This is a genomic window from Marilutibacter maris (assembly GCF_003233695.1).
Lineage (GTDB): Bacteria > Pseudomonadota > Gammaproteobacteria > Xanthomonadales > Xanthomonadaceae > Marilutibacter > Marilutibacter maris.
The window spans coordinates 56,087-111,822 of sequence record NZ_CP029843.1 but is presented as its reverse complement, the minus strand read 5'-3'; the positions used below and the strand labels follow the sequence as shown (position 1 = coordinate 111,822).

Annotated in this window: 55 protein-coding genes and 2 pseudogenes (2 of these 57 running past the window's edge); 40 read left to right on the top strand and 17 right to left on the bottom strand. The window is 66.8% G+C overall.

Annotation, left to right across the window (positions count from 1 at the left end):
• A protein-coding gene (mnmE, locus tag C9I47_RS00505; protein WP_111264987.1) for a tRNA uridine-5-carboxymethylaminomethyl(34) synthesis GTPase MnmE crosses the window boundary here: on the bottom strand, positions 1–1,002 show its 5' portion. It extends 354 nt beyond the left edge of the window; 1,002 of the gene's 1,356 nt are visible here — the first part of the coding sequence; its start codon is at positions 1,000–1,002; its stop codon lies off the left edge, out of view.
• Positions 1,003–1,559: 557 nt separating this feature from the next.
• Between mnmE and C9I47_RS17370 the strand changes: the two genes are divergently transcribed.
• The 15 genes and pseudogenes from C9I47_RS17370 (at position 1,560) to C9I47_RS00455 (ending at position 10,406) form a co-directional block, all read left to right on the top strand.
• A complete protein-coding gene (locus tag C9I47_RS17370; protein ID WP_145985381.1) occupies positions 1,560–1,808 on the top strand; it encodes a hypothetical protein in 249 nt (82 codons plus the stop codon).
• 126 nt (positions 1,809–1,934) lie between these two features.
• Positions 1,935–2,567, top strand: a complete 633-nt coding sequence (locus C9I47_RS17365) for a hypothetical protein (RefSeq protein WP_145985380.1) — start codon at positions 1,935–1,937, stop codon at positions 2,565–2,567.
• 57 nt (positions 2,568–2,624) lie between these two features.
• Positions 2,625–3,008, top strand: a complete 384-nt coding sequence (locus C9I47_RS17360; protein ID WP_145985379.1) for a hypothetical protein — start codon at positions 2,625–2,627, stop codon at positions 3,006–3,008.
• Between the two features lie 1,167 nt (positions 3,009–4,175).
• Positions 4,176–4,727: a hypothetical protein gene (locus tag C9I47_RS00500; RefSeq protein ID WP_111264986.1), complete on the top strand. Its 552-nt coding sequence runs from the start codon at positions 4,176–4,178 to the stop codon at positions 4,725–4,727.
• 513 nt (positions 4,728–5,240) lie between these two features.
• Positions 5,241–5,543 carry a hypothetical protein gene (locus C9I47_RS00495; protein ID WP_145985378.1) on the top strand — a complete coding sequence of 101 codons (303 nt, stop codon included), beginning with the start codon at positions 5,241–5,243 and terminating at the stop codon, positions 5,541–5,543.
• An 84-nt stretch (positions 5,544–5,627) separates the two neighbouring features.
• Positions 5,628–5,945, top strand: a complete 318-nt coding sequence (locus C9I47_RS00490) for a hypothetical protein (protein ID WP_111264984.1) — start codon at positions 5,628–5,630, stop codon at positions 5,943–5,945.
• Positions 5,946–6,013: 68 nt separating this feature from the next.
• A complete protein-coding gene (locus C9I47_RS17355) occupies positions 6,014–6,445 on the top strand; it encodes a hypothetical protein (protein WP_145985377.1) in 432 nt (143 codons plus the stop codon).
• Between the two features lie 52 nt (positions 6,446–6,497).
• Positions 6,498–6,740, top strand: coding sequence for a hypothetical protein (locus C9I47_RS00485; protein ID WP_111264983.1), 243 nt, complete (start codon positions 6,498–6,500; stop codon positions 6,738–6,740).
• Between the two features lie 70 nt (positions 6,741–6,810).
• Positions 6,811–7,215, top strand: coding sequence for a YybH family protein (locus C9I47_RS00480; RefSeq protein ID WP_111264982.1), 405 nt, complete (start codon positions 6,811–6,813; stop codon positions 7,213–7,215).
• A 74-nt stretch (positions 7,216–7,289) separates the two neighbouring features.
• Positions 7,290–7,580: a hypothetical protein gene (locus tag C9I47_RS00475; RefSeq protein WP_145985376.1), complete on the top strand. Its 291-nt coding sequence runs from the start codon at positions 7,290–7,292 to the stop codon at positions 7,578–7,580.
• A gap of 51 nt (positions 7,581–7,631) precedes the next feature.
• Positions 7,632–7,952, top strand: coding sequence for a hypothetical protein (locus C9I47_RS00470; RefSeq protein ID WP_141481514.1), 321 nt, complete (start codon positions 7,632–7,634; stop codon positions 7,950–7,952).
• A 57-nt stretch (positions 7,953–8,009) separates the two neighbouring features.
• Positions 8,010–8,399: a hypothetical protein gene (locus tag C9I47_RS00465; protein ID WP_111264979.1), complete on the top strand. Its 390-nt coding sequence runs from the start codon at positions 8,010–8,012 to the stop codon at positions 8,397–8,399.
• A gap of 239 nt (positions 8,400–8,638) precedes the next feature.
• Complete coding sequence (locus C9I47_RS00460; RefSeq protein ID WP_111264978.1) at positions 8,639–9,106, top strand: hypothetical protein; 468 nt, start codon at positions 8,639–8,641, stop codon at positions 9,104–9,106.
• 145 nt (positions 9,107–9,251) lie between these two features.
• Positions 9,252–9,407: pseudogene (locus tag C9I47_RS18210) on the top strand (DUF4236 domain-containing protein); the annotation flags it as partial.
• Between the two features lie 96 nt (positions 9,408–9,503).
• A complete protein-coding gene (locus C9I47_RS00455; protein WP_223250408.1) occupies positions 9,504–10,406 on the top strand; it encodes a hypothetical protein in 903 nt (300 codons plus the stop codon).
• Between the two features lie 276 nt (positions 10,407–10,682).
• Here C9I47_RS00455 and recD read toward each other — a convergent pair whose 3' ends face one another.
• From recD to recC, 3 genes are read right to left on the bottom strand one after another with little or no spacing between them, the layout of a single operon-like run.
• A complete protein-coding gene (gene recD, locus C9I47_RS00450) occupies positions 10,683–12,731 on the bottom strand; it encodes an exodeoxyribonuclease V subunit alpha (RefSeq protein WP_111264976.1) in 2,049 nt (682 codons plus the stop codon).
• Positions 12,728–16,348 (bottom strand): UvrD-helicase domain-containing protein, encoded by a 3,621-nt coding sequence (locus C9I47_RS00445; RefSeq protein ID WP_111264975.1) that lies wholly within the window; start codon positions 16,346–16,348, stop codon positions 12,728–12,730. The genes recD and C9I47_RS00445 overlap by 4 nt, the downstream gene beginning before the upstream one ends.
• Positions 16,345–19,791 (bottom strand): exodeoxyribonuclease V subunit gamma, encoded by a 3,447-nt coding sequence (gene recC / locus C9I47_RS00440; RefSeq protein WP_111267875.1) that lies wholly within the window; start codon positions 19,789–19,791, stop codon positions 16,345–16,347. The genes C9I47_RS00445 and recC overlap by 4 nt, the downstream gene beginning before the upstream one ends.
• Before the next feature lie 272 nt (positions 19,792–20,063).
• On the opposite strand from recC, the gene C9I47_RS00435 reads away from it, so the two are divergent.
• The 7 genes from C9I47_RS00435 to C9I47_RS00405 all read left to right on the top strand — a co-directional run bounded on the left by C9I47_RS00435 (position 20,064) and on the right by C9I47_RS00405 (position 25,144).
• Positions 20,064–20,873, top strand: coding sequence for an ABC transporter ATP-binding protein (locus tag C9I47_RS00435; RefSeq protein WP_111264974.1), 810 nt, complete (start codon positions 20,064–20,066; stop codon positions 20,871–20,873).
• Positions 20,873–21,622 carry an MlaE family lipid ABC transporter permease subunit gene (locus C9I47_RS00430; RefSeq protein WP_111264973.1) on the top strand — a complete coding sequence of 250 codons (750 nt, stop codon included), beginning with the start codon at positions 20,873–20,875 and terminating at the stop codon, positions 21,620–21,622. The genes C9I47_RS00435 and C9I47_RS00430 overlap by 1 nt, the downstream gene beginning before the upstream one ends.
• A 22-nt stretch (positions 21,623–21,644) precedes the next feature.
• Complete coding sequence (mlaD, locus tag C9I47_RS00425) at positions 21,645–22,184, top strand: outer membrane lipid asymmetry maintenance protein MlaD (RefSeq protein WP_111264972.1); 540 nt, start codon at positions 21,645–21,647, stop codon at positions 22,182–22,184.
• Positions 22,185–22,225: 41 nt separating this feature from the next.
• The gene (locus C9I47_RS00420) at positions 22,226–22,888 is read left to right on the top strand and encodes an MlaC/ttg2D family ABC transporter substrate-binding protein (RefSeq protein ID WP_111264971.1); all 663 of its coding nucleotides are present in this window, start codon (positions 22,226–22,228) and stop codon (positions 22,886–22,888) included.
• A 2-nt stretch (positions 22,889–22,890) separates the two neighbouring features.
• Positions 22,891–23,184, top strand: a complete 294-nt coding sequence (locus C9I47_RS00415; RefSeq protein WP_111264970.1) for an STAS domain-containing protein — start codon at positions 22,891–22,893, stop codon at positions 23,182–23,184.
• Positions 23,185–23,522: 338 nt separating this feature from the next.
• Positions 23,523–24,593 (top strand): MlaA family lipoprotein, encoded by a 1,071-nt coding sequence (locus tag C9I47_RS00410; protein ID WP_407067532.1) that lies wholly within the window; start codon positions 23,523–23,525, stop codon positions 24,591–24,593.
• A gap of 167 nt (positions 24,594–24,760) precedes the next feature.
• Positions 24,761–25,144, top strand: a complete 384-nt coding sequence (locus C9I47_RS00405) for a hypothetical protein (protein WP_111264969.1) — start codon at positions 24,761–24,763, stop codon at positions 25,142–25,144.
• 225 nt (positions 25,145–25,369) lie between these two features.
• Here the strand turns inward: C9I47_RS00405 and rmuC are convergent, their stop codons facing one another.
• The gene (gene rmuC / locus C9I47_RS00400) at positions 25,370–26,818 is read right to left on the bottom strand and encodes a DNA recombination protein RmuC (RefSeq protein WP_111264968.1); all 1,449 of its coding nucleotides are present in this window, start codon (positions 26,816–26,818) and stop codon (positions 25,370–25,372) included.
• A 125-nt stretch (positions 26,819–26,943) separates the two neighbouring features.
• Between rmuC and C9I47_RS00395 the strand changes: the two genes are divergently transcribed.
• A complete protein-coding gene (locus C9I47_RS00395; RefSeq protein ID WP_111264967.1) occupies positions 26,944–27,294 on the top strand; it encodes a GFA family protein in 351 nt (116 codons plus the stop codon).
• Between the two features lie 844 nt (positions 27,295–28,138).
• On the opposite strand, the gene C9I47_RS00390 is transcribed toward C9I47_RS00395, so the two are convergent.
• The gene (locus C9I47_RS00390; RefSeq protein ID WP_190238560.1) at positions 28,139–28,486 is read right to left on the bottom strand and encodes a helix-turn-helix domain-containing protein; all 348 of its coding nucleotides are present in this window, start codon (positions 28,484–28,486) and stop codon (positions 28,139–28,141) included.
• A 508-nt stretch (positions 28,487–28,994) separates the two neighbouring features.
• Between C9I47_RS00390 and C9I47_RS00385 the strand changes: the two genes are divergently transcribed.
• Complete coding sequence (locus tag C9I47_RS00385; protein WP_111264965.1) at positions 28,995–29,834, top strand: hypothetical protein; 840 nt, start codon at positions 28,995–28,997, stop codon at positions 29,832–29,834.
• Between the two features lie 124 nt (positions 29,835–29,958).
• Here C9I47_RS00385 and C9I47_RS00380 read toward each other — a convergent pair whose 3' ends face one another.
• The gene (locus C9I47_RS00380; protein WP_111264964.1) at positions 29,959–31,143 is read right to left on the bottom strand and encodes a class I SAM-dependent rRNA methyltransferase; all 1,185 of its coding nucleotides are present in this window, start codon (positions 31,141–31,143) and stop codon (positions 29,959–29,961) included.
• 310 nt (positions 31,144–31,453) lie between these two features.
• Here C9I47_RS00380 and C9I47_RS00375 point away from each other — a divergent pair, with 310 nt between their 5' ends.
• From C9I47_RS00375 to C9I47_RS00355, 5 genes are all read left to right on the top strand, one after another.
• Complete coding sequence (locus tag C9I47_RS00375) at positions 31,454–32,410, top strand: TerC family protein (protein WP_111264963.1); 957 nt, start codon at positions 31,454–31,456, stop codon at positions 32,408–32,410.
• Positions 32,411–32,540: 130 nt separating this feature from the next.
• Entirely contained in the window at positions 32,541–34,865 is a 2,325-nt protein-coding gene (locus C9I47_RS00370; RefSeq protein WP_111264962.1) for a glycogen debranching protein, read from the top strand.
• Between the two features lie 102 nt (positions 34,866–34,967).
• Positions 34,968–35,741 carry a rhomboid family intramembrane serine protease gene (locus C9I47_RS00365; RefSeq protein WP_111264961.1) on the top strand — a complete coding sequence of 258 codons (774 nt, stop codon included), beginning with the start codon at positions 34,968–34,970 and terminating at the stop codon, positions 35,739–35,741.
• A 151-nt stretch (positions 35,742–35,892) separates the two neighbouring features.
• Positions 35,893–36,432, top strand: a complete 540-nt coding sequence (locus C9I47_RS00360) for a porin family protein (protein ID WP_111264960.1) — start codon at positions 35,893–35,895, stop codon at positions 36,430–36,432.
• Between the two features lie 148 nt (positions 36,433–36,580).
• The gene (locus C9I47_RS00355) at positions 36,581–37,087 is read left to right on the top strand and encodes a cytochrome c oxidase assembly factor Coa1 family protein (protein ID WP_190238559.1); all 507 of its coding nucleotides are present in this window, start codon (positions 36,581–36,583) and stop codon (positions 37,085–37,087) included.
• Positions 37,088–37,125: 38 nt separating this feature from the next.
• On the opposite strand, the gene C9I47_RS00350 is transcribed toward C9I47_RS00355, so the two are convergent.
• Genes C9I47_RS00350 through C9I47_RS00340 form a run of 3 tightly spaced genes read right to left on the bottom strand, consistent with a single transcriptional unit; the run spans position 37,126 to position 40,171 of the window.
• The gene (locus C9I47_RS00350; RefSeq protein ID WP_111264958.1) at positions 37,126–37,884 is read right to left on the bottom strand and encodes a methyltransferase domain-containing protein; all 759 of its coding nucleotides are present in this window, start codon (positions 37,882–37,884) and stop codon (positions 37,126–37,128) included.
• Positions 37,885–37,940: 56 nt separating this feature from the next.
• On the bottom strand, positions 37,941–39,404 hold the full coding sequence (locus tag C9I47_RS00345; RefSeq protein WP_111267873.1) for an ABC transporter permease/substrate-binding protein: 1,464 nt from the start codon (positions 39,402–39,404) through the stop codon (positions 37,941–37,943).
• A 29-nt stretch (positions 39,405–39,433) separates the two neighbouring features.
• On the bottom strand, positions 39,434–40,171 hold the full coding sequence (locus tag C9I47_RS00340; protein WP_111264957.1) for an ATP-binding cassette domain-containing protein: 738 nt from the start codon (positions 40,169–40,171) through the stop codon (positions 39,434–39,436).
• A 251-nt stretch (positions 40,172–40,422) separates the two neighbouring features.
• Between C9I47_RS00340 and C9I47_RS00335 the strand changes: the two genes are divergently transcribed.
• The 10 genes and pseudogenes from C9I47_RS00335 (at position 40,423) to C9I47_RS00295 (ending at position 47,202) form a co-directional block, all read left to right on the top strand.
• The gene (locus tag C9I47_RS00335; protein WP_190238558.1) at positions 40,423–42,030 is read left to right on the top strand and encodes a M28 family metallopeptidase; all 1,608 of its coding nucleotides are present in this window, start codon (positions 40,423–40,425) and stop codon (positions 42,028–42,030) included.
• 742 nt (positions 42,031–42,772) lie between these two features.
• Entirely contained in the window at positions 42,773–43,189 is a 417-nt protein-coding gene (locus tag C9I47_RS00330) for a hypothetical protein (protein ID WP_111264955.1), read from the top strand.
• 73 nt (positions 43,190–43,262) lie between these two features.
• A complete protein-coding gene (locus C9I47_RS00325; RefSeq protein WP_111264954.1) occupies positions 43,263–43,661 on the top strand; it encodes a hypothetical protein in 399 nt (132 codons plus the stop codon).
• A gap of 61 nt (positions 43,662–43,722) precedes the next feature.
• Entirely contained in the window at positions 43,723–44,019 is a 297-nt protein-coding gene (locus tag C9I47_RS17350) for a hypothetical protein (protein ID WP_145985375.1), read from the top strand.
• A gap of 121 nt (positions 44,020–44,140) precedes the next feature.
• Entirely contained in the window at positions 44,141–44,548 is a 408-nt protein-coding gene (locus C9I47_RS00320) for a hypothetical protein (RefSeq protein ID WP_145985374.1), read from the top strand.
• 111 nt (positions 44,549–44,659) lie between these two features.
• The gene (locus tag C9I47_RS18205) at positions 44,660–44,908 is read left to right on the top strand and encodes a DUF4262 domain-containing protein (protein WP_111264952.1); all 249 of its coding nucleotides are present in this window, start codon (positions 44,660–44,662) and stop codon (positions 44,906–44,908) included.
• Positions 44,909–45,141: 233 nt separating this feature from the next.
• Positions 45,142–45,615 carry a hypothetical protein gene (locus C9I47_RS00310; RefSeq protein WP_111264951.1) on the top strand — a complete coding sequence of 158 codons (474 nt, stop codon included), beginning with the start codon at positions 45,142–45,144 and terminating at the stop codon, positions 45,613–45,615.
• Between the two features lie 148 nt (positions 45,616–45,763).
• Positions 45,764–45,979 (top strand): annotated as a pseudogene (locus tag C9I47_RS00305) (integrase core domain-containing protein); the annotation flags it as partial.
• Positions 45,980–46,039: 60 nt separating this feature from the next.
• Complete coding sequence (locus C9I47_RS00300) at positions 46,040–46,360, top strand: transposase (RefSeq protein WP_111264920.1); 321 nt, start codon at positions 46,040–46,042, stop codon at positions 46,358–46,360.
• Positions 46,321–47,202, top strand: coding sequence for an IS3 family transposase (locus tag C9I47_RS00295; RefSeq protein ID WP_111264919.1), 882 nt, complete (start codon positions 46,321–46,323; stop codon positions 47,200–47,202). The genes C9I47_RS00300 and C9I47_RS00295 overlap by 40 nt, the downstream gene beginning before the upstream one ends.
• Positions 47,203–47,375: 173 nt before the next feature.
• On the opposite strand, the gene C9I47_RS17345 is transcribed toward C9I47_RS00295, so the two are convergent.
• The 7 genes from C9I47_RS17345 to C9I47_RS00265 all read right to left on the bottom strand — a co-directional run bounded on the left by C9I47_RS17345 (position 47,376) and on the right by C9I47_RS00265 (position 54,690).
• Positions 47,376–47,675 (bottom strand): hypothetical protein, encoded by a 300-nt coding sequence (locus C9I47_RS17345; protein WP_145985373.1) that lies wholly within the window; start codon positions 47,673–47,675, stop codon positions 47,376–47,378.
• Between the two features lie 3 nt (positions 47,676–47,678).
• A complete protein-coding gene (locus tag C9I47_RS17675) occupies positions 47,679–48,617 on the bottom strand; it encodes a polymorphic toxin type 50 domain-containing protein (RefSeq protein WP_223250213.1) in 939 nt (312 codons plus the stop codon).
• Between the two features lie 146 nt (positions 48,618–48,763).
• On the bottom strand, positions 48,764–49,120 hold the full coding sequence (locus C9I47_RS00285; RefSeq protein ID WP_145985372.1) for a hypothetical protein: 357 nt from the start codon (positions 49,118–49,120) through the stop codon (positions 48,764–48,766).
• A 35-nt stretch (positions 49,121–49,155) separates the two neighbouring features.
• Positions 49,156–49,479: a hypothetical protein gene (locus C9I47_RS00280; RefSeq protein WP_111264949.1), complete on the bottom strand. Its 324-nt coding sequence runs from the start codon at positions 49,477–49,479 to the stop codon at positions 49,156–49,158.
• A gap of 85 nt (positions 49,480–49,564) precedes the next feature.
• Complete coding sequence (locus C9I47_RS00275) at positions 49,565–49,885, bottom strand: hypothetical protein (RefSeq protein WP_145985371.1); 321 nt, start codon at positions 49,883–49,885, stop codon at positions 49,565–49,567.
• Positions 49,886–49,951: 66 nt separating this feature from the next.
• Positions 49,952–50,329: a hypothetical protein gene (locus C9I47_RS00270; protein ID WP_223250212.1), complete on the bottom strand. Its 378-nt coding sequence runs from the start codon at positions 50,327–50,329 to the stop codon at positions 49,952–49,954.
• An 80-nt stretch (positions 50,330–50,409) separates the two neighbouring features.
• Complete coding sequence (locus C9I47_RS00265; RefSeq protein ID WP_145985370.1) at positions 50,410–54,690, bottom strand: RHS repeat domain-containing protein; 4,281 nt, start codon at positions 54,688–54,690, stop codon at positions 50,410–50,412.
• A 689-nt stretch (positions 54,691–55,379) separates the two neighbouring features.
• Here C9I47_RS00265 and C9I47_RS00260 point away from each other — a divergent pair.
• Positions 55,380–55,736, top strand: partial view of a TIGR00266 family protein gene (locus C9I47_RS00260; RefSeq protein WP_111264946.1) — the beginning only. Its footprint extends 660 nt past the window's final position; 357 of the gene's 1,017 nt are visible here — the first part of the coding sequence; the start codon lies at positions 55,380–55,382; its stop codon lies off the right edge, out of view.

The following is a 55,736-nucleotide window of genomic DNA, read 5'->3' as shown; positions in this document are numbered from 1 at the left end:
GTCGATCTTGTTGTGGACCCACAGCCGCTCGGGCACCCCGGCGATCGCCTCGGCGACCGCGCGGCGGCCGCCCTCGGGGTCGCGCGCATCCAGCACCACGATCGCCAGATCGGCGCGGCCCAGCTCGGTGCCGGCGCGACGCATGCCTTCGCGCTCGATCGCGTCGCCGCCCTCGCGCAGGCCGGCGGTGTCGACCAGGGTCATTTCCACCCCGTCGACCCTGAGCGTCTCGTGCAGCAGGTCGCGGGTGGTGCCGGCGATGTCGGTGACGATCGCGCGCTCGCTGCCGGCCAGCGCATTGAGCAGGGAGCTCTTGCCGGCGTTGGGCGGACCGACGATCACCGCGTGCAGACCGTCGCGCAGACGGCGGCCACGCTCGGCCGCCCGCAGCAGCGCATCGAGGTCGGCGTCGATCCGCGCCAGCCTGGCCTTCAGCGCGGCGCCACCGAGGGTGTCGATCGGCTCGTCGACGAAGTCGATCGCCGCTTCCACGTGCACCCGCACCGCCAGCAACTCGGCGGCCAGCGCTTCGACCCGGCGCGAGAACTCGCCGTCCAGCGCCCGCCGCGCCGCCCGCGCCGCCTGCAGGTCGGCGGCCGCGATCAGGTCGGCGATCGCCTCGGCCTGGGCCAGGTCGACCCGCCCTTCCAGGAACGCCCGCTCGCTGAACTCGCCCGCCCGCGCCCGCCGCGCGCCGAGCGCGACGCAGCTCGCGACCAGCGCCTGCAGCACCGCCGGACTGCCGTGCGCCTGCAGCTCGACCACGTCCTCGCCGGTGAAACTGGCCGGCGCCGCGAAGTACAGGGCAATACCGTCGTCCAGCACCTCGCCGTCCGGGTCATGAAAGCGCGCGTGGTGCGCATGCCGCGCCCGCAACCCGCGCCGGCACAGCGCCTCGCCGATCGCCCGCGCCCGCGGCCCCGACAGCCGCACGATCCCGACCCCGCCGGGACCGGCGGCGGTGGCGATCGCGGCGATGGTGTCGCGGGGGGCGGGGGTCATGGGGATATGGTCGCATGTGGGGGCCCGGCGCGGCCCCGCCCGGTCGGCGAACTTAGCTTGGCAGGCGGTCTGAGCGAAGTGCCGATGTCGGCCCAATGGAGGCACTTGCGAATGGACGCCAAGATCGTCGCGCACCCGCGCCTTCGACAGCGCCCCTTCCTGCTCGGCGGTCGAACGCGAAGCCAATTACCACAAGCCGACGCTTCCGACCTTGCTGCTCACCTGCGGCGATGCGCTTTCCTCCATTCGAGCGGCCTAACCCTGAGAAGCAGCTTCTGCGGGGATCATCGTCCGGATAGCACCCCATTCTTGAGCTGATACTTCATGGCTGCCCAGATCCGTCGCATTCAACGGCATGAGATGACCGGTCCAGCCCTGCCCACAATGGCCAGATCATTGCTCCTTCGTAGTACTTTTCCGATTGACGCGCTTCAATGGCCGGTCAAGAATCGGATATCACCCCGCTTGCGGGGTCCACTAGTAAGTTGGATGGCGGAGCCACTTGGTCGCGATCTGAAGCAAGCGTCATGCGTTACCTTCTCTAGAGCGGGGTCAATGTGGGCGATATCACCAAGCAAGAGCTGAAGGACGTTGTGTTCATTACTGCGCACAATTCAGGGACACTCACCGAAGATGTTCAACGCCAGATCAGTGCATTCGACCTTGATACGTATCGGCACTTCCTCAAGGCCGCTCTGGAGCGAAGAGAGAATGCCGATGCGACCGGAGCGCCTGGCGGAGGAAGTAGGAGTGCGGAGTACCTCAGAGAAGCACTCGAACACCTTGCCTACATTCTTTCCAACTAAGTGTCCTACGGCGTCAAACTGGGTCACGCGCACCGTGGTCGCGTCCGATGGTTACCGAGCCGCCATCCAACAATTTATTCAAGCCGACGCCGCTTCGCAGCGCGGCTTAACTCAAGCGTTAGACCTATGCCCAAGCGTTCTCGCGCCGGACCCAAGAGCGAAGTGATGCGTGTCAGCTTTCGGGCGAGCGTCAAGTTCGAAAGAATCCTCGGCGTAATGCGCAAAACATACGAGGCATCTGACAGTAAGGGTGGTCTTTGCGTTCCTTACATCGTTATGTGCGCGGCGGCACTTGAGGCAATTCTCAATGACGCACTTCTTGAGCATGCCAGCTCCAAGTGGGGCTATGAGCATAAGGACTACGCCAATTCCTTAATGTCCATGTCGTTCCGCAGCAAGCTAGATTCACTCGCTCCGCTCCTAACATCACATCAATATCGTTTTGACAAGAATCATTGGGTGTATCAAAGGCTCGGCGCACTCATCACCGAGCGCAATAGACTTGTGCACCCCAAGCCCCAAGAGCATGACGTGCCAATAACCAGAGGGCAGCATCCGGTTTATGGTGGTGCGCCACACTATCCAATCTTTCCAGCAGAATACTTTGAGCTCGCTGATGACCTTACTTTGGGCGCTGGCAAAAAGTACTCGCCGCAGGAGTACCACGAGGCAATTGAGAAATTTGATAAGTGGTTTCTGCGTCGGCTGCCTGACCGCATCTCAAAAGTTGCACTGCTGGTATCCAATGCAAAGGTCTAACAATTCATTCAAGCCAATGCCGCTTCGCGGCACGGCTTAATTCAGGCGTTAGGCCCCATGAAAGCTTTCGTCTTACTCGCAAGCCTCATAACTTCCGGCGCCGCGCTTGCTCAGGCCGCGGACGGTCTGGCGACTCCGGCCAGCCTCCTCCGGTACGTGGACACAACCGACGGCGTTAGCCGCACAGAGGCCAATGACATTGCTGAAGCGTACTTTCTCCAGCATGTTGGTTGCGGCAATTACTCTGGCATATCCGAGTTGCCTGACTCTTGGGTAGTGGAAGGGCAATTTGGCTATGCTGGGGAGCCAATTCTGGGCTTCCTCATCAACAAACAAACTGGCGCCATCACATCGCCCGTGGGGCCGAGCTACGCACGCCCCGGTGACATGCTGGGGCCTAACAATTCATTCAAGCCGAAGCCGCTTCGCGGCTCGGATTAACTCAGGTGTTAGGCCGCAAGTGAGAGTTCATTGAGAGTCCTCGTAGCTGTCCTCATACTGATCATCGCAGCTGCGATAAATCTCTTTGCCATCAAGTTTGGTCTGGAGGACACACGACCTTTAGTGCGTTTCTCCTCGGTGGCATCGGGATCTCTTGCAATCCTTTGCGCCATCGCTACTCCAGGTGTGTTTCTTCGCTTCTTGCTTTCTGGCGACTCATTGGCGCTGACAAATGCGTTCCTTGCAGGCGCAGTTCTCTCTACCGCAGTGTCTCTCGCACTTGATGTTGTAATTGCTATCAGGCTGCAACGTAGTGCGGCCTAACAGTTCATTCAAGCCGACGCCGCTTCGCGGCTCGGCTTAACTCAGGCGTTAAGGCTCATGTGGAACGGCACGTACGTCCGTTGGAATCCCTTGCCAAGACTCGATGGGGCTCGTGTCTACTGCGAGGCAGTCCACGATGACTGGGAAGGGTTTCGGATCTGGCTGCGCTCCGAGGACCATCATCTCGGCATCATCGTTGTCCGATTTGAGTCCCGACTGTTCTATACAAACTCTGATGAGGGAGACAGACTAAGTACTGTGTCAAACCAGGAAGAGTTGCAGTTCCCGCACGCTTTTTGGATCGTCCAGGATTCTGCTCTGTCGGCAGAGTTCAAGCGCCAGGCTGCTGGCGTTCGACACGATGACAACCTTGTCCATTATGCTTTCCTCACCTGCAACGACTGCATTGATGTCATCGCAATTGGTGAGCCTGTGTTCGTGGGGCCCGGGGATGAGCCCTAACAATTCATTCAAGCCTACACCGCTTCGCGGCACGGCTGAATTCCAGCGTTAGGACCCACTATGAGAGAACCGGACATCCTCCTCTCTGCTGAAGAACAAGCTCTGTTCGCAGAGATTCGCTTTGACTGGCAGAACCACGAAGAACTGCTGGGTTCGCTCGCACCAATGGAACAGCTAGCCTCGAGCATCCTCAGGCGCAACGTCGTGCACGAAAGTGCGACTTGCGTACTTATCCAAGCCCGAGTTTAACCCGACAGGTCGAGGAAATTCGCGCCAGGATATCTTTGAGAAGAACGGAACATCGTCAAGTATGAGCCGCGCCGCGAGCACCTTGGCGATACGCCTCTTTCCGACCCCACCTAGCTTGAGATGAACCGTTGCATGTACAGACTCGGACATAGTGTCGAAGGGCAATGGGTGGCGCATTCCCACCCTCCGGTGTTCCGCATGCCGGCGGCGGACGCCCGCAGTCAAGGGATTGTCGCAGGCGTCCCCGGCTCCGATCCGGAAGTCTTCCTGCGCCTGTCTCGCTGCCTGGAGGAGCCGCTGTTTCTCCTCTATGTCCTGCACACCTGCCGTGGCGAGGCGGAGACTGGCCGGTACCAGAGTCCTGAACTTTCCTTCCGGGACCTCGAAGCCTTCGTCGATGAGTTCAGACCCCTCCTTTGCGCCGACGGCCGCTTCGACCTGTGGGCCTACTCGCCTGAGCAGAAGGCTACTGTCGTCTGGGACCGCCACAACCTCCTGTACGCCTACGGGCCCCTCGACCGCTATGCCACGGAACTGAGGTCGCTCGGGTTCGGTCAAGGCATCCCCGAGGTGCCGGCGCCGCACACGCACCACTATCGTTCGGAGCTGGACGCTCTGGCCGGGAAGCTCATCGACCGGTTCGACTGGGTGTACTCACCACTGCGCCCCGAGGACGAGCAGTGAAGGCGCGAGCCGAGAGGGCATCCGGGCCCAAGTCGCTCGGCCGTTCGACCCAGGCCCGGCTCCCCGGGGCCATGATCGGGATGCTATCCATCCTGAGCGCTCTGCTCCTTGGCGCCTGCGGCGACAAACCTCACGAACCACCGCCACCACCCGACCTGGGCTATGTCAGCGAGTTCAACCACTGCGCCGCGGAACCGCAGCGTGTGCTCTCCGCGCGGGAGAAATGCGAGATCGCGGCGTTCCGGTCCCGCTGCACGGCGCTGGACGACTGTTTCGTCTCCTGCATCAGCAGCCGGTCCGGCTCTTTTGGCGGTGGCCGCTGTGCGCATGCCTGCACTTTCGGACCGCACCCGCCCGCGCCCCAGCCGGACGCGCTTGCCGATTGCCGCTCTCTCGCTGGACGGTCCGGGGTTGACGTAGAGTAGACGCCAGACGCTTCGCTCAAGCCAGATCCGCTTGGTTACGAGGCATCGCTCGGGAATGGGAGTCCCAGCACGCACCATGGTTCGAGTCATGATCGACCTGCCCTTGTTCTCCTCGCCCACGGAGGCCTTCGGGCGGGTTGCCGGGGTACTGGACCTGGATACGCTTCCGCGCGAGGGCGACGTGTTTCCATGGCCGAAGGAATGGATGGAGACCGGCTCGCCCTGCTTCGCCGGTGCCAGCCAGAACCGTATCTGGTACATAGCCCCTTGGGAGCTGGATTCAGCGCAGTACCTTGTCGGTATGTATGGCTTCGTCTTCGATTCGGCAGCCGATGCGAGGAAGTGTTGCTCTTTCTTTGAGCGCACGGGCTTTGACACCTTTGAGTACTGATGGCATAGCCTTGCCAGCACGCCTTGACGGTTCATTCGAGCCTGGCCTCTTCTTGGTGCGACCCGATCAAGGCGGCGGACAACAATGAAAAGCATCCGGGTCGTAATGCTCGAGGCTCGACCGCGTCCCGACTCAGCGGAGTCGACGTCCGTGGCCGGCGGTTTTGTGAACGTCTACTCAACCGCTCACTCGGAAGAGGAGGCGCTTCGCATCGCCTCGGCCGAGGTTTCGGAGGCCGGCTGGGACGTTCTGGCCGTGGAGGACTCCTTCCTGCTGTCGCGCGAGCAGGCCGCGACGACCCCAGAGTCCCTGGAGTATTTCGAGCAGACGCTGTTGGATGGCGTCGTCGTGGTCTTCCACACCTACCCGCATGACGGAGAGGCGCCCGATGTCCGTCACTAACGGATCGATACTCGGCAACTTGCCCGGACCACGACCCGTTTCACGATCTGCCTAAGCCCGGAGTCCACATGTCCAGGATCAAAGGACCGGCATCCGCCGCAGTACTCGCCGCCACGCTTCTGGCCGGGTGCCTGGAGAGTGATTTCCCGGCCTGCAGGGGACCGGTTGCCACACACGCTCTGGGCAAGTGTGTCGCCAGCTACCACCAGGCAGACTACGGATCGGGCGGGCAGGTCACACAAGCACTGGTGGAGTGCGACGGTCTAGCCTCCAGGCCCGGCGGCAATGTCGTCGCCATCCACTCCGTCGCCCACGGCATCGGCCTTCGCTGGCTCGATCCGCACACCCTTGAGGTCGCCGTTCCCGCCGGCGCGGAACTTCAGGATCAGCGCCGAAGCGACCGGTACAGCGGCTATCCGTTGCGGTACGTGTATCGTGAGCTGAGGGCTGGCGAGCCGGCATTGCAGGGATGCGGTCTGGTCAGATCGAATGGCGACTGATGACCGATTCCCAATCGCCTCCTCCGTGGATCCAACCCAGGTACCGAGCACCATGGACGAATTGTCCTTTGCCTTGCTGTCGTTGTTGGCCGGACTGGCTCTCGGGCTGAGTCTTGCGGCGACCTATCTGGTCGTGATCAGCACCGCCTACACGCGCCGACAGAAGCTGCTCCAATACGCGGCCATCTGGCTGCTACCGCTGCTGGGAGCGTCCACCTGCATCGTTGTCGCAGGCAGCGATCGCCGCCCACCGCCGCCGGCGAGAAAAGAGGAATTCTACGAGGGCGGAATGTAGCGATCGGTCCACCCAGACACGTCTCGTAGACTGCATCATTGGCACTGGCGTTGAATCCCGGGAGACGCTCATGAGCTTCCTCAGCCGGAACGAAGCCCGGCAGTTCGCGGAGGCCTGGCTCCCGGCCTGGTCGGGCAACGACCCCGAGCGGCTGGCGGGCTTCTATTCCGAGGACGCGTTCTACCTCGACCCGGGCGTTCCGCAGGGCATCGCCGGCAAGCCCGCGTTGCTCGCCTACTTCAGGAAGCTTCTCGCCTACAACCCGGACTGGGTGTGGTCGCAGATCGAAGGCATCCCGCTCGAGGACGGCTTCCTCAACAAGTGGCGCGCCGATATCCCGGTCGGTGCGAAGACGCTCCAGATCGTCGGCGTCTGCTTCGTCCAGCTGGACGCGGCTGGCAAGATCCGCAGGAACGAGGTCTACTTCGACAGGAGCGAGCTTCTCGCGGAGATCGCGCGGCAGCGTGGGGGCTGATTCCGGCCACGGCCGAAGCGGCTTTTCAGCTACCTCACTTCAGGATTGACGGTACGGGCAGGAGGATGCGCGGCATGGAGCTCAACGAGGACGAGTCAGCGATCATCCGCAGGGTCGAACGAGGTCTTGTGCTCTGGCGATATGGTCGATGGATTCAACTCGTGATCGGACTTCTTCTGGCCGGCTACGGGATAGGCCAGGCCGGCGCGATACCCCGTGCCCCGCTTCTGTTCGGCCTGTTTCCTCCCGCACTTGTCTCGGTTTTTGGCGGCATGCTTATCGGTGAGGTGATATGGGATCACGCCACCAAGGAGCGCCGCCTTCTTCTCAAACTTCTTCACCATTCGGAGGAAGATGGGGTCTAGCGACCAGCTCAGCCTGAAGCCACTTCCCGCCACCGCGTGCCATCAGTTCTCATGCCCAATACAGGCCATCCCGACAGGCTGCTCAAGATGCTTCTCGGCATCGCCGTCATGAGCTTTCTGACGTTGATGATTCCGTTGCTGGCGATACCGACTTCCTCGCCAGCGGACTTCAGTCCTGTAGCGAAAGGCGCCTTTGCCATCGCCGCCACCGGGTGTTTCCTGGCGCTTCTCGCCCTCTGGATCTACTGGCTTCGACACTTCTGGAAGACGGCGCAGCATCGCCGGTTCTGGCTCTGCCTTCTTGTGCCGTACGCCTATGCCACGTACAGCACCGTAAAACATCTTCAGACGCCTTCATCTGGTCACGTCTAGAAGTTCCATCGTGCCAACATCACTTCACTGGCTGGTATAGCCCAAGCACAAGACCCCATGCTCAAGACCATCACAACCTGGTGGAAGAACCGGCAGCAGGCGCGTCGCGAGGCGCTCATGTTCGAGCGTCAGGTGGTCGTCAGCTTCGATGACACCTCGCTGTCGGCGACCTTTCCTTCCGGCGAGGTGCAATCGATCGCATGGGCGGATGTCGACTGCATCGCCATCGAGACCAACGACAGCGGCCCCTGGGGCGCTGATGTCTGGTGGATCCTCGAAGACGCCGCCACCCGCGTGGCCTACCCGCAGGGCGCGACAGGAGATTCGGAGATGCTCGACCAGTTCTCCGACCGCTTCCCAGGATTCAACAATGCGGTGGTCATCGAAGCCATGGGCTGCACGTCGAATGCGCACTTCGTTTGTTGGCAGCGCGGGGGTGAGGCATGAGATTCCATTAGGACCCGCATCGCTTCGCGATACGGTCGGACAGGGGACCAGAGCTGCCCGTCTTCTTGGCTTGGATAGACCAGCAGGTAGGACTTTCGCACCTGCTGCCGTAGCGCGAAGTAAAAAGTGTACTCTGACCCCACTTTTCTAGGTCAGACCAATATGGGGCCAAGCGGGAAGCACGCTTGTATTATTGCTCTCTTTCTTCGCATAGATTCCGACTTCTGCTGACCACTCCCATGAGAGTTCTTCCCTTCCTGGCCATTCTTCTTGCAGGCTGTAGCAGCACGAACACGTGCGACCGGAGCCTGGAAGGAATCTGGAAGTCCGACGGGCAGGCCACGATGGCGTTTGTAAGAGAGCGCACCAAGCTTCAACCCAAGACGGAAGATTTCCTGCAAGCGCTCGTTGGTCACATGACCATGACCTTTGAAGGGGGCGAACTGCATCTGAAGATGCCCGACATTGAAGTCCCGATTTCCGGCCAGATGAGCCCGTTCTCCGGCTTTGAGGAGCGGAAGCCCTACAAGGTACTGTTCTGCAGCAACTCCACGATCGTTTGGTCAGCCAGGCAGCCCTTTGGCGATACGGATGAAGCGACAACAGTCAACTTCGTTGATCCCGATACCTTCTGGGTGTACACGGGAAGCGCCGATCCAAAGATGCCGGACCTCCATACCAGAGAGTATTTCCGGCGAGTTCGCTGAGAACTGGAGGCTCACCCAAGCTGGCGCCACCTCGCGATCTGTTCACTCTAGCGCGCGACCTGAAATCAGAGGTATGTTTCGCCTTTCTGCAATTTCAAGAAGCTGAAAGCGAACGCTGACCCTTGCTTTGGGCACTGGAGGATTCATGGCGTGGCGATTCCGAAAGTCTTTCTCTCCACTACCTGGCGTTCGCCTCACTCTCTCCCCTAGCGGTATCTCTACTTCGGTCGGCGTTGGCCCACTCCGGATAGGCACCGGACCTCAGGGTCCATCCATCAGGGCCAGCATCCCCGGCACGGGCTTATCTTTTCGCCAATCGCTTGCGCCAAGGAGAGATGGTGGGCGCGCCAGTTCGCCACCGGACGAACGATCGCCAGTTCAGTATCCGGAGCCTTTTGTGCTCCCCGACCCGCCGCTCGAAGATATCAAGAGCTCCGGCTCGGAAGCTCTCACTACTCCAGGTCTCGCTGACTTCAAGTGTTTGCTTGAGAAGGCGAGGCGTCAGCACGACGAGATTGTCCATGAACTGTCTCATTGGCGAGCACAGGAGCTTGTCGCTGTTTGCAAACATACGAAGTGGCGGAACGGTTGGCTGTTTCGCCGCCTGTTCAAGCAGCGCTTTCAGAAGTTGTACGAGATGGCTGAAGAGTCCATGGCACGCCGAGCTGAGCTCGAAGAACAGGAAAGGCTATCCAGGCTTCAAACCCAGCTGAACATTCCAGACGGTGTCAAGCAAGCGTTTCATCGCTTGTGCGATGAATTTTCAATCATGTCGAGATCTCACTACGTCTGGGACACGATCGGCCAGCGCAGCACGGACCGTGTCGCCGAGAGGACGGCCGCGACAAGAACCATTGATCGAAAGCCTGTCGGGCTTCAACTTGGAAGGTGCGAAGTAATTGATTCCGCATGGGACGTTCCGCACTTTGAGAACGCTAATGGCGGGGACATCTATTTTTATCCAGCCTTCGTACTCTACTTCGTTACACCAGATAGCTTCGCACTCCTCGAGTACAGTGAGATCAAGCTTCGCTTCGAATTCACCAAGTTCATCGAGGAAGAAGTCACACCTTCTGATTCAAGAGTAGTGGGAATAACCTGGGCGAAGACCAACAAGAATGGAACACCTGACAAACGGTTCAAGGACAACTATCAGATAGATGTATTGCAGTACGGAACCATTGCTATCAGCTCCGCCACTGGCATGAATGAGGAGTACATGATCAGCAACTCCGAAAGCGCACATAACTTTGCAGAGGCATGGCAGTCCCTTGCATCTGCAGTGCAGGCCGGGCTCTAACCATCTACCGCATGTCATATCTCGGGATTGATCTACCGTACTTGGAACAAGTCGACTTCGAGAGTTCACGCGCCCGGCATTGTCGCGCAAAGCAGGAAACACGCACCGCACCCCTAGCAAGGGCTTAAGATGAGTTTTCCTAGACCTTCCTTGCAGATGAGCAAGTCCCTCATAAGGAAAGATTTCTGGCAGAAATTTTCCTAAGAAGCGACCTTCACGCCAGCAAGGAAAGTTTTCTCGCAGGCGTGCACCCAAGCACTCACGCCCCAGGCCGGTTCACCCACCCCCGCCCCCTAACCGCCACCCCAACCCCGACACCCGGCTCGCATGCCGGGCGAGCGCGGTCTCGATGATGTCGGCGGGGGCGGCCAGGTGCAGGCGGGTCTTGGCGCGGGTGAGGCCGGTGTAGACCAGTTCGCGCGACAGCACGCGGGTGTCGCGGGCGGGCAGTTGCAGCCAGACCTCGTCGAACTCACTGCCCTGGGCCTTGTGCACGGTCATCGCGAAGGCGCTTTCGTGCGCTGGCAGCGCAGCGGGATGGAACGGGCGCGGCGGTACGGGACCGTCGTTGCCGGTGTCGCCTGCCGCGGCGCTCCCGGGCGCGTTTCCGGCAAACCACGCGGTCAGCACGCCGCGGTCGTCGGCGAGGCAGACGCCGATGTCGCCGTTGAACAGGCCGTGGCGGTAGCTGTTCTCGGTGATCAGCAGGGGTTGGCCGTGGAAGTGTCCGGATGTGCCGTGACCGCGCGTGCCATGGCCCGGCGTGCCGCGGCCGCCACCGGCTTCGGCGATGAGGGCCTCGATGCGGGCGTTGAGGGTGCGGGCGCCGCTGGGGCCGTCGCGCAGGGCGGTGAGCAGGCGCAGGCGGCCGGCGATCGCGAGCGCGTCGGCGGGGCCGTCGGCGTCGGCCAGGGCGCGGGCGTGGGCGAGCAGACGTTCGCGATGAACGACCAGCGGGTCGGGGCTGCCTTCGTGGAAATCGATACCGGCCAGGGCGCCGTCGCGCAGCAGGGCCAGCGCGCGGGCGGCGTCGCCGTCGCGCACGGCCTCGGCAAGCGGCGCCAGTTGCAGGCTTTCGTGCTGGCGGTAGCCGCGCAGCAGATGCACACGGGCGCCGGGGAAGCCGGTCGCGGGCATGCCGGCCGCAGGCGCGGCGGCAGCCACGGCGACCGCGGGCGGCGCGGCGAACAGGTCGCCGGTATGACCGGGCTCGACCGCGGCCGGCGCGGCATCGGTGCCCGCGCCCAGCAGCGGTTGCAGGGCCTCGGCGTCTTCGGCCGCCAGGGCGCCGCCAGCGCCGGCCGCGCGCAGGATGCCGCCGAGCACGTCGCCGGCCTCGACCGAGGGCAGCTGGTCGGGATCGCCGAGCAGGACCAGACGGGCGCCGTCGGGCACCGCTTCGACCAGCTTGGCCATCAACGGCAGGTCGATCATCGAGGCCTCGTCGACCACCACCACGTCGAACGGCAACGGGTTGTCGGCGTGATGACGGAAGCGCGGGGTATCCGGAACGGTGCCGAGCAGGCGGTGCAGGGTGGTGCCGGTGCGCGGCAGCCGCTCCAACAGCGCGGGGTCGACGCCGTCGGCGGCGAGCCGGGTGCGGGCGGCGCGCAGGCTGCCGGCCATGCGTTCGGCGGCGCGACCGGTGGGCGCGGCCAGGGCGATCCGCGGCGGTGCCCGGTCCTGCGTCCTCGCCTGCGCGGCGAGCAGCACCAGCAGGCGGGTGATGGTGGTGGTCTTGCCGGTGCCGGGCCCGCCAGTGACCAGCAGCAGGGCGTGACGCAGCGCGGCGGCGGCGGCGCGGGCCTGGCGGTCGTCGCCACGGCCGCGCGCCGCCTCGGTGCGCGCGAGATCTGCGAAATCCGCTGGAAACAGCCGCTCGAACAGCGGCGCCAGCGCGGCGAGGTCGGCGACGGGCGGACGCTGCCGGCCGATCCGGCGCAGGCCCTCGGCCAGCCGGCGCTCGTACTCACGGTAGCGGCGCAGGTAAAGCAGGCCGTGCTCCAGCACCAGCGGCGCGGCCGGGTCGGACTCGGCGCCGGCATCGGCCGGCGCGGCGACCCAGCGCGAGGCGGTCAACCGCGCCCGCCAGGCCTCCGGGTCCGGCCAGGCGATGCCGCCGTCGGCATCGAGCAGCGCCTGCGGTCGCGCGAGCAGCAGGCCGGCATCGCCACGGGACACCGCCAGCGAGGCCAGCGCGGCGGCGGCGAGGACCTCGTCCGGGGTGTCGCGATCCAGCCGCAGCAGACTCTGCGCGAATGCGTGGTCGAGCGTGCGCAGCTGGCCGCCGCGCCACAGGGCCGACAGCAGGGACGGCGCGCTCATGCCGGCGCTCCCGGGGCCGCGGACGCCTCGCCCGCGAACAGCGCATCCAGTGCCTGCACCAGCGCCGGCTCGAAGCGCTGCGCGTGGATGCCGGGCGAATCCGCGCGCGCGGCGTCGAGGCCACGGCAGAACAGGTAGCGGATGCCGCCGAAGTCGCGTGCGTAGTCATAGCCGTCGCCGAGGCGGAAGCGCAGCCAGCGGTGCAGGGCCAGGGTGTAGATCAGCGCCTGCAGGTCGTACTCGCTGTGGGCCATCGCCGCCTCGAGCGTGGGGGCGTCGTAGCGCGGCAGGCGGTTGGACTTGTAGTCGAGCACGTACCAGCGTCCGTCGTGGCGGTAGGTGAGGTCGATCAGGCCGGTCATCAGGCCTTCCAGCCGCTGGCGCAGACCGAAGCCGTGGCGGCTGCCGACCACGCCGTGCGCGTGCAGCAGGCGCAGCAGCGCATCGACCCGGGTCGGCGCGAGGGCGAACTGGAATTCGATCTCCGGGCGCCGTTCGCCAGCGGCCAGATCGCACAGGCGCAGGCCTTCGGGCAGGGGCACGGTGAGGGTGTGCCCGGCCAGCGCGGTGGTGAAGGCGATGCCGTCCTCCAGTGCGTCGGCGGCATAGCCGTTGGCCTCCAGCGCGCGGGCGATGTGCCCGCCCTCGCCATCGGGCGCGGCGTCGCCGGGCCGCCAGTCGCGCCAGGCGGCGAAGTCGGTCTCCTCCAGCGCGGCGTGCAGGGCGACGCCGAAGCGGGTGCCGGCGAAGCGCGGATCGAACACGGCCTCGTCGGCCTCCTCCGGCACCGGCTCGTCGTGGCCGCCGGCCACCGCCACGGTGGACGCGGCGGCGCGGTCGCCACCGCCGTCGGCATGGGCGAGCTGGGTGAAGCTGTAGACCCACCAGTCGGGGTCGAGGCGGCGATGGGCGCGCCGCGCCGGCGGTATCGCGGCATCGGACTCGACCGGCAGGCGTGGCAGCGTGGCCGGCGGCGCGGCGGTGTCGAGCACGACGCCGGGCGTGCCGGCGAGCGCGTCCAGGTCGCCCAGCATCGGCGCCAGCGGGCTGCGGGCATGGTTGTAGAACGGCCCCGCGGCCAGCCACAGCGCGTGCTCGGCGCGGGTCAGGCCGACATAGAGCAGGCGCGCGTCCTCGGCGCGCTGCTCCTGCTTCCAGGCCTGCTCGGCCGCGTCCCAGTCGGCCTCGGGCAGGCCGAGCTTCCAGTGCAGGCGGCGGCCGCCGTCGGCATCGTGGGCGATGCAGTAACGGCCGGGCGAGCGCGAATCGCGGCCGATGCCGACGAAGGGCAGGTAGACCAGCGGGTATTCCAGGCCCTTGCTCTTGTGCAGGGTGACGATCTGCACGCGGCGGGCATCGGACTCCAGCCGCAGCAGCTGGGTCTCGTCGTCGGCGTCGGCGCTGGCGATGCGGCGGCCGAACGCATCCACCAGCCCCTGCAGGCCCAGCGTGCGCGCCTGCATCTCCTGCAGGGCCTCGGCCAACTGCAGGTAGTTGCTCACGCGGCGTTCGCCGTCGGCCAGGCCGAGCAGGCGTTCGGCGTGGGCCGCGCACAGCTCGCCGACCAGGGCCAGCGGACCGCCGCGGGCGAAGCGCTCGCGCCAGCCGTGCGCCTGCTGCTGCCAGTCGCGGGCGGCATCGGGATCGTGTTCGAGCGCGTCGATGCCGGCGGCGTCGACGCCGACCAGCACGGTCGACAGCGCCGCGCGCAGGCGGCCGTCGTCGCCGCCGTGCAGCAGGGCCAGCAGCAGGGTGTGCAGCTCGCCGGCCTCGGCGGTGGCGTACAGACTCTGCTTGCCGGCGGCGACCGCGGCGATGCCGGCCTCGGCCAGGGCGTGCTGGATGCGGGTGGCCTCGGCGTGGCTGCGCACCAGCACCGCGATGTCGGCCGGACGCACCGGGCGGCCATCGATCCGGGCGCGACCGGCACGGCCGTCGCACAGCACCGCGTGGATCGCGGCGGCGCAGGCCTGCGTCGCCTGCTTGCGGGACTGTTCGGCATCCCAGGGCCTGGGCTTGCCCTTGGCGTCGTACTCGCCGCTGGGCGGCGCCTGCCAGAGCGTCAGCGCCGGGGCGGCGGCGGCGTCGCGCAGGAAGTCCCCATCGCCGCGCTGGCCGCCGGGGACGATCGGGTGGAAGGCGATGCGCGGATCGACGAAGGCACCGCTGCCAGCCGCGGCGTACAGCGCGTCGATCGCCGCCAGCAGCGCCGGTCGCGAACGGAAGTTCTGCGCCAGCGCGGGCGCCTGCTCGGCACTGCCGCGCGCATGCAGATAGGTATGCACGTCGCCGCCGCGGAAGCCGTAGATGGCCTGCTTGGGGTCGCCGATCAGGAACAGCGCGGGGTCGGCACTGCCGCGGCCGAACACGCGGTCGAAGATCCGCCACTGGCGCGCGTCGGTGTCCTGGAACTCGTCGACCAGGGCGACCCGGTACTGCGCCCGCAGGCGGCTGGCGAGCAGGTCGCCTTGCGCGTCGTCGGTGAGGGCGTCGGCGACGCCGTCGATCAGATCGTCGTAGGTCTGCACCCGGCGCTGCTGCTTGAGCGTGCGCAACCGCGCATGGGCGTCGTCGCGCAGGCGGTGCAGCGCGGCGGCGCGGCGGCGCGCCGACAGCGCGGTCGATGCCTCCGTCGCCTCCAGATACGCCGACACCGCGGCGCTCAGCTCCGGCGCCGACGGCATCCGCGCCTTGTGGCTCTTCTTGGTCCCCTTGGCCAGGTCCTCGGCGCCGAGCTTGGCCAGCTTGGGATGCGGCGCCTGCCGCGCCGCGGGGCCGGCGGCGAAGTCGCGCATCCAGCCGCGCAGTTCGGCGAGCCAGTCGGGCTTGTAGTTGACCCGGTTCATCACGTCGGCGTCGATCGCCTCCGCCAGGGTGTCGAAGAACGCCTCGCCGTGCCGCTGCCAGGCCTCGCGCAAGGCTTGTTCCGCATCGGCGAGGCGCGCCTGCGTCGCGGCCAGCGCGTCGCCGTCGACCGCCATCGCCGGCGGCAACAGCCGCGGTTCGCGCAGCAGGTCCTTGAGATCGAGCGCCAGCGCCGCGGGGCCCTCCTTCCACAGCCCGGCCAGATCGTCGGCACCGGCGGGGTCGGCCGCATGCGCGCGCCACAGGTCGGCGGCCAGCGCCTCGCGCAGGGCGCGGTCGTTGCCGAGCAGCTCGGGCGGGTCGAAACCCTGGCCGCTTTCCAGTGCGTGCTCGCGCAGCACCCGTGCGCAGAAACCGTGGATGGTGAAGATCGCCGCGAGGTCGATCTCCAGCGCGGCCTGGCGCAGGCGTCGGCGCAGTGCGTCCTCGCCCTCGCCGCTGCGCGCGCGGTGCAGTTCGAGCAGGCGCCGGGTCAGCACCACGGCGGGGCCGTCGTCGTCGGCCGCCGTCGCGCCCACCAGGTCCAGCGCCAGTTGCAGGCGTTCGCGGATGCGCCGGCGCAGCTCCTGGGTGGCGGCCTCGGTGAAGGTCACCGCGAGGATCTCGCCCACGCGCAGGCCGCGCTCGACCACCAGCCGGGTCACCAGGGTGGCCAGGGTGTAGGTCTTGCCGGTGCCGGCGGAGGCCTCGACCAGGTGCACGCCGTCGAGGGCGAGCTCGAGCCAGGGGTCGTGGGCGGGCACCGCGCTCATCCGGCGTCCTCCGCGTCCCAGTCCCCGGCCAGGGCCAGCGCGCTGTCGTCGTCATCGGCGGGGGCGACATCGCCGTGCGTGACCAGGCCGAAGATCGTCCGCGACAACCGTGCGAACTCGCGCCGGGCCTCGGGATCGGCGAACGGATCGCGGCCGCGCAGCGCCAGTCGCAGTGATGCGTTGTCGCCCTCGGCCCACTGGCGGTGCCCGCCGCGCCACTGCTGCGCCGCGGCGACGATGCCGCGTCCGGGATCGGCGGCGCTGAAGAAGGCCCAGCCGCTGTAGGGCGCGAACGGCAACGGTCGCCGCATCCCCTCGCGGCGCAATGCGAGCAGCGCGCGCAGCGCCTGGATCGCGCGTTCGCGGCCGAGCGGCTCGCGCAGGTGCGGGCCTATGCCGTCGGCCTCGTGGAACTCGACGAAGGGCCGCGCCTGCCCGCTCGCCTCGGCCAACAGCCAGTCCAGACCGTTGCGGATCGACGCGTTGCCGTTGGGCCGCCCGATGCGCACCCGCGCCAGGCCCTGCGGCCAGGTATCGGCGAGCCGGCCGTGCAGGCGCAGGCCGTCGATATCGACCTCGCAGGCCAGGGGGGCGGCCGCCGCGTCGCCGCGCCAGAGCGCGAACTCGCGGGCATAGGGCCGCACCGCCGCGGCGACCTCGGCCAGCGCGCGCCGGCCGGGCGGACCGGACGGCAGCAGGCCGCGTGCGCGCAGGGCGGCGTACAGCGCCGCCTCGCCATCGGCATCGAGATCGGCGGTGTCGACCAGGGCGTCGAACACCGCGCGTTGCAGTTGCACGCGCGGCAGCCCCCGGCCCGGCGCCTGCAGCGGTTCGGTGTCGTCGCCGGCCTCGCCCGGCTCGGGCAGGCGCAGGCCCAGGCGCTGGCGCAGGAAGCCGTCGGCGGGGGCGAGCAGGAAACGGCGCAGGGCGTCGATCGACAACTCGGACTCGGGTTCGGCAGGCGCGGCCAGCGCGGCCGCGGACGGCATCCACGGCGGCAGCGGCGCGCGCGCGGCGGCCAGGCGGCCGGCGGCCGGATGCCAGTGGCCGCGGTAGCTGAAACGGCGCGGGTCGGCGGCCTCGTCGGCGTCGCCGGCGCCGAACGCGGCCGGCGAGAACGGTTGCAGGGTGTGCTGCAGCACCAGGGCGCGCTCGATATCGGCCTTGCTGACGGCGGCATCGGCGGCGGCAGCGTGATGGTCGGCGGCGTGGTAGTCGGCGGCGGCCGACAGCAGCTCGGTGACCAGGGCCGACGGCTCGCGCGCGCTGCCGTCGCGCGGGTCGGCGCCGAGCCAGCTCAGATAGAACACGTCCTGCGCGGAGGCGAACAATTGCAGGAACAGGAAGCGGTCGTCCTCGCGGGTGGAACGGTCGCCGTGGCGGCGCCGCTCGGTGCCCAGCTCGGCGGTCAGGCGGTTGAGGCCGGCGGCCGGATCGCGGCGGGGAAAGTCGCCGTCGTTCATGCCCAGCAGGCAGATCACCCGGAACGGCAGCAGCCGCATCGGCACCATCCGCGCGAAGCTGACCCCGCCGGTGAGCAGTGGCGCGCGGGTATCGGCCTCGCCCAGCACCGCGGCGAAGTGCGCGCGCACCACCTCGGCCGGGACCGGCTCGGTCACCGCCTGGCCGCGGGCGTCGTGGGCGAAGCCGTCGATCAGGGTGCGCAGCCGGTCCAGCGCGCGCTGTCCGCCGGGCGTCGCCGGCGGCCGCGGCAACAGGGTGTCGAGCAGGGCCAGCAGGCGCTCGCGCCACTGTTCCGGCACCATCGCCTCGCCGAGCAGGCGTTCGTGACGCGCCAACACCCGCAGCAGACGCAACAGGGCGTCCAGCGCATCCAGCGCGCCGCCCTCCAGCTCCGGCCACGGCGCCACTTCGCCGTCGGCGCCCGGCACCGGCGCCTCGCTGCCGCTGGCGTGGCCGAGCAGCAGCCGGTCCAGGGCGAACTGCCAGGTGTAGGCATCGTCGTCGGGTGCGCCATGGCGGTGGCGGTGGCCGGCGTCCAGGCCCCAGCGGGCGCCGGCCGCGTGCAGCCAGCCGTGCACCCGCTCCAGCGCCGCCGCATCCAGCCCGGCGGCCTGCGCCAGCGGCGGGCTGGCGAGCAGGTCGAGCATCTCCTCCAGGCCGAAGCGCGACACCGGCAGCGCCAGCAGGCGCAGGAACACCTCGGCCAGGGGCTCGCCGGCCAGCGGGCTGGCGTCGGCCATCGCATACGGGATCGGCCGGTCCTGGCCGTCGTCGCCGAACACCGCGTCCAGATAGGGCACGTAGGGGTCGATGTCCGGCGCCAGCACCGCGATCTCGCGCGGCTGCAGCGGCGGGTCGAAGCGCCGGCCCTCGGGCGAGGTCGGCTCCAGCAGCGCGCGCAGGCGGTCGTGCAGCACCTGCAACTCGCGCAGCCGGGTGTGGCAGGCATGGAACTGCAGGCTGGGGTCGCCGCGGTCGATGGGGCCGCCGTCGGTGGCGCTGCCGGCAAGCGGCGCCGGGCGGCGGTGGAACAGGTCGGCCTGCATCCGCTGCAACAGGCCCGACGACCCCGCCGGCTCGACGCAGGCATCGACCTCGCCGGAGGGGTGCACGACCTCGTAGCTGCCCAGCAGCGCAATGAAGTCGCGGCCGGCCGCGCCCCAGTCGCGCAGCAGCGGGTTCTCGCCGTCCTCGACCCCGAACGGATCCGGATCGCCGGCGCGCACGCGCTCGCCGAGGCTGCGCAGGTCGCCCCAGTAGGCGCGGGTCGGGGTCGGCAGATAGAAATGCAGGGTGCCGACGCGGGCCTGGGTTGCCATCACCCGCAGCACGTCGGGCGAGACGTTCAGGGTCGCGAAGGCGAACAGCCGCGCCGGCAGACCACGCGGCAGGGCGCCGTCGCCGTCACCACCGAACAGGGCGAGGTAGTCCTGGATGCGGCGGGCGCGGTGCTGGCGGCCGCGGGCGATGGCGCGCCACAGGATCGCCTGCGGGTCGTCGGGATCGGCGCCGCCTTCCCAACGCAGCAGCCAGTCGCGGCGCCAGGCCAGGTACTTGGCATAGACCCCGGCCAGCTCGCCGGCCAGGGTCCACGGCCGCGCCGGGTCGCCGGCGCCCAGCCAGGCGGCCAGCGCCGCCATCGCCGGACGCGCCATCAGCGCCTCGTCGCGCAGCGCCGCATACAGCGCCCATTGCAGGCCGCCGGCGTCCAGATCCTCGGCCGCGGTGCCGAGGTTGGCGTCCAGCGCGCGGGCGACGAATTCGCCCGGGGTCAGGAACTCGAGGTTGGCGGCGATGCCGTGCGCCTCGGCCAGGGTCGCCTGCAGCCAGCGCCGCATCGCCACCTGCGGGATCAGCACCAGGTCCGGCTCCAGCGGCCCCTGCCCGGGCGCCGGCGCGCGCAGCTCGCTCGCCATCAGCTGCGCCAACACGTCCAGCGCATTGGAATGATAGAGACGGAAGTCGGTCGCGCCCGGCATCCACGCATGATGCCCGAGCGCGGTCGCCGGCGACGAGACCGGACCGCGGCGCGCCGGCCAACCCGCCCTTCCCAGCAGCGGCATAAGCCGCGATGGGGCGTTCTTGGGAAGACCCGAGGGTCGCGGCTCACGCCGCTCCTACGAACGTCCGCCGGGCCGGAAGTCGACGCCGCCGCCTCGGGCGCCGATACTCTGCCCCCTCCGGCTTCGTTCAGGCAGGTGTCGCCAAGCTTGCCTGAACGGATGGCCAACCCCACAGCGACCGCGAGCGCATGACGAACGACAATCCCATCGTCCGCCTGGACGGCGTCCGCCTCGACCGCGGCGGTCGCACCGTGCTGCACGACATCAGCCTGGAGGTCCCGCGCGGCCAGGTGGTCGCCGTGCTCGGGCCGTCCGGCAGCGGCAAGTCGACCCTGCTGGCGGCGCTGACCGGCGAGCTGCCGGCCGCGGCCGGCCGTGTCGAGGTGCTCGGCCAGGCGATGCCCGAGCGCCAGCGCGAGCTGCTGGAGCTGCGCAAGGGCATCGGCGTGATGCTGCAGGGCAATGGCCTGCTGACCGATCTGACCGCGGCCGAGAACGTCGCCCTGCCGCTGCGCGCGCACACCCCCCTGCCGAAGCCGGTGATCGACCGGCTGGTGCGGATGAAGCTGCATGCGGTCGGCCTGCGCGCCGTCGCCGATGCGTTCCCGCGCGAGCTGTCCGGCGGCATGGCGCGACGGGTCGCGCTGGCGCGCGCGCTGGCGCTGGACCCGCCGCTGATGATCTACGACGAACCGCTGACCGGGCTGGACCCGATCGCCAGCGGCGTGGTGATGGCCCTGGTCCGCCGCCTCAACGACACCCTCGGCCTGACCAGCATCGTGGTCACCCACCACGTCCACGAGACCCTGCCGGTGGCCGACCACGCGATCGTGATCGCCAACGGCCGGATCGTGTTCTCCGGTTCGCCCGACGCGCTGTCGGCCAGCCCCGATCCGCTGGTCCAGCAGTTCCTGCGCGGCGACCCGGACGGGCCGATCCCGTTCGACAGCCGCGGCGGCTTCAACGCCGCCGCCCCCACCGCGGAGGAAGCCGCCTGATGGCCTTCGTCGAAGCCGTCCGCTCGCTCGGCCACGCCGGCCTGTTCTCGCTGTCGGTGCTGCGCGCCTCCAAACCGACCGCCGACTTCTGGCGCGAGCTGGTCCGCGAGATCTACAAGATCGGCGCCCGTTCGCTGCCGATCATCGCGGTCGGCGGCGCCTTCGTCGGCCTGTCGGTGACCCTGCTGGGCTACCGCGCGCTGGACACCTACGGCGCCGCCAACCAGGTCAGCGCGATGCTCGGCCTGGGCCTGTACCGCGAACTGGGCCCGGTGCTGACCGCGCTGCTGTTCATCGGCCGCGCCGGCAGCTCGATCGCCGCCGAACTGGGCCTGATGCGCGCCACCGACCAGATCACCGCGCTGGGGCTGATGGCGATCGATCCGGTCGGCAAGGCGGTCGCGCCGCGGTTCTGGGCGGCGGTGCTGTGCGTGCCGCTGCTGACCGCGTTCTTCTGCAGCCTGGCGATCAGCGCCAGCTACTTCGAGGCGGTGCACGTGATCGGCATCGACTCGGGCATCTTCTGGCAGGTGCTCAAGGACAGCGTCGACTTCGGCAAGGATTTCGCGATGGCCTTCGCCAAGGCGGCGGTGTTCGGCGCGGTCGCGGCGCTGGTCGCGGCCTATGTCGGCTACCACGCCGAGCCCACCATCGAGGGCACCTCGGTGGCGACCACCCGCGCGGTGGTCAACGCCTCGCTGCTGGTGCTGATGTTCAACTTCGTCATGACCGCGCTGCTGTTCAAATGACTCGCATCCAAGGTGAAATGAAATGAGCGCTCGCGCCCCCCGCATCGAATTCGCCGTCGGCGCCTTCCTGCTGCTGGCCCTGGCCTCGCTGCTGGTGCTGGCGATCGCCTCGACCAATGGCAGCTTCGGCTTCGGCGGCGGCACCTACGAGGTCACCGCCCGCTTCAGCAATCTCGGCCCGCTGCGGCAGAACGCGCCGGTCAAGATCGGCGGCGTGGCGATCGGCAAGGTCGCCCGGATCGGGCTGGACCCGGTCAAGCTGGACTCGGTGGTGACCCTGGCCATCGACGACCGCTACGACGACCTGCCGGCCGACACCAGCGCCGCGATCCTGACCAGCGGCCTGCTCGGCGAGAGCTATGTCGGGCTCAAGCCCGGCGGCGACCCGGACCCGCTCAAGCCCGGCGACGAGATCTTCCTGACCCAGTCCTCGGTGGACATCATCGAGCTGGTCGGCAAGTACATGTTCAGCGGCGGCGCCGACAATGCGGGCGCAAAGGCCGGCAATGCGCCGGCCGCCGAGGGCGACGGCGACGACGCCCTGCCCGACTACCTGAAGTGAACGCCTTCCCTTCCATCGCACTCTCCCGCAAGGAGTTGCCCATGATCCGCAAGACCTTCCGCCTGGCCGCCCTGCCGCTGTCGATCGCGCTGCTGGCCGCCACCGGCCTGCAGGCGCCGGCCGCGCAGGCCCAGACCGCCGCCGCCAGCCCGGTCGCGGCCTCGCCCAGCCAGCTGGTGCTCGACAACAGCACCCGCATCCTCAACACCCTGGAGGCGCGTCGCGCCGAGTTCAGCGGCGACCGCGGCAAGCTGCGCGCGTTCATGTCGACCGAGTTCGACGCGATCTTCGACCGCGACTACGCCGCCCGGCTGGTGCTGGGCACCCACGGCCGCGGCGCCTCCGACGCCGACGTCAAGCTGTTCGCCGACGCCCTGGCCGAGAACCTGATGCAGCGCTACGGCGCGTCCCTGCTCGACCTCAACGAGCGCCTGCAGGTGCGGGTGAAGTCGGAGACCCCGCTGCGCGGCGGCGCCATCGTCAAGGTCTCCAGCGAGTACCTGCGCCAGAGCGGCGAGCCGGTGCCGGTCGACTACCTGATGCGCCAGAGCGGCGGCAAGTGGAAGGTGTTCGACGTGATGGTCGAGGGGGTCAGCTTCGTGCAGACCTTCCGCAACCAGTTCGACACCCCGCTGCGGCAGAAGTCGATCGCCCAGGTCGCCGCCGAGCTGAAGGCCGGCAGCCTGCGGGCTTCGGCCGACTGACGATGGCGGCCGCCGCTGCAACCGCCACGGTGCGTCGCGACGGCGACGCACTGGTGTTCGACGGCGCGCTGGTGCGCGAGGCCTGCGCGGCGCTGTGGCGCCTGCTGCAGCCGTTGCTGGCGGGTGCGCGACGGATCGACCTGGAGGCGGTGACCGCGATCGACAGCGCCGGGCTGGCACTGCTGGCCGAGGTCGCCGCGCGCGCCGGGATCGATACCGTCACCGGCACCCCGCCGGGCCTGCCCGAGCTGCGCGCCGCCTACCGTCTGGACACGGGCCTGGGCTACGGCGGCTGAGCATGCGGGCGGTCCGCCGCGCGGCTTCGACAGCGCACGCTTCGACGGCTTGCGCTTCAACGGCTTGCGCTTCAACGGCTCGCGCTTCGACGGCCCACGCTTCGACAAACTGATAACCTGAACAACGTGTTCCGGTCGCCAGCGCAGGATCGCGTGGCCGGCTCCCCCCGACCCGGACCGACGCTACCCCCATGCGCCCTCTCCCTCTTCTCCGCGGGCCCGTGCCCGCCCTCGCGCTCCTTTCCTTCGCTGTGCTGGCGGCGAGCCTGCCGGCGACGGCCCAGGTGCTGACCACCCGCCCGCTGTCGGCCGAACAGCAGCTCCGCTACCAGCGCTGCATGGACGCCGTCGACAACGTGCCGTCGGCGTTCCAGCGCTGCCTGGCCGAAGCCACCGACGATGTCCCGGCCACCGACGGCCCGGCCGACGCCGCTCCCGGGCCGGCACCGACGGTCGAGGCGTCGCCGCTGGGCGACGAGCCGACGCTGACTGAGACCGCGCCGCCGGACGCCGACGCGTCGGAGCCGATGTCGCAGGACGCCATCGCCACGGAAACGGCGCTGCCGGAGACGGCCGCGCCGGAAGCCGCGGTCGATGCACCGACCCAGGCCGAACTCGATTACGAGCAGGAGTACCAGGCGCTCTACGGCGACCGCTACGACCCGGTGGCCGACCCGACCCTGCCCGAACCGGCGCAGCTGCCGACCAGCTACGACCCGTGGGAGGGCTACAACCGCCGCATGCACCGCTTCAACAATGCGGTCGACCGGCGGGTCGCGCGGCCGCTGGCGCGCGGCTACGTCAAGGCGGTGCCGCGACCGCTGCGGCTGGGCGTGAGCAACTTCTTCAACAACCTCGGCCAGCCGGTGTCGGCGATCAACGCGCTGCTGCAGGGCAAGCCCAAGCAGGCCGGGCAGTCGCTGGGCCGCTTCCTGCTCAACACCACCCTCGGCATCGGCGGCATCTTCGACCCGGCCAGCGACGCCAAGCTGCCCAACCGCAGCGAGGACTTCGGCCAGACCCTCGGCGTCTGGGGCTGGAAGCGCTCGCGCTATTTCGAGCTGCCGTTCTTCGGTCCGCGCACCCTGCGCGACGCCCTCGGCATGGCCGGCGACGCCCCGCTCAGCCCGCTGCGCCAGGTCGAGGCCGACCGCGTGCGGATCCCGCTGCAGGGCCTGCAACTGGTCGACGTGCGCGCCCAGCTGCTGGCCACCGACAGCCTGCGCGAAGGCGTCGAGGACGACTACAGCCTGGTCCGCGACGCCTGGCTGCAGCGGCGCCAGTACCAGATCTTCGGCGACCGCATGCTGGAGGACGACGACTCGCTGCCGGACTACCTGCGCGAGGAGAACAACCCGACCGTGCCGATCGACGCGATGCCGGTGCTGCCGGCCGATCCCGGCGGCTGAGGCCGGGGCGGCACGACACCGCCATCAACGCGCCCGGTCCAGCTGCTAAGGTATCCCGGCCCGGGCGCCACCCGCAGGCACAGGCAGGACGCCGTCGACCCGGACGCCGCGACCGGCCCGCATCCGTGCCGCCCAGGAATGCCCTTCATTTACAAGGAATTTTGCCGATGTCGTCCGCTCTCCGCCTGAGCCGTCCGCTCGCTCTGGCCGCCCTCGTCGCGCTCACCGCGGCCTGCGCCACCACCACCTCCAAGGTCGAGCCGGTACCGCCGACCACGATGCGTGGCATGTACGTCTACAGCGGCGGCGCGCATGCGCTGCACCCCTGCGGCAACGGTGCCGCCGTGGCGGTGGCCGGCGACGAGGACATGCTCGAACCGCTGCGCACCCGCGCCTCGGCGCGCTCGACCGCACTGGGCGTTCCGGGCCAGGGCGTCTATGCCGAAATCACCGGCACCCTGGATGCCGGTCCCGGCGGCCCGCTCAACGCCACCCAGGCGCAGCTGCTGGCCGACCACCTGCCGCCGACCTGCACGACCTCCGCGCATTGATCCTGCGGGAACGATATCCGGCTGCGCCCGGATATCTCCCAAGGTTGGCTGCGCAAACCTCGGGCCCCGCCGTTGCGCGGCCACACCCCCATTCGCATCTGCGATGCGAATCGCCCCCTCACCAAGGGGGCTGGGGTTGAACTTCGTAGGAGCGGCGTAAGCCGCGAGGGCCTTCCCAGGAAAGCCCGGTCGCGGCTTACGCCGCTCCTACGGCAGATCCCATGCTCAGGCGTCGCGGTCGTCGGGGGCGGGCAGGGCCGCGTCGTCGTCGGTCTCGTCGGCCGGCAGCGACTTCCTGCCGCGGGCGCCCAGCGCTTCCAGGCGCCGGGCCCGCGCCATCACCGACTGCGAGGACTGGTGCAGGCGGTTGCGGGCGGCGTCATAGCTCTCGCGCGCCTGGCGCAGGCGGTCGTCGATGCGATCGAACTCGGCCAGGAAGCCGTTCAGGGCGTCGATCAGCAAACCGCCGCTGCGGCTGATCTCGACCGCCGTCTTCTGGAGGCGATCGCGCGTCCACAGCCGGTCGACCACCCGCAGCACCGCCATCAGGGTGTTCGGCGAGGCCAGCACCACCCGCCGGTCGAAGGCGAAGCCCTGCAGTTCGCCATCGGCGCCCAGCGCGGCCGACAGCGCGCCCTCGATCGGCACGAACAGCACGGTCACCTCCAGGGTGTCCTCGCCCAGGGCGCGCGGGTAGTCGCGCTCGGCCAGGTCCCTGACGTGCTGGCGCAGCGCGACCGCGTGGCGGCGCAGCGCGTCCTGCTGCTGCTCCGGCGCGTCGGCGTTCATCGCCTCCTGCCAGGCGATCAGGTTGACCTTGCTGTCGACCACGATCCGGCGCTCGTCCGGCAGGCTGACCACGATGTCCGGGCGCAGGGTGCGACCGTCGGCGTCGCTGGTGCTGATCTGGCGCTGATAGTGCTCGCCCTCCTGCAGACCGGAGCCGCGCAGCACGCTCTCCAGCATCAGCTCGCCCCAGTCGCCGCGGACCTTGGCGTTGCCGCGCAGCGCGCGGGTCAGCTCGTGCGCGCGCTGGGCCATGTCCTGGTTCAGCGACTTCAGCTCGTTGACCGCGCCGGCCAGCGCCGCGCGTTCCTTGGCCTCCTCCGCGTACAGCGTGTCGATGCGGCTGCGGAACTCGCCGATGCGTTCGGCGAACGGCTTGAGCAGGACCTGGATGTCGCTGCGCGAGCGCTCGGCGCTGGTCTTCACGGTGTCGGAGAAGGTCTTGCCGGCCAGCTCGGCGAACGCCGCCGACAGCTTGTGCTGGGCCTGATCGAGGAACTGCTTCATCTCGGCATTGCTGCGCTCGCCGTGCTCCAGATGGGCGCGCGCCTGGGCCAGCTCGCTCTGCATCCGCGCCCGTTCCTCGCGCAGCTGGCGGGTCTCGTCCTGGGCCGCGGCGAGTCGCGCGGCCGCCTCGTCCAGGCGCTCGCGCAGCGGTTGCTGCTCGGCTTCGCGCGCCTCCAGCCGTTCGCGCAGCCGCGCGACCTCGATCACCAGCGCCTCGCGGGCCTCGCGCTCGCCGCGCAGTTCCTCGCGCTGGCGCGCCTGGTCCGGCTCGGAGGCCGCGTCCGGGCGCCGGCGCACCGTCCGCCACACGACCACCAGCAGGACCCCCACCGCCACGACGGCGGCCAGCAGGATCAGGACAAGTACTTGGATATCGGGCATGCCACCAGTCTATCCGGCCAGCGTCTCGACCACTGAGACCGGCGCCTGCGAGAACCTCAGGTGTACTCGCCGGCGCGACCGCGTATCGTCGGCATCCACCGACATTCAACCCGGAAGGAGATCCGATGAGCACATACAAGGGTAGCTGCCACTGCGGCAAGGTCGCCTACGAGGTCGACGGCGAGATCGACAGCGGCCTGGCCTGCAACTGCTCGATCTGCCAGCGCAAGGGCGCGTTGCTGTGGTTCGTGCCACGCGCGGCGTTGCGGATCGACCGCGGCGAGGACGCGCTGACCACCTACACCTTCAACAAGCACGTGATCCGCCACCAGTTCTGCGCGACCTGCGGCATGCATCCCTTCGGCCAGGGGGTCGGCCCCGACGGCAACGAAATGGCGGCGATCAACCTGCGCTGCCTGGAAGACATCGACCTGGCCGCGATCCCGGTGCACCCCTTCGACGGCCGCGCGATGTAGCGAGGCCTCCGCAGGAGCGGCGCCGACGATCGGACATCGCAACCCAGACCGAGGACCGGCCCGCTCTTCGTAGGAGCGGCGTAAGCCGCGACCGGACGTTCATGAATAGAGCCCCGTCGCGGCTTACGCCGCTCCTACGAAGTTCAACCCCAGCCCCCTTGGTGAGGGGGCGATTCGCACCGCAGGTGCGAATGGGGGTGTGGCAGCGCAACGGCGGGGCCCAAGGTTTGCGCAGCAAATCTTGGGAGATATCCGGGCGCAGCCGGATATCGTTCCCCCCTGAGTCAGGGGGCGATTCGCGCGCAGCGCGAATGGGGGTCTGGCAGCGCAACGGCGGGGCCCAAGGTTTGCGCAGCCAACCTTGGGAGATATCCGGGCGCAGCCGGATATCGCCGCTTGCGCCGCTCCCAAGGTGGATCGGGCCTTGATTGCTCGCAGGAGGTTGCGGACCGGCACCGGCAAGCTTTTCGTAGGAGCGGCGTAAGCCGCGACCGGGCTTTCCTGGGAAGGCCCTCGCGGCTTACGCCGCTCCTACGAAGTTCAACCCCAGCCCCCTTGGTGAGTGGGCGATTCGCATCGCAGATGCGAATGGGGGTGAGGCAGCGCAACGGCGGGGCCCGAGGTTTGCGCAGCAAATCTTGGGAGATATCCGGGCGCAGCCGGATGTCGTCCCCGTAGTGCAGGCTATCGCCAGCACGAGGCGGGTCAGGATGCGGCCCAGACCGAGGACCGGTCCGCTCTTCGTAGGAGCGGCGTGAGCCGCGATAGGGCCTTCCCGAAAGACTGATCGCGCTACGCGCTCCTACGCGCGCCTACGGATACCGCGCGCGTGTCGCGCACACCCTCAGTTGCCGAGGAAGGCGATCAAGCCCTTGCGGCGGGCCGGTTTCAGCGCGCGGAAGCGGGTCAGCAGGGCGACTTCCTCGGCATTGCGCGCGACCCCGGCCTGGTAGGTATCGCCGGGCTCGCCGACGCGGGCGCTGCCGACGCCGTCGATCAGGTAGTCCAGGGTCATGCCGTGTTCGGCCACCAGTCGGCGGATTTCGGCGAGGTTCTCCAGTCGGGGCTGGGCGCGTCCGCTCTCCCATTTGGAGACGGTCGCCTTGGAAACATTCAGTTCGAAGCCGATCTGCTCCTGCGACCAGCCGCGGGCATCCCGAAAACGTTTGAAACGGGCGCCGAAATGCTCCATGGCCGGCATTCTCTGCCGATCGCGGACCCCTGTCGTTTCCCCTTGTTGACACTTATCGTTTCCTTATGGAAACTGTAGCGGGCGCCGTGCAAGACGCGCCCGCAAACAGCCGGAAACGCATACGCGGCGGACACCGCAGGTCAACATGACCCCGAATTCAGACCAATTTGATGGTCGGCGCAACAGCCGGCCGGCACACGCCTGGGCGCGCGGCGTCACCAGGTGCGCAAACGTCACCCCGCCCGGTCCGCGAGACGCCGGCCGGTCCCATCGAATCAATGCGCAGGTCCGGCGTCAGCGCGCGGACCTGCGCCACAGCGCTGCGCACGGCGGCTGACCGCGATCCGATTCGCGGCAGCGGCCTGTGCAGAAACTTCCGGAAGGCTGCCGGAGACCTTCCGGGTCCGGGGCAACGGCCCCGTGGCGTCCCGTGCCGATGCGCGCGGCCGTTGCGGTCCGATGCCGTCATCAAGCTAGAAAAGGACGCTATACGGCCATGAACACTCCAATGATTTCAGCACGACTTTTCAAGGCACTTGCCTTCGCCGGTATCACCCTGGTCTCCACCTCCGCCGCGGCCAGCGGCGTGGTCACCTGCAACAACTGCAGTTCGGTCGGGCAGGCGGCCAAGCAGGGCGGCGACGGTCTGGTGATCGTCTCCGATTTCAGCAACAAGCGGATCTGGGGCTTCAGGAACGAGTACGACCGCGAGACCGGCCAGTTCTACCCGCGTCCGGTCAGCATTCCCGCCTCGATCGTCGACAGCCACACCAAGACGATGTCGATGACCGATCCGGCCAAGGCCCAGGTCGCGATCCGCCAGAACGATCCGGGCAGCAATTCGTTCCCGTTCCCGCCCGGCTTCGAGGGCTGGAACGCCCACCACATCGCCACCGACGCCAACATGCGCGGGCAGTTCGCGCGTGCGCTGGCGGCCCACTACACCGGCGCAACCACCGGCTCCAACACCTGGAACAACCTGACGGTGTCGCTCAAGTCGCTGGCGCTGGGCTGGCTGGGGACGATGGGGCGCTTCGACTTCGTGACCATCACCGTCTACTGGTCGGACGGCAGCAAGACGGTGATGCGGATCGACAAGGACGACGTCACCACGGCCGACTACGTGCCCGGAGAAAGCTACGACGGCGACGGCAACAAGATCCCCGACTCCAGCGCGACCGGCAGCGGCGGCGGCGACTATGTCGGCAACTACCAGTTCGGCAGCCAGGACGCCTTGAACGACTGGCTGTACGCGGCCGGCCAGTACGGGATCCCGATCAGCGGCAGCCGCAGCAGCCGGATGAGCTGCAACTGGGACGGCCGCACCCTCTCCTGCCACTACTACTGAGCCGCGGCCACCGTTGAGCACCGGCGGTACCGGCGCTGCCGCCCCTACCGGCAGGGTCGCGCCGTCGGTGCCGTTCTGCCGCGGTGGTGGCGCTCGGGGCCGGCGGTCCCGAAGCCGTCAGGCCCTAGTCCACCACCCGGCAGAACACCGCCTTGAGGTAGCGCGATTCCTGCACGTGGGCCAGGAACGGGTGATCGGGGCCGGCGCCGGCGACCTTCAGCACCTGCACGGTGCGGCCGGCGTAGAACGCGGCCCGTCGCAGCATGTCGAGGAACTGTTCCTCGCTGACCAGGCCGGTGCAGGAAAAAGTCGCGAACAGGCCGCCGGGACGGACCACGCCCAGCGCGAGCTTGTTCATGTCCAGGTATTTCTTCAGCGCCGGGATCACCTGGTCGCGGTCGCGGGTCATCTTGGCCGGGTCGAGCACGACCACGTCGAAGCGCTCGCCGTTGTTGGCCGCATCGCGCAGCCACGGGAAGATGTCGGCCTGCACGAAGCGCGGGCGCACGCCGCTTTCGAAGGGAGCGTTGAGCTTGGCGTTGCCCTTGGCGATCTCGATCACCTCGGCATCGATGTCGACGCCGACCACCTCGGCCGCGCCGCGCGCCGCCGCGTACACCGCGAAACCGCCGGTGTTGCAGCACAGGTCCAGCACCCGCTGGCCGGCGACCCGGTGCGACAGCCATTCGCGATTCTCGCGCTGGTCGGCGAAGAAGCCGGTCTTGTGCGCGCCGGCCGGATCGGCGCGGAAGCGGATGCCGTGCTCGGTGATGATCGCCGGCTCGGTGCCCTGGGTGTCGCGGTAGTCGAAGCTTTCCTGCTTCTGCACGTGCTCGTCGGCGAAGCTGTGGAAGCGGCAGCCGGGGAACTGCGCGCGCAGCGCTTCGAAGATCTCGCTGCGGTGGCGCCAGGCGCCGGCACTGAAGAAGCCGACCACCAGCAGGTCGTCGTAGCGGTCCACGACCAGGCCGGAGATGCCGTCGCCCTCGCTGTGGAACACGCGCCAGGCATTGCTGACCGCGTCCAGTTGCAGGGTCTGGCGGCGCAACGCGACCGCGTCGGCGAGCTTGCGCGCGAACCAGTCGGCGTCGACCGCCACCGCCGGATCGGTTTCCAGGATCCGCACCGCGATCCGCGAATGGCCGTTGTAGAAGCCGCGGCCGATCCATTCGCCGTCGACGCCGACCACGTCGACGATGGAACCGGGCTTGGGCCGCTGCGCGGGTTTCTCGACCAGGCGCTGGAAGATCCACGGATGGTTGGACTTCCAGGCGTTCTTGAGCCGGACGGTGGGGAGCGTCGTATTCATCGACCTATTGTAGCGGTCCGTCGTGGCGGTCCGCGGCCATCCGGCCGCGTCGCACGCATTGACGCCGACCGACGACGACCGCAGAATCGCCGCTTCGAGAAGGGGAGTAGCTCCCGACTCTGGAGGTCGTCAATTCGAGCCGGCTGGACCCCGCGTCCAAGCCCGCTCCGGCCCCGGGGGCGGTCCGCCAGGACCGTGAGCGAGACCTTCGCCGCAAGGCGGAGGTCTGTCCGGAAATCCCCTCCGGAGCGCAACCAGACCGGCCCGAGCCTTGCGGTTCGGGTTTTTTCGTTCTGGAGACGCTTCGACAATGCAGACGATCGGCAGCCCCCTGTTGTGGGGCATGTTCGCGGTACTGGTGATAGTGGCGCTGAAGCTCGACCTGGTGCTGATGCGCCACGGCGGACCGCACAAGGTGAGCGTGCGCGAGGCGGCCTGGTGGAGCCTGGGCTGGGTGGTGCTGGCGTTGCTGTTCAACGCCGGGCTGTGGGCCTACCTGCACGCGACCGCGGGCGCCGAGGTCGCCGGCCGGGTCGGGTTGGAGTTCCTGACCGGCTACCTGGTCGAGAAGTCGCTGGCGGTCGACAACATCTTCGTCTTCCTGACCCTGTTCACCTACTTCGCGGTGCCGGAGGAGCAGCGCCAGCGCGCGTTGGTGATCGGCGTGCTCGGCGCGATCGTGCTGCGCGCGATCATGATCTTCATCGGCGCGGCGCTGCTGGCGCGCTTCCATTGGATGCTCTACGTGTTCGGCATCTTCCTGCTGGTCACCGGCATCAAGATGTGGATCGCCGCCGGGCAGGAACCGGACCTGGCCCGCAACCCGGTGCTGCGCTGGATGCGCGGCCACCTGCCGTTGATCCAGCGCTACCAGGGCAACGCGCTGACCGTGGTCAGGCAGGGGCGGCGCTTCTACACGCCGCTGTTCGTGGTGATCGTGATGATCGCGATCACCGACGTGATCTTCGCGGTCGACAGCATTCCGGCGATCTTCGCGATCACCGCCGATCCGTTCATCGTGCTGACCTCGAACGTGTTCGCGGTGCTGGGGCTGCGCGCGATGTTCTTCCTGCTCGCCGGCATGGCCGACCGCTTCCACCTGCTGCCCTACGGGCTGGCGCTGGTGCTGGCCTTCATCGGCACCAAGATGCTGATCGTCGACGTGTTCAAGATCCCGGTGCTGGTCTCGCTGGGCGTGGTCGCGGCGATCCTGGCCGCGACGATGCTGCTGAGCCTGGCGCTGCCGCCGCGCGAGGACGCCGACTGACGCGAGCGTCGCGGTGACCGGGTCTGGGCAACGCCGCGCCTGAATACGTTTGCAGGCGGCCGTTGTGCACCTGCACCCGATGCGATAGTCGGCCGCACACGCAAGAAGCGGACATCCGCGGGAGGGAACCATGCTCGATCGCAGGCGCGGCCGGAGCCGCAAGCTTCGTACCCTGGGCCTGGCCGGCGCGCTGTGCCTGGCCTGGCTGCCGACCCACGCGGCGATCGACGCCCACGCGCTGGGCGCGCGCCCTGTCGACGCCGGCGACAGCGTCCGCTTCCGGGTCCGCTCGGCCCACGCCAGCCGGATCGAGGCCTGGATCTACGCCAGCCCCGACAGCGGCGCCGAGGCGCTGCGGCTGAACCTGGTCCGCGATCCCGCCACCGGCATCTGGTCGGCGACGGTGCCGGTCGCGGCCCTGCAGGCGCAGGGCGTGACCGGTCCGGTCTACTACGGCTACCGCGCCTGGGGCCCGAACTGGCCGCACGACCCCGCCTGGTCGCCGGGCAACAGCGCCGGCTTCGTCGCCGACGTCGATGCCGCCGGCCACCGCTTCAACCCCAACAAGTTGCTGATCGACCCGTACGCGCGCGAGATCAGCCACGATCCGATCGGCCCGGGCTGCAGCGACGGCACCGTCTACGCCAGCGGCGCCGCCCATCGCCACAAGGACAGCGCCGCCTGCGCACCCAAGGGCATCGTGCTGGCCGAGGAGGCCGGCTCGACCGGCAGCAAGCCGACCCGCGCCTTCCGCGACGAGGTGATCTACGAGGTCCACCTGCGCGGGCTGACCATGAACGACACCGCGCTGCCGGCGTCGATCCGCGGCACCTACGCCGGCGCCGCGCAGAAGGCCGCCTGGCTGGCCGGGCTCGGCGTCACCGCGGTCGAGTTCCTGCCGCTGCAGGAGACCCAGAACGACCAGAACGATCTCGATCCCGCCTCGACCGAGGGCGACAACTACTGGGGCTACATGACCCTGAACTGGTTCGCGCCCGACCGTCGCTACGCCTCGGACAAGTCTGCCGGCGGCCCGACCCGCGAGTTCAAGGCGATGGTCAAGGCCTTCCACGACGCCGGCATCAAGGTCTACGTCGACGTGGTCTACAACCACACCGGCGAGGGCGGGCCGTGGGGCGGCAGCGACGGGGTCAGCGTCTACAACCTGCTGTCCTGGCGCGGTCTGGACAACCGCAGCTATTACTCGCTCAGCGCCGACCACCAGTACCCGTGGGACAACACCGGGGTCGGCGGCAACTACAACACCCGCAATCCGATCGCCCAGGACCTGATCGTCGATTCGCTGGCCTACTGGCGCGACACCCTGGGCGTGGACGGCTTCCGCTTCGACCTGGCCTCGGTGTTGGGCAACCGCTGCGAGCACGGCTGCTTCGACTTCGACCGCGACGACGCCGGCACCGCGCTCAACCGCATCGCCGCCGAGTTGCCGGCGCGCCCGGCCAACGGCGGTGCCGGCATCGACCTGATCGCCGAGCCGTGGGCGATCGGCGGCAACAGCTACCAGGTCGGCGGCTTCCCGTCGGCGTGGGCGGAGTGGAACGGCGACTACCGCGACCGCATCCGCAAGAAGCAGAACAAGCTGGGGCTGGAGACGGTCACCACCGGCGCGCTGGCGACCCGCTTCGCCGGCTCGTCCGACCTCTACCAGGACGACGGCCGACGGCCCTGGCACTCGGTCAACTTCCTCGCCGCCCACGACGGCTTCACCCTCAACGACCTCTACGCCTACAACGGCAAGCTCAACAACCAGCCCTGGCCCTACGGCCCCTCCGACGGCGGCGAGGACCACAACAACAGCTGGGACCAGGGCGGCGCCGCGGCCGCGCAGCGCCAGGCCGCGCGCACCGGCATGGCCCTGCTGCTGCTCAGCGCCGGGGTGCCGATGTTCACCGGCGGCGACGAGGCGCTGCGTACCCAGTTCGGCAACAACAACCCCTACAACCTCGATTCGCCGGCCAACTGGCTGTACTGGACCCGCGACAGCCACGAGGCGAACCAGGAGACCTTCACCCGGCGGATGCTCGGCTTCCGCGCCGCGCATCCGGCGCTGCGTCCGGCGCAGTTCTATTCCGGCGGCGACAACAACGGCAACGTGATGGAGCAGCTGCGCTGGTTCCGTCCCGACGGTCAGCAGGCCGATGCCGGTTACTTCGGCGACAGCGGCAACCACGCGATCGCCTGGCGCATCGACGGCAGCGAGTTCGGCGACCCGGCCAGTGCGATCTATGTCGCCTACAACGGTTGGTCGGGGCCGGTGGACTTCACCCTGCCCTGGCCCGGCGCCGGCAAGAGTTGGTACCGGGTCACCGACACCGCGGCCTGGAACGAGGGCGCCGACGCGGTGCGCCTGCCCGGCGCCGAGGACCCGATCGGCGGCGAGTGGACGGTGTACGGCCTGCACGGGCGCTCGCTGCTGGTGCTGATCGCGCGCTGAGCGGACGGCCGCGCGACCGTCCCGTCCGCGAAACACAGCCGCCCGCACGGCCGGGACGGGCGCCGGCTTGCAATCGGCGCCGGCGGCTGCCATGTGTGTTTCATGCACCTGCCGACCGACGCCGAGATCCCCGACAGCCAGGCCCAGCGCCAGGCCGACAAGCGCCGCTGGCTGCGCGCGTTCAACCTCAGCCTCGCCTTCATCGGCGTGCTGACCGCGGTGTTCCTGGCCCAGCCGGGCTTCGATGTCGGTCGCTGGACGGTGAACCCGGGCGAATGGAGCGGCCTGCTCGGAGTGCTGACCGCGCCGCTGCTGCACGGCTCGTTCGAGCATCTGGCGGCGAACGCGATCGCCCTGCTGATGCTCGGCACCCTCGCCGGTGGCATGTATCCGAAGGCGACCGCGCGGGCGCTGCCGCTGATCTGGATCGGCTCCGGCCTGGGCGCCTGGCTGCTCGGCCATCCCGGCAGCCACCACCTCGGCGCCAGCGGCCTGACCCACGGGCTGATGTTCATGGTGTTCCTGCTCGGCCTGCTGCGCCGCGACCGTCCGGCGGTGGCAGCGTCGATGGCCGCGTTCCTGTTCTACGGCGGCATGCTGCTGACGGTGCTGCCGCGCGAGCCGGGGGTGTCGTGGCAGGCGCACCTGGGCGGTGCGCTGGGCGGAGTGGTCGCGGCCTGGCTGTTCAGCCGGCTCGACCCGCAGCCGCCGCGCAAGCGCTACAGCTGGGAGGACGAGGAGGAGCTGGACGCCACCGCCGAGGCCGACCGCAACGAGCTGGAGCCGCAGTCGCCGCGCGACGTGCCGGTGATCTGGCAGCGCCGGGACGACGAGGAAACCGGCACCGTGCTGCCGTTCCGCCGCCGCGATCACTGATCCGGCGCCGACCCGCGCCCGCGTTCGCGAAGTCGCCGTGACCGCCGTCGCGGAATGCCTGTCATGGCCGCTGAGTTGACTCGGGCCGGTGGCTTGGGCATGGTGCCGGCGGCCCAATGACGGGCGGACACCGAATCAAGGATCATCCCAGATGAACAAGACCCTGGCCCTTTCGATCGCCCTGGCCCTGGGCGGCTTCTCCACCACCGCGATGGCCGCCAACGGCGCGGGCATGTTCGTGCGTGGCGAAGTCGGCAACAGCGACATCGAAGTCGACGGCGCGGACGGCAGCGACACCGCCTTCAGCCTGCGCGGCGGCTACTACTTCAACAGCACGATCGCGATCGAGGGCTTCTACAGCAATCTCGGCGAGGACTCCGACAGCACCGGGTCGGCCGAGATCGACGGCTTCGGCCTGGGCGTGACCGGCAAGCGCAACTTCACCGACCCGCACCACGGCTTCTACATCTCCGGCCGCGCTGGCGTGATCCGCACCACCACCGACGTCTCGGTCACCGGGTTCGGCCGCGCCGAGGACTCCTCGACCGATCCGTACTTCGGCGTCGGTGTCGGCTACGACTTCAGCCCGACCTTCGGCCTGGGCCTGAACTACGACTTCATCAAGGCCAAGCCCTTCGATGCGGACGTCGACGTGCGCACCTTCACCCTGGGCATCGAAGCGCGTTTCTGATCCGCGATTCGAACCCTGCTTCCACGGCCGCCTCCGGGCGGCCGTTTTGTTTTCGCGCGACACCGGCCACACCGACTTGAACCGTACGACCGCGGCCGACAGACTGGAACGCGATCGCGGACGGTATCGGGCAGGGGGCCCAACAGACATGACACAGCACGAGGCGGCCGGCGCCATCGGTCAACGCAACTGGTGGCAGCGCAACTGGAAATGGGCGGTGCCGGTCATCGGCCTGTCCTTGCTGGGGCTGATGGCGGCGGCGATCTTCGGCCTGCTGTCGCTGGTCTCGGGCATGATGCGCTCGTCCGAACCCTACCGGCACGCGCTGGCCGAGGCGCGGGCCTCGGCCGAGGTGGTGGCGGCGCTGGGCGAGCCGATCGAGGCCGGCTTCATGCCCAGCGGCAACATCAACATCAACAACGACGCCGGCGAGGCCGACCTGTCGATCGGGGTGGAAGGCCCCGACGGCGAGGCCACCGTCTATGTCGAGGCGACCCGCAAGCGCAAGCGCTGGAGCTACCAGACCCTGGTGGTCGCGCTGCCCGACCGCGAGATCGACCTGCTCGCCAATGCCGCGAGCGCCGACGGCGCCGAAGACGGGGACGACACCGACGTCCGCAAGTCCGGCGCGGCCAAGCCGCTGGATACCAACTGACGCCACGCCGCGGCCCGCTCGACGCGGGCCGTGCGCGATCACGCCACCAGCGGCGCCAGCTTGCGGCCGATCACCGCGCAGTAGTACAGCGGATTGCCCTCGATCGAGATGCGGTGGCGGTAGCGTTCCAGGTGGTACAGCTGCAGGAACTCGCCCGCGATCAGGCGTTTGATGAACACCGCGAAGCCGCTGTCGTCGGACTCGCCGAGGAAGGTCTCCTTGATGTTGAAGGCGATCCAGCCGCCGTCGCCGACCAGGTTGAAGGCCTCGCGGAACGCCGCGGCGGGAATGTCGTGGTATCCCAGCGCCGCGACCGTGGTCAGACAGGTGAAGTGCCAGCGTCGCAGCGCCTCGCGCAGGCTTGGGTCGTCGCCGGTGATGTCGGCGGCGTAATAGGCGTCGTACAGCCCGGGACGGTCGCGGTGCAGCGCCGATTCCGCGGCCGCGGAGATGTCGAGCCCGACCAGGCGCGACACGCCGTGGTGGGCCAGCGCCTCGCCCATCATCCCGTTGCCGGCGCCGAAATCGAACACCCGCTGGCGGTTGAGGTCGTCGCCGGCGGCGGCGAGCACCTCTTCCAGCCGCTGCGCCAGGAATCGCGGCGAATCGCACTTGAGCCGCTCGTAGAAGATCTGCTCGTACAGGCCCGGCACCGCGTAGATGGCGTCGTAGTCGTGGAAGCGGATCCGCCGGCTGCCGCCGTCGGCGTCGTCGAGCATGAAATACACGTCGCTCTCCAGCTTGCGGCTGAAGTCCACGTCCGGCAGCCGGATGCGATGACGCTGGATCGGGGGCATGACGGTGTCCTCTGGACCGGGAAGGGGTGCCGCCGGGCGGAACCGCCCCGGCCGCGTCAACGGCGCGGCGCCAGACGCAGGCCGCGCGGGGTCAGCGCGCGCTCGACCAGCTCGAACAGGCCCTGCACCGCCAGCGCGAGCGCCGCCGCCGGCACCGCGCCCTCCAGGATCAGGCCGATGTCGTCGAGGCGGATGCCGGTCAGGATGGGCTGGCCGTAGCCGCCGGCGCCGATCAGTGCGCCGAGCGTGGCGGTACCGACGTTGATCACCGCCGCGGTCTTGATGCCGGCCAGGATGGTGCGCAGCGCCAGTGGCAGTTCGACCCGCCACAGCCGCGTGCGCGGGGGCAGGCCGAGCGCGGCGGCAGTTTCGCGCAACTCGCGTGGAATCCCGGTGATGCCGGCGTGGGTGTTGCGCACGATCGGCAACAGGCTGTACAGGAACAGCGCCGCGATCGCCGGACCGGCGCCGATCCCGAACAACGGGATCATGAACACGAACACCGCCAGCGACGGCAGGGTCTGCAGCAACCCGGTCAGCGACAGCACCAGCTGTCCGAGCCGGCGCCGGCGCGCGGCCAGCACGCCCAGCGGCAACGCCACCAGCAGCGCCAGTGCCAGCGACACCCCGACCAGGCCGAGGTGCTCGACGGTGCGGCGCGCGATCCGTGCCGTGCGACCGCCGGCCTGCGGCGCCTCGACCCCGAGCCAGTCGGCGGCGACCGCGGCCTCGCTCTCGCGGCCGAGCTTGACCCGCGCATTGAGCCGCCGCATCGCGGTCGCGTCGATGCGCCCGGCCATCGCCTCCAGGGTCGCGCTCCAGTCCGGCGCGCGCGCGTCCAGGTCGGCGCGGTACAGGAACACCGCGCGATAGGCGGGGAAGAAGCGGCGGTCGTCCGCGAGCACGGCCAGGTCGTAGTAGTCGATCTCCGCGTCGGTGCTGTAGAGGTCGATGACGTCGATCGCGCCGCTTTGCAGCCCGCGGTAGGCCAGGTCGTGATCGAGGCCATTGGCGCGCTGCGGCAGCCCGTAGGCCGCGCTCAGGCCCGGCCAGCCGTCGGCGCGCTGCATGAACTCGTTGCTCAGGCCGATCTTCAGCCCCGGATGCGCGGCCAGGTCGGAGATCGAATCGATCCCCAGCGCCAGCGCGCGATCGGCGCGCATGCCCAGCGCGTAGGTGTTGTCGAAGCCCAGCGGCCCGGTCATCGCCAGTCCGCGTTCGGCCAACGCCGCGCGCAGCGCATCGTCGCTGGCGCCGGGCATCTGCAGCAGCTCCTGGGCCAGCGTCCCGGTGTACTCGGGATAGGCGTCGATGCTGCCGTTCTCCAGCGCGCGCCAGAGGATGCGGGTGCCGCCGAGCTGGCGCCGGTGCTCGATGTCGCGGCCCTGGGCGCGGCCGGCACGGGCGCCGATCTCGGCCAGGATCACCGATTCGGTGAAGTTCTTGCTGCCGATGCGCAGCGGCTCGGCGGCGGTGGCCGTGGTCGCCACCGCGAGCACGAGCGTGAGCACGACCGGCATCGCCGCCAGGACCATCCGGCCGAGGCGACTCACAGGCACTCCTCCAGGCTGCGCTGGGCGTGCAGGAACTCGCGCACGAACGGCGTGGCCGGGGCATCGTGCAGAGCGCGCGCGCTGCCCTGCTGGACGATGCGCCCGCGCCGCAGCAGCACCAGGGTATCGGCCAGATACGCGGCCTCGGCGACATCGTGGGTGACCATCACCACGGTCTTGTGCAGGGTCGCGAACAGTTCGCGCATCTGCGCCTGCAGCTCGTGGCGGATGATCGGGTCCAGCGCGCCCAGCGGCTCGTCCAGCAGCAGCACCGGCGGGTCCAGCATCAGCGCGCGCACCAGGCCGACCCGCTGGCGCTGGCCGCCGGACAGCTCGGCCGGATAACGCCGCAGCGCGTCGGCCGGCAACCGGCACAGCCGCGCCAGCTCGTCCAGGCGCGCCTCGATGCGCGCGCGCGGCCAGCCCAGGGTGCGCGCCAGCAGGGCGGCGTTGTCGGCCGCGCTCATGTGCGGGAACAGCCCGCCCTCCTGGATCACGTAGCCGATCCGGCGCCGCTGCTCGGGCAGGCGCGCGCGCTGCAACGGTTCGCCGTCGAAGCGCACCTCGCCGGCATCCGGCCATTCCAGTCCGATCAGCATCCGCAGCACGGTCGACTTGCCGGCGCCGCTGGGACCGATCAGGGCGGTGGTGGCGCCACGGGCGATCGACAGGTCGACGCCGTCGAGCGCGGTGGTCGCTGCGTAGCGCTTGCGGACGCCGGCCAGTTCGAACATCGGTGCAGCTTAACGCAGTGCGGGGATCGCCCGACGCGGGAGGCCATCGCGGTACGCTGCGCATCCGTCCGGCCCCGTCATCACCGATGCGCATCCCGAATCGTTTCGCTCCGCAGGTCCTGATTGTCGCTGTCGCTGTCGCTGTCGCTGTCGCCATCGCCGCATGCCAACCGGCCCCGCCTCCGACAGCGTCGGAGCCCGAACCCTACGACGCCAGCGCCGGTGCCGACGCACGCCGGATCGAGGCCGATGTGCGCTTCCTCGCCGACGACCTGTTGGAGGGGCGCGAGGCCGGCCGCCGCGGCCACGATCTGGCCGCGTTGTACGTGGCCCAGCGCATGCGCGCGACCGGACTGGCCCCGGCCGCCCGCGATGACCAGGGCCAGCGCAGTTATTACCAGAGCGTGCCGATGCTGGCCGCCACCCGCGAGGCCGAAGGCGCGGCGCTGGTGGTGCATCGCGACGGCGGCGATGTCGCACTGGCGTTCGAGCGCGAGTTCCTGCCCGATGCCGACTTCAATGCCGCCGAGGCGCGCGTGACCGCGCCGATGGTGTTCGTCGGCCAGGGCGTGCATGCACCGTCGCTGGGGTACGACGACTTCGCCGGGCTCGACCTGCGCGGCAGGATCGCGGTGCTGTTCAACGGCGCGCCGGCGGCCTTCGATACCGACCGCCGCGCCTTCCACGCCTCCGGCCGCGAGAAGCTGCGCGAACTGGCCGCGCGCGGCGCGGTCGGCGCGATCTTCGTATCCACCGATGCCGAGGACGCGCGCAGCCCGTGGGCACACCGCGCCGACAACTGGCGGCGCCCGGGCATGCGCCTGCGCGGCGCGGACGGCGTCGCCCTGGACACCTTCCCGCAGCTGCAAGTGATCGCCCGGGTCAGCGCCGCCGCCGCACCGCGCCTGCTCGATGCCGGCGGACGCAGCGCACGCCAGCTGTTCGCCGACCTCGACGCCGGCACCCTGCACGGCTTCGACCTGCCCGGCACCGCGACCCTGGCTTCGCGCAGCCGGATCGAACCGGTGCAATCGCGCAACGTCGTCGGCGTGCTGCCCGGCAGCGACCCGGCACTGGCCGCCGAGCACGTGGTGTTCAGCGCCCACCTCGACCACATCGGCATCGGCGCCGCGGTCGACGGCGATGCGATCTACAACGGCGCGCTCGACAACGCCCTGGGCGTGGCGATCATGCTGGAGGCGGCCAAGCGGCTGGCGCAATCGCCGCAGCCGCCGAAGCGCTCGCTGCTGTTCGTCGCGGTCACCGCCGAGGAGAAGGGCCTGCTCGGCGCGGAATGGTTCGCCCGTCACCCGACCGTCGCCGCCGACGCGCTGGTCGCCAACGTCAACATGGACATGCCGGTGCTGCTGGCGCCGACCTCCGACGCGGTCCCGGTCGGCATCGAACACTCCAGCCTGCAAGCGCTGGTCGAGGCCGCCTCCGCCGAGGTCGGGGTGACGCTGTCGCCGGACCCGATCCCGGAAGAATCGATCTTCGTGCGCAGCGACCAGTACGCCTTCATCCGCGCCGGGGTGCCGTCGATCTACCTGGTCGGCGGCTACCAGGGCCGCGACGGCGTCGACGCCCGCGCGATCAACGGCGCCTTCCTGCGCGAGCACTACCACCGCCCCGGCGACGACGCCTCGCAACCGATCCGCTACGACGACGCCGCGCGCCTGGCGCACCTCAACGCCGAAATCGGCCAACGCATCGCCGACGCGCCGGAACGACCGCGCTGGAACGAGGGGGATTTCTTCGGGGAGATGTTCGGACGGGGTGAGGTGCCGGAGGGGCGCGCGTTGAACGAAGACGGCAAGCCGCCATCAGGGCAGGAAACGCGCAGCCCCGAGGACACCTGAGACAACGAACAGAGCCGCCGGGTCCATTCCGTACCTTGAGCAGGGGCCCGAGCATCAATCGCGCCGGCACACTGTGCGAACAAGAAGCCATCTCTTTCGCACGCACTGACTTCATATCCCGCCTTCGACCCGATAGCCGTCCTTATGCGGATATCGGCCCAAGTAGCACCCCATCTTGGGCCGATATCTCATAGCACTCCAGGTTCGTCGCAATCCGCAAGAAGAGGACCCGCCGGGCACATCACGATCGCCAGGAAAGTCCTTGATTTCTGGCAGGGCTTTGACGATTGACGCGACCTGGCGGGTGATAAAGAATCGGATACCACCCCGTTTCCGGGGTCTACTGGTGAGTTAGAGCCAAGAAGTGATCTTCTCGCATGCCCCATGGTTAGTTCTCTCGGCTCTAGGCCTTGCGGTCTTATGGCTGTGCCTCGTCGCGTATTTCTTGCGCTACGTTCGGACACGACATCCCGCGGAGTTTCAGGCACTCGGTCAGCCTTCTTTTCGGCACGGTGCACTGAAAATTATCTCGTATGTTTACCGCCGCGGGCATCGACCACTTGGCGACCCGCAGCTCTCATTGCTATGTGATGCAATGCTCGTTTGCTTTACTGCTGTCATGGGGCTGGGTCTTTATGCAATCGTGATTGGCGGGGGTGTTCCGAGTCTCCGATCTGGGCCCTAACAATTCTTTCAAGCCGAGGCCGCTTCGTGGCTCGGCTCAGTTCAGGCCTTAGGCGTCATGTCCAAGCTCACAGCGATCCACTACAGGCTTTTCGAGGGCGAGGAGCTCGTCGTAGATGCCGCAGAGCGTGACGAGACCCATGACTTTGGCGGGGAGCTTGTGCTGACCTTTCAAGACGGCCAGAAGCTTTTTGTCTCGTGGGTCGGAGAGCCTGTCCAGTACGCTATCGGCACCCAGGGTTCGTCGCACTTCCTGCCGGACGCTCAGCTCACGGACTTTGATGTATCGGCCTCGACCACATGGGCGGGCCTGATTGGACAGGAAGTAGCTCTCCACTTCACGGCGCCAGACAATCAAGTTCTAAGGGTATCGTCAGCGACCGGTCACCTCCTGCTCTGCTCTTTCGAGCGCGGTAGCTGGCGGGCAGACGAGGTCACCGTTTGCAAGCAGGCGCCAGCACCGTATGACGCCTAACAATTCACCCAGGCCGAAGCCGCTTCGCGGCTCGGCTTGAATCAGGCGTCAGGGCGCATACATGCCGGCATGCATGCTTCGCGTTTCAGGCTCAACGGTCAAGGTCCGTCGATTTCTCGCAACTTCGTCGATCCAGCCCAGCCGCGTCTTCTGGAAGGGCGACCCCGGCACTCCAAAGAGCCGCGGCCCGATCAAGATTTCCGGATTCAACATTGAGCTGTCAGGCGCTGATGGCATTGTCGAGCAAGCCGCCCAAGCTTCCCAGTTCATCCGAAGGCACAAGCAAGACTTCCTGCTTATCAGGAGCCTTGGGTTCTCGGCTGCTACCATCGACTTCGGTCTCTATGACCTGGCTACCGAGGATCGCCCATGGCCTTGCTATCGGATCCCGCACCCGCTGGTTCTATTGGCCAGCGAGCTTGGCTGCAGCATTGAGCTATCGTTCTACGGGATGCCGCCGGATGCGTCCTAACAGTTCATTCATGCCGAAGCCCCTTCTCGGTTCGGCTTGATCCAGGTGCCAGGCAAAGCCAATGAAGACTTTTGCAGTTCGCCTCGAAGGGACAGGCATCAATCTGTTGACTCAAGACGGCTCTGAACCCGCGATCGGGTTCTTCACGACGCGCTGGGTCAAAGCGGTGTCAGATGCCAGCGCAAAGGAACTTGCCAAGGCATCCGTTCTTTCGGAATGGACTGACGCAGGGCAGTACGTCGCCGCAAACGAAGGCGAGCCGCCTACCCTGGTCGTTGAAGCGGTCTGGACAATTGGCTTTCTGCGCGCCACATTTGCTCGTAAACCGGATGGCTACACGTTCTACACCTCGCTCTAGCTCAAAGTATTGCTGCCTGACAGTTCACCCAAACCGACGCCGCTTCGCGGCTCGGCTTAAGTTCAGGCGTTAGCCGCCCATGACAACGACTCGCGACCTAGAACTATCCCAACTCTCGAGAGTGACGACCGAGTCTGCGCTGTCGATTGAGGAGCTGGCCTCGCTTCCTGCGTATGTCGGCTATACCTCAAGTCCTGATTGCATCTACGACGGCTCTCTGGTTGAGCTTTCTCATAGGATGCCGCTGCTCGCTGATGGGGGTGAGCTAGTGCTGGAAATCCTTGGCCCATACTGGGATCGTGTTTTCCGTCTCGCGTTCTTTGGAGTCAGCGCGGTAGAGCTGCGCGGGTTTGGCCCGGCCCTCGGCATGGATGTGCGCGAGCTTTCGCTTACCGACCATGCCAACTTCAAGCGTTGCGAGATACTGGGCCTTTCGTTTCCGGTGGTTATTGCCGTCAACTACTCGCACGCAACGGTGACCAGGCGCCTTCTTGAATCCCCCGTCAAATGTTCAGAGCCGGGCACCTAACAGTTCATTCAATCCGAGCCCACGTCGGGGGCGGTGCCTAAGCGCTCGCCTTCAGCCATAGTCCGCTCGGTCGCACCTTGCCGAGGGTCGGCTTAGTTCAGGCATCAGACAATGGATCAAGATTCCACCGCTCAGAACCAAAGAGTCTCGGACAACATCCGGGAGCACGGTTGGCATTGCCTCCACGTCTTTCCTACACGGGAAGGCCAGGACACGTTCATCTACTCAATCGGGTTTGCCGAGTCCTACGAGGCCCCGGAGGTATTGCCATTTTGGCACCAGAGCGCTTCTGGGAGCCACCTGACAACTCGTCCAGGCCAAGGTCGCTTTGCGGCGTCGGTATTGCATAACTCGGGTTAGAGCACTCTCTCGTCAGGCGAAGCCGCCCGGGAACCTGGCCGGATTCGATCGCTTTCGCGCACGACAGTCGACACTGACCCTTGTCCTGGATCTGTCGACCTCCTCCTCGCCGAAGCGGATTTGCTAGTCTGCGATCCAGGACCCGATCCGGCACGACCGCGCGTCACGACGGCCGACACAGGGACAGTACCGGGCCGATGATGGCCCACCACATGGACGAGAAAGGCAGACTTATGACCGACGCACTCCCGGATATCGAACTGGACCTCAGCTTCGACGGCCCCAATGCCGTCATTGTCGGCGGCGCCCACAAGGTCGTCCGACTCGACAAGCTCGTGGCGCTTGCGCCCGGACTGCTGCAGCCCTCGGCCGCAACGCGGCTGGCCGAACTGGCGAACCATCTGCTGCTGGGCGACGACTTCAGCGTGATCACCGCCCCCGGCGACTACGCCACTGCCTTCCGCGCGCGGCTGGCCACCGAAGACCCGTCCCTGCCATGGCGCCCGGGCGTGATCCGGCTCTGCGACTTCGGCGTTCCCGACTTCGACGAGATCAAGGCTCCGGAACTGTCCGACGGCCGACTGGTGTTCTTCGCCCGGGACAGCTTCACCGGCCTGCCCTATCGGATCGAGCTCGACCCGCAGGCCACCGACCTGAAGGCGGCGGAGCTCTACCAACCGCTCGGCCTCACCCCGGTCGAGAGTTAAGCGGAAGAGGATGAGGTTCCGGGGGGAGGGACCATTGAGCGATAGGTAGCGCTTTTCACCGCAACCAACAGGCGCGCCCGTTACGGGGCACTGATGAGAGTGTCCATCTTTGTTGCTTACGGCAGGGCGCGCGTTCCTGGCGGGTCACGATCACGGGCCGGAGTTCACGTCGCGCGCCTTCATCGCCTGGGCACAGCGCCATGGCATCAAGCACCTGCTGATCGAACCCGGCCGGCCCATGCAGAACGGCTACATCGAGAGCTTCAACGGCAAGTTCCGCGACGAATGCCTGAACGAGCATTGGTTCACGTCACTGGCGCAGGCCCGCGAGGCCATCGCGGAGTGGCGCCGCGACTACAACGAAGTCTGGACTGGCCCGCCTTTCACAGACACCTGAAAATGGGGACAACCCCGGAGGTGTTTGATGGTAAGGCAGAAGTTCACCGCAGAGTTCAAGCGCGAGGCGGTGCGGTTGCTGGAGCGCGGCGACAAGCCGGCTACCCAACTGGCGCTGGAGTTGGGCGTACCGCGTAACCGGCTCTACAAATGGCGCGATGCGATTGCCACTGATGGGGATCAGGCGTTCCGTGGCTCTGGCCGGCGTTCGCCACAGCAGCAGGAGCTAGCCCAACTGCGCCGACAGGTCGCTCGGCTAGAGCAGGAAAACACGATCTTAAAAAAAGCGACGGCGTACTTCGCGAGCGCATCCAAGCGCGGTACGCCTGGATCGACGGACAACGGATGACGTTTCCTCTGACAGACCTGTGCCGGGCGCTGAAGGTGTCGCTCAGCGGCTATCACGCCTGGAAGCGGCGTCCACCAAGCACCAGGGCAACGGAAGACGTGAAGCTGGCGGCAGTTATCGCAGCCACGCACCGGGAACTTCGAGAGAGCTATGGAAGCCGTCGTCTGTGGCGTGAGTTGCGTCGGCGTGGCATCGACTGCGGACGCCATCGAATGGATCGCCTTCGTCGAGAGTTCGGCCTGTGGACGCGCCGCCGACGCCGCTTCTTGCGTGCTCGCGCCGCCTATCAGCGCACGCCAGCGGCACCACGGCTATGCTCGTGGCCGTTTGCCGCACCGACGCCGGACCGGCTGTGGGTCGGCGACATCACGCAGTTGCCCACGCGCGAAGGGCCGCTCCACTTCGCGGCCCTGATCGACGCCTGCAGCCGACGCGTTGTTGGCTGGGCGATGGACAACCACCAGCGGCTCGATCTCACCGAGCGCGCCCTCGATATGGCCTTGCAGCAGCGTCGCCCCAAGCCGGGTCTGATCCTTCACCATGACCGCGGTAGCCAGTACACCGGCGCCCGTTACCGGGCCAAAGCGGAGGCAGCGAAAATCCGTCTGAGTATGAGCAGGCCGGGGTTGCCCTACGACAACGCCATGGCCGAGAGTTTCTTCGCCACCCTCAAGCACGAGATTGGTGACGACAGACCCTTTGAAAGCCGCGAAGCCGCACGCATGGCAGTGTTCGAGTATGTCGAACTCTTCTACAACCGCATCCGCATGCACTCGGCACTGGGCTACCAATCACCCGTGCAGGCGGAGAGGAACTATCTATCGGTCAGGCTTGTATCCTGACTACCTGTCTGTGAAAGCCGGGGCAGTCCAGTCAGACCCCACAGTAGTTGCGGACGTGCCCCGCCAGCACGGTTCGCAGCCAGCCATCGAGCACAACAGGTCGACAAGGCAGTAACCTTCAATCCCGGACTTCGTCAGGAATGACTGGTACGGCTATCGGGGGCAGGTCACTTTCAACCTTGTTTTCTAAGAAAAATCCAAAAAACATCAGATGCATTAAGGTGTGATTGCTCAAATTGTACAACCTTGTGTGATATTTCGAAGCTTGCTGGAAAGTCAGCCATTACCTCAGTTTCAACACAGGAGACATCTTCCTCCATAGAATCAGAAGGCGCTGAGTCAACATAGAAAATCAGCTCAAATCTGCTTTCACCTTCTGTTTTACATGACACCGCAACAAGCTCACAAAACACCTCCCCAAGCAATGCCCGATTCACACTCAAAGTTATATCTGATCGCAAATTCTTATTCATAGCTCAATCAGGCCTCGACGGAACGATATGAATGCCGGCCTTGCCGTAATGAATTATTCCGTTCGTTGTCGATATGGCGTTTCCATTCCTGTCAACATAGTATCCAATTTCTCGGCCAAAGTTAACTCGCTCTTTAGAGCCGGGACGCCCAACTTCAATATCACCTACTTTCCGACCTGTTCCAGCATATCTTCCAAGTTCAGCGGGATCCCCCGTAAGGATACTTCTACCAGGGCGATAATTGTTGTCCCCAACTTGATGCTTTCCTTGGTGACCCAATTTAATATTTGGCGAGGGACCATGCATGACCTCCGCAGATTTCCCATGCGTTAGCCTCGCCATCGCAACAGCTATTGCCAGCCGAGTAATGCCTTCCCTTGTAACCTCTGGATTGGCAATAAACTCCCTTACCCCATCCATAATCGCCGCACCTTCTTCGGCGCCGCTACCTGCGGTAGTAGCCGCTCTTTCACCAATTGCCCAGACACGGCGCTGTTCCGGCGTAAGCATCATACTCGTGACTCCGCCGTAACCAAGTTCGCACGAACGACATTCCTGCCTACCGTCTGGATCCTTGAAACCGTAAGGATTATTTGCGGCATACTTGTAACGATTAAACATTCCAATCGGATCACTGTGAGCCGTCACCGGATCCACCGACAAAAACCGTCCGATATCATCGTCGTAGTAGCGCTGCTGCGCGTAGATCAGTCCGGTCGCGGCATCGCCGACGTGTCCGGTATAGGCGGGGGCGTCGTCCAGCGGCTGATTGCTCCTGCCGTAGGGTTCGTACTCGTTGCGCTCGATGACGTTGCGGTTGGCGTCCGTCTCCACCACCGGGCTGCCCAGCGCGTCGGTGTGGACATAGGTCACCGTCTGCGCCTGGGCGGGCAGCCCCAGCGCGATCGTCCACAGCAGGATTGTCAGAAGCCAGTTACGCATCGCTTGTCCTTGTTGCCTGACCGGGCTCGTGACACCTGAGCGGCCATCTTGTTGTCGATCGATTCGATACCGGGACGAGCCGGATACCCCGGCCTCGACGGCCTGCATCCGTTCCCACCCCATCCACTCCATACCGCATCATCGTCTTACTGCGACGAGACATAGTAGTAGCCGCGTTGCTTGGACCATGGCGCAATCTGCGAGCAATCGGTCAGCACCGGGTCCTCGTAGAACACCTGCACCGCCCGCTCGGACATCTTCACCGCCAGGAATGTCGCATACATCGCCTTGCAGCTTTCCGGCGAAGCCTTGTAGCCATCGTCGGCGAGCAAGTTGCATACGCCGTGGACGGGCGACACGCCGTCGATAGCGATGTTCACGCTGCCGCTGGCGTCGAGGGCCAGGTAGGTCAACTCACCCTGGCAATGAAACTTGGTCTCGGCGTTGGCGGCGGGTACCAACCCGACCCACAGACCTACCAACACAACTGCGGATCGAAACATCCTCCCCCCTCCTTCATTCATCGACTCATGCGCCACTAATGTATGGCGACCGCCTGCAAGACCATCACACTGCCCTGGCAACCATCCACATACAGGTCCACCTGGGCCCTGGATTGCTGCGCCGCCACCAGCAACGTCAGCATTTCCTTGAGCAAGGGGTGGTTGAGATTGATCCGGTACTGGGTACCGCCACAGCCTTCCTCGACCGGAGCGGCATCCACCGTGTGCACGAATATCGCCTCGTTACCCCAACCGGTACCGATGCGGGCGACGGTGTGTCCGGTGTTGTTCCGCGCGGCTGCGCATGGGAAGGAAAGCAGGAGCACTGCAAGTGCGCCCAATACCGCTTTGATCGTCATCCAATAGTCCTCAATCGCTTGGAAACACCAAATGTGCGGCGATCCGCATAGCAGACACCGATCGCCATCGGCCGGACACGACGGCCTATTCGTAGTCCTGATACATGTAGGCGACTGTCTGATTGATCGCTGGATCGCAAGCATCCGCCAGTGCCACCCGCACCGGCTGACGCTGGGTCGCCGCATTGAGCAGCATCGCGTACCAGGCCTTGCGCGCACTGTCCTCTTCGGTCAGCTGGAACTGGAAATAGGTGCCGCTCTTGCACGCCCCCTGTATGCGGAAGTTGACCATGCCTGTGGAGGTCACATAGATCCGCGACACATTGCCAGTGAGCGTCTCGGCGCCTGCCGGCGACGCCAGCACGATTCCGATCGCAACCGCAGCCATTTCAATCCACTTACGCATTGTTTTCTCCACTTCGTTCCGTGACACCGCGGTCTCGCAGCCCGCGGCAAGCACACTATCGGCAGGCTATTCGACGAGATAGACGTATCGGCCGACACAGGCGATGTCGTCATCCTCAATGTAGAACTTCACCCTCAGCCCGGTCGACATCGAGGTAGCCAACGCTGCCATGACGGCTTTGTTGTTCTCCTGATCGGCCTTGTTCCAGGTCAGCCCCTTTCCCGCCGGACAGGCCGCATTGCCCGCGTCCAGCGCGAACACCAGCTTACCCGGCATGTAGGTCACTTCGATCGAGGTCACCTTGCCGGTGAAGTTCTGCAGCGCCTGCGCATTGCCACAGAAGCCCAACACCAACAGCGCCAGCAGCGCTGCCCGGACGGTCCGGGCACGTACACCCTCGCAAGGCCGCCGGCCATTCGGCATCCCCCTCATTTGTTCCCGCATCTGTCTTTCTCCACCATCACGATCCTGGCGATTCCGCCGTGGACACGGGCAGCGAGTCCACGGCGGAGCTTCGGGTGTTCTCAGTTCAACAACAACTGGTACAGCATCGGCACGATGCTGACCGCCGGTCGCTGCACGTGCGCTACCGTGGTGACCTCGGTGCAGACCCCCGCATCCGTGCAGGCCAGCACCCGGTAGGTGTAAACCCCTTCCGGGCGGGCCAATGACGCCCAGTCGGTGTCGCTACCCTCGTACACCGTCGTCCAGGTCAGCCCGTCCACGCTCTCCTCGATGACGTAGCGGGTCACGCCCGGCACCGGCGTCCAGGTCACGTAGTCCTTCGTCGACAGCTCGTGGTCCACCGGCCAGTCCGCCTTCGCGACCAGGCTGCCGCCGAGCATGATGTACTCGGTCGCCTTGTCCTTGCGCCGGTTCTTCTGGTAACGCAGTACACCACCCTGGTCGTACATCGAGCCGATCTTGCCGGCCGTGCTGTCGGACTGCACGCGACGGCCATGGCCGTCATAGCGATAGTGCTCACCAGCCGCTTCGCGCAGGCGGTTGCCGTAGTCGAAGTCGAACAGCATCGCGTTCTTCTGCGACAGGTTGCCCTGCGGGTCGTAGCTCAACGCATGCGCGGCCGGGCTGGCCGAGCCGCCACTGCAGACCGCGCCGGTACGCACGAATGCCAACTGGCTCTGGCTGTTGTAGCAGTAGTAGTGATTGCGCGGCGACGCGCCACCGCTCACGCTGACCCGGGTCAGGTTGTCCAATACGTCGTAGGCGTAGGTCGCGGTGCCGAACATCGGCGAGATCGTGCTGGTCAGACGGTCCAGGCCGTCGTAGACCATGTCGCGGTTGCCGCGCTGGTTGCGCCCGGTCGCCCCGTCAGTGATCGCCGCCACATTGCCATTGGCGTCGTAGTCGTAGCTGTCGCTCAGGAACTTGGTGCTGCCATAGGCATCGGTGCTGGTGTCGGGCAGGCCGCGCGCATTCTGGCTCAACGTGTGGACGATGCCATTGCCATAGGTGAACTGCTTGAGCGCCCCGTTCGGATAGTAGCTCGCACCGGTGGCGTAGACGCCCGCCCGGCCCGGTTGGCCCAAGGCATTGGGCTCGTAGGCGACCTCCTGTCCCGTGGGATAGCGATGACCGGACAGATGCCCATTGGGGTTGTAGGTATAGCCCATCGTCCGGGCCTCACCGTCGGCCTGCGACTGGCTCTCCCCAATCAACAGCCCACGCCGGAAATAGGTATAGCTGTTGTAGACGGCCACGCCATCGTTCTGGGTCGTGACCTGCCGGACCTGACCGTTCGGCCAATAACTCCACTGCTGGTTGCCGTTGCCGTCCGGAAACGTCAGGGTCTTCAGCCGGTTGCGCGCGTCATAACTGCGGTCCACGCGCCGGGCTGCCACCTGCGAGGCGCTCAGGCAACCGGTACCGGTGCTGTTGTAACCGGCCGCGGACCAGGCCAGGTTGCCGGCCGCGTCGTAGCCCATATAGGTATCGCCGGTCTCCGGTTCGTTGACCCGGCACAGCTCCTGGCTGCCGTTGTAGACGTAGTTGCGGTCGACCGCCACGGTGCCGCCGGACGGATCGTTGCTGTTGCTGCGGCGGATCTGGATCGGCTTGCCGAAGATGTCGCGACTGATATGGGTGACCGCGCCTTCCGGGTGCCGGATGGCGGTCGGAGTCTCGTAGTTGGGCTGGTCGAAGGCCTGATACCAGGTACGGGTGATCTGTCCACGCGGATTGGTGACCTTGGTGTAGTAGCCATCCACGTTGTTCAGATACTCGGTCCGCGTGACCAGCTGATCCAGAGTTCCGTTCTGATCCAGATCCAGCTCCGAATCCTGCCTCACATAAGTCGGCCGGCCCAGCGCGTCGTAGGTCGAATGAACCCCCTTGGCCGGGCTGCTGGACGTGCTCGGGTAGGAGGCGAACGTGACCCGTCCCTCATGATCGTAGGCAAAGCGGGTGAAACGTTCGGTCGCGGAAAGATTGCCGCTGTCGTACTCGCGCACGAGCAACGGACGCCACAGCGCATCGAAGTAGGTCTTCTTGCGCCCGTTGCCTGTCGCCACATCCTGCCGCCAGTGGCCTGCCGGAATGCCGTACTCGCTCGTGGCAATCGGGGCGAAGCTCTGGGTGGTGATGTTCCAGGGCGCGGCACTGCAGGTATTGGCTGAGGACTCCGACGGGTAAGTGACCCGGGTCAGACGTCCCATGCTGTCGTACTGATAGCAGGTCCTGCTGTCATTCTCGTCAGTGACCCATGCAATCGTGCCGTCGTCGTTCACCTGCGCCGACTGCTTGGCCCCATCGGCATAGGTGATGCTCTGCGGAATGCCACGCTTCCAGCTGGTGAGCAGGGTCTTGTTGCCCCGCCCGTCGGTTACGGAGGAAACGTTTCCTGCCGATGTGCCGGTCGTGTGATAGCTGAAGACCTGCTGGGGCTTGTCGAAGCGGAAGGTCTTCCACGGCAGCGCCTTCCAGCCATATACCGTCTCGGACACCACCGAGTCGGCGCCGCCGTCGCAATCGGATTCCGCCGGCGTCGCCGCGGCACAGGTCACCTTCTTGGGCTGTCCCAGCACCCAGAGCGGCAGATCGTCGTAGTACTCGGAAGACTCCGTTCGCGAGAATCCAACGGAACTTGATCGAACGACCCGGGTCGGGCGAGCCAGCTGATCGAAGGCGGTAGCCTGCCAACTGAAGGACGTACCATCCTGCGTGGTTACCGTCTTGTACAAGGGAATGACATCATCCTCCAGGGGATTGATACCCACGTGATAGGCATACGTGCCCGCCTTCTGCACATATGACGGAATGGTGTGTCCGACGTCATAGAAGTACTGGGTGGTGGACAGTATCTGGGCAGGGCTTCCGCCCACTTCCAGCTTCAACAACTTGCCTTCATCCTTGGCATAGTCGTTACTGAACGTATAACGCGTGAACTCGCCTGCCGAGTCGGTGACCGAAACGGTCTTGATCGTGTCGCCCGTATTCTCTCCCTGCCAGCTGGCGTCGCTGCCGGCATCACTTCTTTCAATCACCCAGGAACGCAGCGGAACACCCGGCCCCCAGACCTCCTTCTTGTCGAGAGCGACCGTCACGAAGTACTTGCCGGGACTCCTGGCCTTGTCATGGCGCCAGTAGCTGTCCCAGTCGCACTTTGGAAACACGTTGGCGCGCCCATGCGGCGTGGTCTTGAAATGGAAGCGCGCCTGCGCTCCGGAGGGATGCGTCATGTCGTACTGAAAGCTGTTCCCGGCAAGCGTCCAGGTGATTCCCTCACACGGATTGCTTCCCAGGTTCTGGTAAGTCGGATACGCCGATGTCGGCGAAAGTTGCCAGTACGTGCCGTCAGGAAGAGTGACCGTGGTGAGGAACGATCTTTCGTTGTAGCCGTAGGTCCAGGTACGGCCGTTTGCGACGACCCGCTCCACCTTGTAGCCGTCGGCGTCGGCCGGCCGCGTTACGCCACTGGGCTCGATCCACTTGTAGTGAATATCGATGCGTCGCCCGTCACTGGCCACAATGGAGTTCAGCCGCGAGTCGTTCGCGTCATCCATTTCCCAGTTGTAGTTGACCCAGTTTCCAAAGCGGTCCTCGACTCTCGACGGGTAGAGAAAGACCTTCCGCCTGTGGAGCAGCTGCTCCCCCTGGTAATCAGACCCGCCACCCACAATCCTAACGAACTTCGACAGAATCATCGGCATCGCCTCTCTTTCATAGGCGATGTCGAAGTAGTATTTGGTTCCATCCGGAGACAGCGCAATGAAGCCCTGCCCCGAGCCTCGCTTCAACGCCTTGCATGCAAGGCGCCAATGATCGGCGGTTGTCCAGATGTAGTTGCTTCCATCCTGGGGGCTTTGCAGGTCAGGGTTCGAATCAAGGAGCAACTTCCCCCCGGAACCCGGCACATGCAGTCGAATGCCCTCCCAGTGCTCCGTGACCCAGTACCTGGCGCTGGTTCCCACCCAGACCATCGGAAAGTCCTGCGATGAGCATATGTTGTTGGCCCAGTGCTGCCCCCCCTCAGGCCAGTCCCAGTCGTAGGTTCCGGAGATATGCGGGATATCGATCTCCCAGTTGCCAAAGAGCCCGAGACTCTGTGGGCCGCGCCCCCCTACGTGGTGAACCCGTCCAACGGATACGGACAGGCCGCTGTTCCCGGGAATGCTCACATCGGCGATCGCGAAAGAGGCGCTGCCTGAGTAGTGGTCAATCTGATCCCCGAAGATGCCCTCTCCCAGAGAGCTAACCTCGGACTTCCGCACTCTCTCGACTGCCATGTCCGCCTCGTAACCACCGTTCTGGGCGTACACAGAGAACGAGGCGAAGAAGATCAGCATGGAACTCGTGACAACTCTTGCAAGGCTCAACACACGCATCGACCGACCTTTATCTGAAGTTTATGTCCAAGCTATGCGTGTGACCCTGAGGTTGCGCCCCCATAGCACAGCACTACCGAGATTCACCCTGCACATGCAGCAGCGACAACCGCACGACATGAATGGAGAAGCCGGAGGGCTCTCCGATCAATGCACATGGGTGTTATACGCAGAATGGCTCTTGCCCCGAGAAGCTGGATATACCGCTTCTTCTATGAACACTGAATTTTCATAGAAAGTTCGAACTTGATCAAGTCTGCTTTCCCGTGGCAGACGGCATGATCTTCTGTCATGGGATCAGAGGCTCCGCAATCATGCCGGGGCAGATGAGAGCTCCGCCAGACTTGCCGCCAAGATCCGCAAATAGCATCCTCTGTTTCCAGTGTTTCGCCACTTTTTGGAGATTCCTGGATGGGCCCGACTCGCCTACCTTGAGGTCGATACCTCCGTCGGCGCCCACCCGCAGTACCCGGCATTTCTGGATGGATCGGGCACCTGCCGTACTTGATCGACAGGATCGTGCGTCCACACGCGCGACAAGCCCGGCGCGACCGATACTGGCCCAACGATGACCTCCGGCCGATGTCCATTTCCGCGCGCCCGCTACACTCTGGCGCTTCGATGTGACACACCAACCAAAGGATTGCCCGATGAGCCAGTGGTATTTCGTTCCTCCCGGCGGCGAGCGCGTGGGTCCGCTCGATACCGATGCCGCGAAGGCCTATGTCCGCCAGAATCCCGCCGCGCAGTGCTGGCGCGAGGGCCTGTCCGGCTGGCAGGCGGCGCGTTCGCTGCCGGAGTTCGCCGATGCGAGCGGCGCGTTGCCCGCGCACATGCCGCCGCCGGCGCCGTCGTCCAAGGGCCGCAGCGACGACATCGACTACCGGATCGTCGGCACCGACATGCAGTTCGTCGAGATCGAGCTCGACCCGGGCGAGACCGCGGTCGCCGAGGCCGGCGCGCTGATGTACAAGGCCGCGACGGTGCAGATGGACACGGTGTTCGGC

What these genes read in the sequence shown, in the direction of transcription:
- C9I47_RS17365 (WP_145985380.1), top strand. Translation starts at nt 1,935, where the DNA reads ATGCCCAAGCGTTCTCGCGCCGGACCCAAGAGCGAAGTGATGCGTGTC.
- C9I47_RS17360 (WP_145985379.1), top strand. Translation starts at nt 2,625, where the DNA reads ATGAAAGCTTTCGTCTTACTCGCAAGCCTCATAACTTCCGGCGCCGCG.
- C9I47_RS00500 (WP_111264986.1), top strand. Translation starts at nt 4,176, where the DNA reads ATGTACAGACTCGGACATAGTGTCGAAGGGCAATGGGTGGCGCATTCC.
- C9I47_RS00495 (WP_145985378.1), top strand. Translation starts at nt 5,241, where the DNA reads ATGATCGACCTGCCCTTGTTCTCCTCGCCCACGGAGGCCTTCGGGCGG.
- C9I47_RS00490 (WP_111264984.1), top strand. Translation starts at nt 5,628, where the DNA reads ATGAAAAGCATCCGGGTCGTAATGCTCGAGGCTCGACCGCGTCCCGAC.
- C9I47_RS17355 (WP_145985377.1), top strand. Translation starts at nt 6,014, where the DNA reads ATGTCCAGGATCAAAGGACCGGCATCCGCCGCAGTACTCGCCGCCACG.
- C9I47_RS00485 (WP_111264983.1), top strand. Translation starts at nt 6,498, where the DNA reads ATGGACGAATTGTCCTTTGCCTTGCTGTCGTTGTTGGCCGGACTGGCT.
- C9I47_RS00480 (WP_111264982.1), top strand. Translation starts at nt 6,811, where the DNA reads ATGAGCTTCCTCAGCCGGAACGAAGCCCGGCAGTTCGCGGAGGCCTGG.
- C9I47_RS00475 (WP_145985376.1), top strand. Translation starts at nt 7,290, where the DNA reads ATGGAGCTCAACGAGGACGAGTCAGCGATCATCCGCAGGGTCGAACGA.
- C9I47_RS00470 (WP_141481514.1), top strand. Translation starts at nt 7,632, where the DNA reads ATGCCCAATACAGGCCATCCCGACAGGCTGCTCAAGATGCTTCTCGGC.
- C9I47_RS00465 (WP_111264979.1), top strand. Translation starts at nt 8,010, where the DNA reads ATGCTCAAGACCATCACAACCTGGTGGAAGAACCGGCAGCAGGCGCGT.
- C9I47_RS00460 (WP_111264978.1), top strand. Translation starts at nt 8,639, where the DNA reads ATGAGAGTTCTTCCCTTCCTGGCCATTCTTCTTGCAGGCTGTAGCAGC.
- recD (WP_111264976.1), bottom strand. Translation starts at nt 12,731, where the DNA reads ATGAGCGCGCCGTCCCTGCTGTCGGCCCTGTGGCGCGGCGGCCAGCTG.
- C9I47_RS00445 (WP_111264975.1), bottom strand. Translation starts at nt 16,348, where the DNA reads ATGAGCGCGGTGCCCGCCCACGACCCCTGGCTCGAGCTCGCCCTCGAC.
- recC (WP_111267875.1), bottom strand. Translation starts at nt 19,791, where the DNA reads ATGCCGGGCGCGACCGACTTCCGTCTCTATCATTCCAATGCGCTGGAC.
- C9I47_RS00435 (WP_111264974.1), top strand. Translation starts at nt 20,064, where the DNA reads ATGACGAACGACAATCCCATCGTCCGCCTGGACGGCGTCCGCCTCGAC.
- C9I47_RS00430 (WP_111264973.1), top strand. Translation starts at nt 20,873, where the DNA reads ATGGCCTTCGTCGAAGCCGTCCGCTCGCTCGGCCACGCCGGCCTGTTC.
- mlaD (WP_111264972.1), top strand. Translation starts at nt 21,645, where the DNA reads ATGAGCGCTCGCGCCCCCCGCATCGAATTCGCCGTCGGCGCCTTCCTG.
- C9I47_RS00420 (WP_111264971.1), top strand. Translation starts at nt 22,226, where the DNA reads ATGATCCGCAAGACCTTCCGCCTGGCCGCCCTGCCGCTGTCGATCGCG.
- C9I47_RS00415 (WP_111264970.1), top strand. Translation starts at nt 22,891, where the DNA reads ATGGCGGCCGCCGCTGCAACCGCCACGGTGCGTCGCGACGGCGACGCA.
- C9I47_RS00410 (WP_407067532.1), top strand. Translation starts at nt 23,523, where the DNA reads ATGGACGCCGTCGACAACGTGCCGTCGGCGTTCCAGCGCTGCCTGGCC.
- C9I47_RS00405 (WP_111264969.1), top strand. Translation starts at nt 24,761, where the DNA reads ATGTCGTCCGCTCTCCGCCTGAGCCGTCCGCTCGCTCTGGCCGCCCTC.
- rmuC (WP_111264968.1), bottom strand. Translation starts at nt 26,818, where the DNA reads ATGCCCGATATCCAAGTACTTGTCCTGATCCTGCTGGCCGCCGTCGTG.
- C9I47_RS00395 (WP_111264967.1), top strand. Translation starts at nt 26,944, where the DNA reads ATGAGCACATACAAGGGTAGCTGCCACTGCGGCAAGGTCGCCTACGAG.
- C9I47_RS00390 (WP_190238560.1), bottom strand. Translation starts at nt 28,486, where the DNA reads ATGGAGCATTTCGGCGCCCGTTTCAAACGTTTTCGGGATGCCCGCGGC.
- C9I47_RS00385 (WP_111264965.1), top strand. Translation starts at nt 28,995, where the DNA reads ATGATTTCAGCACGACTTTTCAAGGCACTTGCCTTCGCCGGTATCACC.
- C9I47_RS00380 (WP_111264964.1), bottom strand. Translation starts at nt 31,143, where the DNA reads ATGAATACGACGCTCCCCACCGTCCGGCTCAAGAACGCCTGGAAGTCC.
- C9I47_RS00375 (WP_111264963.1), top strand. Translation starts at nt 31,454, where the DNA reads ATGCAGACGATCGGCAGCCCCCTGTTGTGGGGCATGTTCGCGGTACTG.
- C9I47_RS00370 (WP_111264962.1), top strand. Translation starts at nt 32,541, where the DNA reads ATGCTCGATCGCAGGCGCGGCCGGAGCCGCAAGCTTCGTACCCTGGGC.
- C9I47_RS00365 (WP_111264961.1), top strand. Translation starts at nt 34,968, where the DNA reads ATGCACCTGCCGACCGACGCCGAGATCCCCGACAGCCAGGCCCAGCGC.
- C9I47_RS00360 (WP_111264960.1), top strand. Translation starts at nt 35,893, where the DNA reads ATGAACAAGACCCTGGCCCTTTCGATCGCCCTGGCCCTGGGCGGCTTC.
- C9I47_RS00355 (WP_190238559.1), top strand. Translation starts at nt 36,581, where the DNA reads ATGACACAGCACGAGGCGGCCGGCGCCATCGGTCAACGCAACTGGTGG.
- C9I47_RS00350 (WP_111264958.1), bottom strand. Translation starts at nt 37,884, where the DNA reads ATGCCCCCGATCCAGCGTCATCGCATCCGGCTGCCGGACGTGGACTTC.
- C9I47_RS00345 (WP_111267873.1), bottom strand. Translation starts at nt 39,404, where the DNA reads ATGCCGGTCGTGCTCACGCTCGTGCTCGCGGTGGCGACCACGGCCACC.
- C9I47_RS00340 (WP_111264957.1), bottom strand. Translation starts at nt 40,171, where the DNA reads ATGTTCGAACTGGCCGGCGTCCGCAAGCGCTACGCAGCGACCACCGCG.
- C9I47_RS00330 (WP_111264955.1), top strand. Translation starts at nt 42,773, where the DNA reads ATGTCCAAGCTCACAGCGATCCACTACAGGCTTTTCGAGGGCGAGGAG.
- C9I47_RS00325 (WP_111264954.1), top strand. Translation starts at nt 43,263, where the DNA reads ATGCTTCGCGTTTCAGGCTCAACGGTCAAGGTCCGTCGATTTCTCGCA.
- C9I47_RS17350 (WP_145985375.1), top strand. Translation starts at nt 43,723, where the DNA reads ATGAAGACTTTTGCAGTTCGCCTCGAAGGGACAGGCATCAATCTGTTG.
- C9I47_RS18205 (WP_111264952.1), top strand. Translation starts at nt 44,660, where the DNA reads ATGGATCAAGATTCCACCGCTCAGAACCAAAGAGTCTCGGACAACATC.
- C9I47_RS00310 (WP_111264951.1), top strand. Translation starts at nt 45,142, where the DNA reads ATGACCGACGCACTCCCGGATATCGAACTGGACCTCAGCTTCGACGGC.
- C9I47_RS00300 (WP_111264920.1), top strand. Translation starts at nt 46,040, where the DNA reads ATGGTAAGGCAGAAGTTCACCGCAGAGTTCAAGCGCGAGGCGGTGCGG.
- C9I47_RS17345 (WP_145985373.1), bottom strand. Translation starts at nt 47,675, where the DNA reads ATGAATAAGAATTTGCGATCAGATATAACTTTGAGTGTGAATCGGGCA.
- C9I47_RS17675 (WP_223250213.1), bottom strand. Translation starts at nt 48,617, where the DNA reads ATGCGTAACTGGCTTCTGACAATCCTGCTGTGGACGATCGCGCTGGGG.
- C9I47_RS00285 (WP_145985372.1), bottom strand. Translation starts at nt 49,120, where the DNA reads ATGTTTCGATCCGCAGTTGTGTTGGTAGGTCTGTGGGTCGGGTTGGTA.
- C9I47_RS00280 (WP_111264949.1), bottom strand. Translation starts at nt 49,479, where the DNA reads ATGACGATCAAAGCGGTATTGGGCGCACTTGCAGTGCTCCTGCTTTCC.
- C9I47_RS00275 (WP_145985371.1), bottom strand. Translation starts at nt 49,885, where the DNA reads ATGCGTAAGTGGATTGAAATGGCTGCGGTTGCGATCGGAATCGTGCTG.
- C9I47_RS00270 (WP_223250212.1), bottom strand. Translation starts at nt 50,329, where the DNA reads ATGCGGGAACAAATGAGGGGGATGCCGAATGGCCGGCGGCCTTGCGAG.
- C9I47_RS00265 (WP_145985370.1), bottom strand. Translation starts at nt 54,690, where the DNA reads ATGCTGATCTTCTTCGCCTCGTTCTCTGTGTACGCCCAGAACGGTGGT.